Source organism: Neisseria sp. 20925_1_37 (genome assembly GCF_041433255.1).
Lineage (GTDB): Bacteria > Pseudomonadota > Gammaproteobacteria > Burkholderiales > Neisseriaceae > Neisseria > Neisseria flavescens_D.
This window is the reverse complement of the sequence record NZ_JAPWBC010000008.1, coordinates 1-57,671: the sequence shown is the minus strand read 5'-3', so window position 1 is coordinate 57,671 and position 57,671 is coordinate 1. Positions and strand designations below refer to the sequence as shown.

At 48.0% G+C, this 57,671-nt stretch carries 51 protein-coding genes and 2 pseudogenes (1 of these 53 running past the window's edge); 37 read left to right on the top strand and 16 right to left on the bottom strand.

What is annotated here, in order from left to right; all coding sequences use genetic code 11:
- From O3661_RS07705 to clpP, 9 genes and pseudogenes are all read left to right on the top strand, one after another.
- On the top strand, positions 1–379 hold the 3' portion of the coding sequence (locus O3661_RS07705) for an amino acid ABC transporter permease (protein ID WP_049323221.1). 338 nt of this gene lie to the left of the window's left edge; the window shows 379 of its 717 coding nt (coding positions 339–717); its start codon lies beyond the left edge, outside the window; it ends in the stop codon at positions 377–379.
- 9 nt (positions 380–388) lie between these two features.
- Positions 389–1,156 (top strand): amino acid ABC transporter ATP-binding protein, encoded by a 768-nt coding sequence (locus tag O3661_RS07700; protein WP_070826255.1) that lies wholly within the window; start codon positions 389–391, stop codon positions 1,154–1,156.
- A gap of 171 nt (positions 1,157–1,327) precedes the next feature.
- Complete coding sequence (locus O3661_RS07695) at positions 1,328–3,247, top strand: ATP-binding cassette domain-containing protein (protein WP_371492922.1); 1,920 nt, start codon at positions 1,328–1,330, stop codon at positions 3,245–3,247.
- 47 nt (positions 3,248–3,294) lie between these two features.
- Positions 3,295–3,648 (top strand): nucleolar protein, encoded by a 354-nt coding sequence (locus O3661_RS07690; RefSeq protein ID WP_070826253.1) that lies wholly within the window; start codon positions 3,295–3,297, stop codon positions 3,646–3,648.
- 36 nt (positions 3,649–3,684) lie between these two features.
- On the top strand, positions 3,685–4,236 hold the full coding sequence (locus O3661_RS07685) for a hypothetical protein (protein ID WP_371492921.1): 552 nt from the start codon (positions 3,685–3,687) through the stop codon (positions 4,234–4,236).
- A 188-nt stretch (positions 4,237–4,424) separates the two neighbouring features.
- Positions 4,425–5,127, top strand: a pseudogene (locus tag O3661_RS07680) (DNA translocase FtsK 4TM domain-containing protein); the annotation flags it as partial.
- 101 nt (positions 5,128–5,228) lie between these two features.
- Positions 5,229–6,869: pseudogene (locus O3661_RS07675) on the top strand (DNA translocase FtsK); the annotation flags it as partial.
- Positions 6,870–7,060: 191 nt separating this feature from the next.
- The gene (gene tig, locus O3661_RS07670; protein WP_371492919.1) at positions 7,061–8,371 is read left to right on the top strand and encodes a trigger factor; all 1,311 of its coding nucleotides are present in this window, start codon (positions 7,061–7,063) and stop codon (positions 8,369–8,371) included.
- A gap of 89 nt (positions 8,372–8,460) precedes the next feature.
- Complete coding sequence (clpP, locus tag O3661_RS07665) at positions 8,461–9,081, top strand: ATP-dependent Clp endopeptidase proteolytic subunit ClpP (protein WP_003683589.1); 621 nt, start codon at positions 8,461–8,463, stop codon at positions 9,079–9,081.
- 65 nt (positions 9,082–9,146) lie between these two features.
- On the opposite strand, the gene O3661_RS07660 is transcribed toward clpP, so the two are convergent.
- Both O3661_RS07660 and clpB read right to left on the bottom strand, forming a co-directional pair.
- Entirely contained in the window at positions 9,147–11,132 is a 1,986-nt protein-coding gene (locus O3661_RS07660; protein WP_371492918.1) for a site-specific recombinase, read from the bottom strand.
- 229 nt (positions 11,133–11,361) lie between these two features.
- Entirely contained in the window at positions 11,362–13,935 is a 2,574-nt protein-coding gene (gene clpB / locus O3661_RS07655; protein WP_371492916.1) for an ATP-dependent chaperone ClpB, read from the bottom strand.
- A gap of 258 nt (positions 13,936–14,193) precedes the next feature.
- Between clpB and trpS the strand changes: the two genes are divergently transcribed.
- From trpS to tpx, 3 genes are all read left to right on the top strand, one after another.
- Positions 14,194–15,204 (top strand): tryptophan--tRNA ligase, encoded by a 1,011-nt coding sequence (gene trpS / locus O3661_RS07650; protein WP_371492915.1) that lies wholly within the window; start codon positions 14,194–14,196, stop codon positions 15,202–15,204.
- A gap of 80 nt (positions 15,205–15,284) precedes the next feature.
- The gene (locus O3661_RS07645; protein ID WP_070608317.1) at positions 15,285–15,824 is read left to right on the top strand and encodes a hypothetical protein; all 540 of its coding nucleotides are present in this window, start codon (positions 15,285–15,287) and stop codon (positions 15,822–15,824) included.
- 42 nt (positions 15,825–15,866) lie between these two features.
- On the top strand, positions 15,867–16,361 hold the full coding sequence (gene tpx, locus O3661_RS07640; RefSeq protein WP_371492914.1) for a thiol peroxidase: 495 nt from the start codon (positions 15,867–15,869) through the stop codon (positions 16,359–16,361).
- Positions 16,362–16,463: 102 nt separating this feature from the next.
- Here the strand turns inward: tpx and ftsH are convergent, their stop codons facing one another.
- A complete protein-coding gene (ftsH, locus tag O3661_RS07635; protein ID WP_371492913.1) occupies positions 16,464–18,425 on the bottom strand; it encodes an ATP-dependent zinc metalloprotease FtsH in 1,962 nt (653 codons plus the stop codon).
- Positions 18,426–18,495: 70 nt separating this feature from the next.
- On the bottom strand, positions 18,496–19,116 hold the full coding sequence (rlmE, locus tag O3661_RS07630) for a 23S rRNA (uridine(2552)-2'-O)-methyltransferase RlmE (RefSeq protein WP_371492911.1): 621 nt from the start codon (positions 19,114–19,116) through the stop codon (positions 18,496–18,498).
- Between the two features lie 111 nt (positions 19,117–19,227).
- Between rlmE and yhbY the strand changes: the two genes are divergently transcribed.
- The 8 genes from yhbY to O3661_RS07590 all read left to right on the top strand — a co-directional run bounded on the left by yhbY (position 19,228) and on the right by O3661_RS07590 (position 31,141).
- Positions 19,228–19,515, top strand: coding sequence for a ribosome assembly RNA-binding protein YhbY (gene yhbY / locus O3661_RS07625; RefSeq protein WP_314458921.1), 288 nt, complete (start codon positions 19,228–19,230; stop codon positions 19,513–19,515).
- Between the two features lie 225 nt (positions 19,516–19,740).
- Positions 19,741–21,168 (top strand): tetratricopeptide repeat protein, encoded by a 1,428-nt coding sequence (locus O3661_RS07620; RefSeq protein ID WP_371492910.1) that lies wholly within the window; start codon positions 19,741–19,743, stop codon positions 21,166–21,168.
- A gap of 620 nt (positions 21,169–21,788) precedes the next feature.
- Positions 21,789–24,452: a pyruvate dehydrogenase (acetyl-transferring), homodimeric type gene (gene aceE, locus O3661_RS07615; protein ID WP_371492908.1), complete on the top strand. Its 2,664-nt coding sequence runs from the start codon at positions 21,789–21,791 to the stop codon at positions 24,450–24,452.
- A gap of 148 nt (positions 24,453–24,600) precedes the next feature.
- Positions 24,601–26,208, top strand: a complete 1,608-nt coding sequence (gene aceF, locus O3661_RS07610; protein WP_371492906.1) for a dihydrolipoyllysine-residue acetyltransferase — start codon at positions 24,601–24,603, stop codon at positions 26,206–26,208.
- A 77-nt stretch (positions 26,209–26,285) separates the two neighbouring features.
- Positions 26,286–28,070: a dihydrolipoyl dehydrogenase gene (gene lpdA, locus O3661_RS07605; RefSeq protein ID WP_371492905.1), complete on the top strand. Its 1,785-nt coding sequence runs from the start codon at positions 26,286–26,288 to the stop codon at positions 28,068–28,070.
- 89 nt (positions 28,071–28,159) lie between these two features.
- Entirely contained in the window at positions 28,160–28,498 is a 339-nt protein-coding gene (locus tag O3661_RS07600; RefSeq protein WP_063069030.1) for a P-II family nitrogen regulator, read from the top strand.
- A gap of 389 nt (positions 28,499–28,887) precedes the next feature.
- Complete coding sequence (gene mpl, locus O3661_RS07595) at positions 28,888–30,264, top strand: UDP-N-acetylmuramate:L-alanyl-gamma-D-glutamyl-meso-diaminopimelate ligase (protein ID WP_371492903.1); 1,377 nt, start codon at positions 28,888–28,890, stop codon at positions 30,262–30,264.
- 223 nt (positions 30,265–30,487) lie between these two features.
- Positions 30,488–31,141, top strand: coding sequence for a DUF1287 domain-containing protein (locus O3661_RS07590; RefSeq protein WP_371492902.1), 654 nt, complete (start codon positions 30,488–30,490; stop codon positions 31,139–31,141).
- A gap of 178 nt (positions 31,142–31,319) precedes the next feature.
- On the opposite strand, the gene O3661_RS07585 is transcribed toward O3661_RS07590, so the two are convergent.
- The 6 genes from O3661_RS07585 to lon all read right to left on the bottom strand — a co-directional run bounded on the left by O3661_RS07585 (position 31,320) and on the right by lon (position 39,925).
- A complete protein-coding gene (locus tag O3661_RS07585) occupies positions 31,320–34,250 on the bottom strand; it encodes a class I SAM-dependent DNA methyltransferase (RefSeq protein WP_371492901.1) in 2,931 nt (976 codons plus the stop codon).
- A gap of 118 nt (positions 34,251–34,368) precedes the next feature.
- Positions 34,369–34,497, bottom strand: a complete 129-nt coding sequence (locus tag O3661_RS07580; RefSeq protein WP_003683546.1) for a FeoB-associated Cys-rich membrane protein — start codon at positions 34,495–34,497, stop codon at positions 34,369–34,371.
- A complete protein-coding gene (locus tag O3661_RS07575) occupies positions 34,494–36,362 on the bottom strand; it encodes a ferrous iron transporter B (protein WP_049349820.1) in 1,869 nt (622 codons plus the stop codon). Before O3661_RS07575 ends, O3661_RS07580 begins: the two co-directional genes overlap by 4 nt.
- A 27-nt stretch (positions 36,363–36,389) precedes the next feature.
- Positions 36,390–36,659: a FeoA family protein gene (locus O3661_RS07570; RefSeq protein WP_107792029.1), complete on the bottom strand. Its 270-nt coding sequence runs from the start codon at positions 36,657–36,659 to the stop codon at positions 36,390–36,392.
- Positions 36,660–37,010: 351 nt separating this feature from the next.
- The gene (locus O3661_RS07565) at positions 37,011–37,280 is read right to left on the bottom strand and encodes an HU family DNA-binding protein (protein WP_003683413.1); all 270 of its coding nucleotides are present in this window, start codon (positions 37,278–37,280) and stop codon (positions 37,011–37,013) included.
- A 185-nt stretch (positions 37,281–37,465) separates the two neighbouring features.
- Positions 37,466–39,925 (bottom strand): endopeptidase La, encoded by a 2,460-nt coding sequence (gene lon / locus O3661_RS07560; RefSeq protein ID WP_371492899.1) that lies wholly within the window; start codon positions 39,923–39,925, stop codon positions 37,466–37,468.
- A gap of 213 nt (positions 39,926–40,138) precedes the next feature.
- Here lon and O3661_RS07555 point away from each other — a divergent pair, with 213 nt between their 5' ends.
- The 3 genes from O3661_RS07555 (at position 40,139) to lipA (ending at position 42,129) form a co-directional block, all read left to right on the top strand.
- Entirely contained in the window at positions 40,139–40,414 is a 276-nt protein-coding gene (locus O3661_RS07555; RefSeq protein WP_004519710.1) for a YbeD family protein, read from the top strand.
- Positions 40,414–41,016, top strand: coding sequence for a lipoyl(octanoyl) transferase LipB (gene lipB / locus O3661_RS07550; RefSeq protein WP_049352317.1), 603 nt, complete (start codon positions 40,414–40,416; stop codon positions 41,014–41,016). Before O3661_RS07555 ends, lipB begins: the two co-directional genes overlap by 1 nt.
- Positions 41,017–41,145: 129 nt before the next feature.
- Entirely contained in the window at positions 41,146–42,129 is a 984-nt protein-coding gene (gene lipA, locus O3661_RS07545; RefSeq protein WP_003683323.1) for a lipoyl synthase, read from the top strand.
- A 192-nt stretch (positions 42,130–42,321) separates the two neighbouring features.
- Here the strand turns inward: lipA and hemB are convergent, their stop codons facing one another.
- The 5 genes from hemB to ybaK form a co-directional block, all read right to left on the bottom strand.
- Positions 42,322–43,323: a porphobilinogen synthase gene (gene hemB, locus O3661_RS07540; protein WP_371492897.1), complete on the bottom strand. Its 1,002-nt coding sequence runs from the start codon at positions 43,321–43,323 to the stop codon at positions 42,322–42,324.
- A gap of 32 nt (positions 43,324–43,355) precedes the next feature.
- Complete coding sequence (locus tag O3661_RS07535) at positions 43,356–44,066, bottom strand: hypothetical protein (RefSeq protein WP_070608363.1); 711 nt, start codon at positions 44,064–44,066, stop codon at positions 43,356–43,358.
- A 161-nt stretch (positions 44,067–44,227) separates the two neighbouring features.
- On the bottom strand, positions 44,228–45,100 hold the full coding sequence (locus tag O3661_RS07530) for an EamA/RhaT family transporter (protein ID WP_371492896.1): 873 nt from the start codon (positions 45,098–45,100) through the stop codon (positions 44,228–44,230).
- 3 nt (positions 45,101–45,103) lie between these two features.
- Positions 45,104–45,736, bottom strand: coding sequence for a DnaJ domain-containing protein (locus O3661_RS07525; protein ID WP_371492894.1), 633 nt, complete (start codon positions 45,734–45,736; stop codon positions 45,104–45,106).
- 15 nt (positions 45,737–45,751) lie between these two features.
- Positions 45,752–46,237, bottom strand: a complete 486-nt coding sequence (gene ybaK, locus O3661_RS07520; RefSeq protein ID WP_004519716.1) for a Cys-tRNA(Pro) deacylase — start codon at positions 46,235–46,237, stop codon at positions 45,752–45,754.
- Positions 46,238–46,337: 100 nt separating this feature from the next.
- Here ybaK and O3661_RS07515 point away from each other — a divergent pair, with 100 nt between their 5' ends.
- Entirely contained in the window at positions 46,338–46,691 is a 354-nt protein-coding gene (locus O3661_RS07515) for a RidA family protein (RefSeq protein WP_049349838.1), read from the top strand.
- 128 nt (positions 46,692–46,819) lie between these two features.
- Entirely contained in the window at positions 46,820–47,779 is a 960-nt protein-coding gene (gene ttcA, locus O3661_RS07510; protein WP_371492893.1) for a tRNA 2-thiocytidine(32) synthetase TtcA, read from the top strand.
- Positions 47,780–47,870: 91 nt separating this feature from the next.
- Here the strand turns inward: ttcA and O3661_RS07505 are convergent, their stop codons facing one another.
- Complete coding sequence (locus O3661_RS07505) at positions 47,871–48,491, bottom strand: TetR/AcrR family transcriptional regulator (RefSeq protein WP_371492891.1); 621 nt, start codon at positions 48,489–48,491, stop codon at positions 47,871–47,873.
- A gap of 397 nt (positions 48,492–48,888) precedes the next feature.
- Between O3661_RS07505 and O3661_RS07500 the strand changes: the two genes are divergently transcribed.
- The 12 genes from O3661_RS07500 to O3661_RS07445 form a co-directional block, all read left to right on the top strand.
- Positions 48,889–50,934, top strand: a complete 2,046-nt coding sequence (locus tag O3661_RS07500; protein WP_371492890.1) for a TonB-dependent receptor — start codon at positions 48,889–48,891, stop codon at positions 50,932–50,934.
- 96 nt (positions 50,935–51,030) lie between these two features.
- Complete coding sequence (locus O3661_RS07495) at positions 51,031–51,429, top strand: extensin (RefSeq protein ID WP_371492888.1); 399 nt, start codon at positions 51,031–51,033, stop codon at positions 51,427–51,429.
- A 100-nt stretch (positions 51,430–51,529) separates the two neighbouring features.
- Positions 51,530–52,765 (top strand): MFS transporter, encoded by a 1,236-nt coding sequence (locus tag O3661_RS07490; RefSeq protein ID WP_371492887.1) that lies wholly within the window; start codon positions 51,530–51,532, stop codon positions 52,763–52,765.
- 143 nt (positions 52,766–52,908) lie between these two features.
- The gene (locus O3661_RS07485) at positions 52,909–53,397 is read left to right on the top strand and encodes a DUF456 domain-containing protein (RefSeq protein ID WP_003746916.1); all 489 of its coding nucleotides are present in this window, start codon (positions 52,909–52,911) and stop codon (positions 53,395–53,397) included.
- Between the two features lie 126 nt (positions 53,398–53,523).
- On the top strand, positions 53,524–53,754 hold the full coding sequence (locus O3661_RS07480; protein ID WP_371492886.1) for a hypothetical protein: 231 nt from the start codon (positions 53,524–53,526) through the stop codon (positions 53,752–53,754).
- A 22-nt stretch (positions 53,755–53,776) separates the two neighbouring features.
- Positions 53,777–55,078: a replication initiation factor domain-containing protein gene (locus O3661_RS07475; RefSeq protein ID WP_371492979.1), complete on the top strand. Its 1,302-nt coding sequence runs from the start codon at positions 53,777–53,779 to the stop codon at positions 55,076–55,078.
- 12 nt (positions 55,079–55,090) lie between these two features.
- Complete coding sequence (locus tag O3661_RS07470) at positions 55,091–55,402, top strand: hypothetical protein (protein ID WP_371492885.1); 312 nt, start codon at positions 55,091–55,093, stop codon at positions 55,400–55,402.
- A 13-nt stretch (positions 55,403–55,415) separates the two neighbouring features.
- Positions 55,416–55,619, top strand: a complete 204-nt coding sequence (locus O3661_RS07465; protein ID WP_063075624.1) for a hypothetical protein — start codon at positions 55,416–55,418, stop codon at positions 55,617–55,619.
- Positions 55,620–55,849: 230 nt separating this feature from the next.
- The gene (locus tag O3661_RS07460) at positions 55,850–56,092 is read left to right on the top strand and encodes a hypothetical protein (protein ID WP_371492883.1); all 243 of its coding nucleotides are present in this window, start codon (positions 55,850–55,852) and stop codon (positions 56,090–56,092) included.
- Positions 56,093–56,107: 15 nt separating this feature from the next.
- Complete coding sequence (locus O3661_RS07455; protein ID WP_371492882.1) at positions 56,108–56,419, top strand: hypothetical protein; 312 nt, start codon at positions 56,108–56,110, stop codon at positions 56,417–56,419.
- Between the two features lie 97 nt (positions 56,420–56,516).
- Positions 56,517–56,825: a hypothetical protein gene (locus tag O3661_RS07450; protein ID WP_371492880.1), complete on the top strand. Its 309-nt coding sequence runs from the start codon at positions 56,517–56,519 to the stop codon at positions 56,823–56,825.
- A partial coding sequence (locus O3661_RS07445; RefSeq protein WP_371492879.1) for an IgG-binding virulence factor TspB family protein occupies positions 56,779–57,671 on the top strand: 893 nt, incomplete at its 3' end. The genes O3661_RS07450 and O3661_RS07445, both read left to right, overlap by 47 nt.

Sequence of the window (57,671 nt, the reverse complement as noted above, 5' to 3'; positions counted from 1 at the left end):
TTCGCTCAATGTCGGCGCATACGCTTCCGAAACCATACGCGCAGCAATTTTATCCGTACCTAAAGGCCAATGGGAAGCCGGTTTTTCCATCGGCATGACCTATATGCAGACGTTCCGCCGCATTATTGCGCCACAGGCATTCCGCGTTGCCGTACCGCCTCTGAGCAACGAGTTTATCGGCCTGTTCAAAAACACCTCACTTGCCGCCGTGGTAACGGTAACCGAGCTTTTCCGTGTTGCCCAAGAGACTGCAAACCGTACTTATGACTTTTTGCCCGTTTATATCGAAGCCGCATTGGTTTATTGGTGCTTCTGCAAAGTGCTGTTTTTGATTCAGGCACGTTTGGAAAAACGTTTCGACCGTTATGTCGCCAAATAAGGAGTTGTCATGATTAAAATCCGTAATATCCATAAGACCTTTGGCGAAAATACCATTTTGCGCGGCATCGATTTGGATGTCGGCAAAGGACAAGTGGTGGTTATCTTAGGCCCGTCCGGCTCAGGCAAAACCACGTTTTTACGCTGTTTAAACGCTTTGGAAATGCCAGAACAAGGTCAGATCGAGTTTGACAATGCGCAGCCGTTAAGCATCGATTTTTCCAAAAAACCAAGCAAACACGATATTTTGGCACTGCGCCGCAAATCCGGCATGGTATTCCAACAATACAACCTCTTTCCGCACAAAACTGCGTTGGAAAACGTTATGGAAGGGCCGGTTGCCGTACAAGGCAAGCCTGTCGCCAAAGCGCGTGAAGAGGCTGTCAAATTGCTTAAAAAAGTCGGTTTGGGCGATAAGATCGACCTCTACCCCTACCAGCTTTCCGGCGGTCAACAGCAGCGTGTTGGTATTGCCCGAGCATTGGCGATTCAGCCTGAATTGATGCTGTTTGACGAACCGACTTCCGCGCTTGACCCTGAATTGGTGCAAGATGTTTTGGATACCATGAAGGAATTGGCACAAGAAGGCTGGACCATGGTTGTCGTTACTCATGAAATCAAATTTGCCTTGGAAGTGGCAACCACCGTCGTCGTGATGGACGGCGGCGTTATTGTCGAACAAGGCAGCCCGCAAGATTTGTTCAATCATCCCAAACATGAGCGGACACAAAAATTCCTGCGCCAAATCCGTGCGGACAATGGCGATCTTCAAATTTAATTGAAACGACAGACAATTTGAAAGCATTTCCGACTGTCATTTCATAAAGGCCGTCTGAATAAGTGAAATAGAAATCGTTGATTTCGTTTTCATACTTGTTCAGACGGCCTTTTATATATCTTTTCAGGTAAAATAACGCCTTTCGTTTTACTCATCCCCTTGCCTGCCATCATGATAGAAATCAAAAAACTCACCCTGCAACGCGGTTTGAAAGTCCTGCTCGATAAAGCCGATGCCGTAATCACCCCCGGCCAACGCGTTGGTTTAATCGGTAAAAACGGTACAGGAAAATCCAGCCTGTTTGCGCTGATAAAAGGTGAAATCACTCAAGATGGCGGCGAAATCCTGATTCCCAAAACATGGCGCCTGGCTTCCGTCTCTCAAGAAACGCCTGATTTAGATATTTCCGCTTTAGACTACGTTTTGCAAGGCGATGCCGAATTGCAGGCTTTTCAGACGGCCTTAGCCCAAGCAGAAGCGCAAAACGACGGCATGAAGCAAGCCGAATATCACGCTAAACTTGAAGAAATCGATGCCTATACTGCTCCGGCACGTGCCGCCAAACTGCTTAACGGCTTAGGTTTTGCACAAGAAGAACATACCCGTCCCGTCAAATCCTTCTCCGGCGGCTGGCGTATGCGCCTCAACCTTGCCCAAGCGCTGATTTGTCGTGCCGATTTACTGCTTTTGGACGAACCGACCAACCATTTGGATTTAGAAACCGTGTTGTGGCTGGAAAACCATCTCGCTTCCCTGCCCTGTACGCAAATCATCATCTCCCATGACCGCGACTTCTTGAATGCCACCACAACGCACACCATCGAGCTGTCGCAACAAAAACTGACCCAATACGGCGGCAATTACGATTTCTATCAAGCCGAACGCGCCCAACGTCTGGCGCAACAACAAGCCGCCTACGTCAAACAGCAGGCGCAAATCAAACATCTGCAATCCTTTATCGACCGTTTCAAAGCCAAAGCCACAAAGGCCGTACAAGCTCAAAGCCGCATGAAGGCATTAGCCAAGCTCGAGCGCATCGCCCCAGCGCATTTGGATAGCGAATTTTCCTTTGAGTTTGCCAATCCGACCCACCTGCCCAATCCATTATTGAAACTCGACCATGCCAACTTGGGTTATGGCGACAATACCGTTTTGCACGATATTACCTTGTCTTTGGAAAGCGGCGCACGTTACGGCCTATTGGGCGTTAACGGCAGCGGTAAATCCACATTTATCAAAGCATTGGCAGGAAAAATCGATTTACTTTCCGGCAGCATCGTCCGCTCTGAAAAACTCAATATCGGCTATTTTGCCCAACACCAACTGGACACATTGCGCGCAGACCAAAGTCCGGTTTGGCATATCCAACAACTTTCGCCCGAAGTCCGCGAACAGGAAATCCGCAACTTTTTAGGCGGTTTCAACTTTATTGGCGATATGGCGGTTCAAAAGACCGAGCCCTTTTCCGGCGGGGAAAAAGCACGGCTCGCCCTTGCCATGATTATCTGGCAAAAACCTAATCTGCTGCTGCTTGACGAACCGACCAACCACCTAGACTTGGATATGCGCCACGCCCTGACACTTGCCCTGCAAAGTTTCCAAGGCGCATTGATTGTCGTATCGCACGACCGCAGCCTGCTTGAAGCGACTACCGACAGCTTCCTCCTTATCGACAAAGGCCGTCTGAACAACTTCGACGGCGATTTGAACGACTACCGTCAATGGCGATTGGCACAAGAAAACACCGCAGCAGCCCCCGCCGCATCTGCCCAAAGCCAAAGCCGCAAGGACACCAAGCGTATCGAGGCACAAATCCGTCAGGAAAAAGCCAAACGCAGCAAACCGATTCAGCAGAAGATCGACAAAGCCGAAAAAGAAATCGCACGATTGACTGATATTCAGACGGCCTGTGAAGCATTTTTGGCACAAGAATCTGCTTATTCAGAAGAAAATAAATCCAAATTGCAAGAGACACTCGCACAATTAACAGAAACTAAAGTAAAATTAACGCAACTGGAAGAAAACTGGCTGCAATGGCAGGAAGAGCTTGAACAAATCCAAGTTGATGTCGAAGCCGAGTTTTCCCAATAAAAATAGAGCCATCAGGCCGTCTGAAATAAAACACAATACGGAAAAACATGACTTCAACCATCAAACAAGCCGGATATTTCCTCGTATCCTCTTTCGTCTTGGGCATTTCTCTTCACGCAGCCGCCGCAGTTTATTCCTGCGGCAACGGCAGCTATACTTCCGAACCCAAATCCTCCTGCGCACAGGCCGAATTGCCTAAAATCAGCGGCCATCAAGGCAGCGGTTACCACCTCAACATCCGCAGCCTCAATGCCTCTGATGAACGCGCAAGTGCAAAGCCTAAGAAAAAGGCACGCGCGGAAAAATCCGATAAACAAGAGAAAAAAGCCGACAAACCGAGCAAAAACAAGAACGGTAAAAAAGCTAAAAAACAGCAGCCCATGCCGTCTGAACAAGAATAAAATGCTCAACTGCAACGAATCAGCCCTACCTGAATCATGAAAAAATATCTTCTTACCCTATCCCTGCTGCCGCTTGCTGTTTTCAACAGCCAAGCCGACGCCGCAAAAATCTACACCTGTGAAGTCAACGGCTCGATTGTCTATACCTCGCGCCCAAGCGGCAACTGCCAAGCTGTCAACGATTTGCCAATTGTCGGCAAATACAGCAGCAGCCGATACGACGCCCCGGTTAACGATGCGCCTACACTCAACGCGCCGACATCACAAACGGCTCTGACAAAAAGCAAAAATACGGCTGCAAAATCCAACCACAAAGCAACGCCCAAACCTGCCCCTGTCCACACCGCTTCTGAAACAGCTCCTCCTCCGGTTCCAAAATCCTCCGGTGTCAACAGTCGTCGCTCTATTCTGGAAACCGAGTTATCCAATGAACGCGCGGCTTTGGCCGATGCCAAAAAGCAACTGAGCCAAGCGCGGACAGCCAAAGGTGGCAGCGTCAATCAACATGCCATCAGTACGCTGCAAGGTGCGGTTTTGGATAGAGAGAAAAACATTCAAGCCCTACAACGCGAACTGGGCAGAATGTAAGTCCAAATCAATCAAAACATCAGGCCGTCTGAATAGGTGGAAACGAAATCTAAAATTTTCGTCACGCCAAACAGACGGCCTGAATTCTATAATGATTACGCCCGTTTCAATTTCTTGTGCCTAGTAAATACGGTATAATTTGCCCTTTACGCACATTACCTCCGGTCTTTTCAGACGGCCTTTATCTCATGACTGCAAAATCTTCTAAAACCCAAACAAAAAAACGCGTCTCTACCAAACCGGCAGCCAAACCGACCACACGCAAATCCACCAAAGCACAAACTCAAGCCGACAATAAAGTCTCCCAACGTCTCAAGGCCGCCAAAGAGCTGCAAAGAAATGAAGAAAAAAAAGCGCGCCCCGAGCATGTCGTTAACTTGATTAATGATGCTTTATGGCTGTTTGGCTTGGTTATCACCATTTATCTGGCCATTTCTCTGGCCAGCTTCAGCATGGACGACCCTGCATGGTCGCGCAGCGTTCCCAAAAGCAACGATGTCGCCAATCTCGGCGGCCTCTTTGGCTCCTATCTTTCCGATGTCGGATATTATCTGTTCGGCCTATCGTTTTGGTGGTGGATAGCTGCCTCTTGCGTTTTCCTCTACAAAAATTTCCGCCCCATGAAAAAGCAGGAAAACCACAAGCCCTACAATCATGGCGTAGCCGCTTTGGCATTGTTCCTCCTGCTGGTGTGCAGTCCGATTATCGAACACTTCCTGTTTGACAACACATTGAGCGAATCCCTTCCCGTCGGTGCAGGGGGCTTGGTCGGCTTGTTAGCGGGTTCAGGCTTGGCTTGGCTGTTGGGCAAGTCGGGCAGCCTGTTGATTATGCTGGTAATGCTGCTTTTGTCTATTTCCCTGCTGGCTCAGGTGTCATGGTTGGAAGTCATGGCCAAATCCGGCAGCCATATGGGCGGCCTGTTTGGCAGCCTGATGAAAAAACTGTCTCAGTTCCAAAATAAAAAAGAAGATGTCCACTCCGAAGCTTTAGAAACCCAAAATACGCGCCGCATGGTTAAAGAAGCCAAAACCATTACCGCTACTCCGGTTGCTCCGTTGGCAGGCAGCAGCAGCAACCGTAAAACCGTTGCCGTATCCGTTGCGCCGCCCCCTAAAATCCAAACTTCCCTATTTGACGATACTGAACCTAAAAACAACGGCGAATACCATAAACCCAATATGAACCTGTTGCGTATGCCGTCTGAAGAACCGGTTGCCGTCAATCCGGATGAATTGCAACAAACCGCAGAATTGATCGAAGCCAAGCTGGCCGAATTTGGCATCGGCGTACAGGTTGTTTCCGCCACTTCCGGCCCCGTGATTACCCGCTACGAAATTGAACCGGCACAAGGTGTCAAAGGCAGCCAAATTGTCGCCTTGTCCAAAGATTTGGCGCGCTCGATGTCTCTGCAAGCGGTACGCATCGTAGAAACCATTGCCGGTAAAAACACCATGGGCATTGAACTACCCAATGAGAAACGCCAAGACGTCATGTTGAGCGAAATCCTCTCTTCTCCCGTGTTTACCGACGCCAAGTCCAAACTGACCGTTGCCTTGGGTAAAGATATTGCAGGTACGCCCGTTGTCGGCGACTTGGCAAAAATGCCGCATCTTTTAGTCGCAGGTATGACCGGATCGGGTAAATCCGTCGGCGTGAACGGCATGATTATGTCCATGCTCTTCAAAGCCACGCCTGACGAAGTCCGCTTCATTATGATTGACCCGAAAATGCTTGAATTGAGCATTTACGACGGCATTCCGCACCTGCTCTGCCCGGTTGTGACCGATATGCGCGAGGCCGGACAAGCATTGAACTGGTGTGTTGCCGAAATGGAAAAACGCTATCGTCTGCTTTCCCATGCCGGCGTGCGCAATCTGGACGGTTTCAACCAAAAAGTCGAACAGGCCAAAGCGGCAGGCAAGCCATTACTCAATCCGTTCAGCTTAAATCCCGATGATCCCGAGCCTCTGGAAAAACTGCCGTTGATTGTGGTCGTTATCGATGAGTTGGCTGACTTGATGATGACCGAACGCAAATCCGTTGAGCAGCAAATCGCACGTCTTGCCCAAAAAGCGCGTGCGGCAGGCATTCACATGATTGTCGCCACCCAGCGCCCGAGTGTCGATGTGGTTACCGGCCTGATTAAAGCCAACATTCCGACACGTATGGCCTTTACCGTACAAAGCAAAATCGACAGCCGCACCATTCTTGACCAAATGGGTGCAGACGAATTGCTCAAATACGGCGACTCATTATTCCTGCAACCGGGCAGCGCAGAACCGACACGCCTGCAAGGTGCGTTTGTTTCCGATGATGAAGTGCATCAGGTCGTCAATTTCGTCAAAGAACAGGCTCCGACCAATTATGTGGAAGGTCTGCTCAGTGGCGAAGCAGCCATCGAAACCACCAATATTGTCAATCCGAACGCAAACAGCGATGAGTTATTCGATCAAGCCGTTGCCTTCGTATTGGAAAGCCGGAAAACTTCCATTTCCGCACTGCAACGCCAATTACGCATCGGCTACAACCGCGCCGCCAATTTAGTAGATGCGCTTGAAAATGCCGGTGTGCTTTCTCCAGCAGACATCAACGGCAGCCGACGGATTCTGGCGCAAAAAGACCAGCTGTAAAAACAACAATATCGAAACGCAAAGGCCGTCTGAAAAGAATTTCCCACTTTTCAGACGGCCTTTTTATGTTATTCGTGAAACATTGTGTTATACTAAGCAGCTAAATTTTGACCTTATGCACGCTTCCGAAATTCTTCGGGATACTGAGCAGAAGGATAACCGTTTAAACACAACAAATTTAAGGGCTTACGATGAGCGTAACTGTTGAAACTTTAGAAAATCTGGAACGCAAAGTAGTATTGTCTCTGCCTTGGTCCAAAATCAACGCAGAAACTGAGAAAAAACTGAAACAAACCCAACGCCGCGCAAAAATTGACGGCTTCCGTCCGGGTAAAGCACCGTTCAAAATGATTGCCCAAATGTACGGTGCAAGCGCACAAAACGACGTTATCAACGAATTGGTACAACGCGAATTCTACGATGTTGCCGTTGCCCAAGAATTGAAAGTTGCCGGTTACCCACGCTTTGAAGGCGTTGAAGAACAAGACGATCAAGAGTCTTTCAAAGTTGCCGCTATTTTTGAAGTCTTCCCTGAAGTAACTATTGGTGACCTGTCTGCCCAAGAAGTAGAAAAAGTTACTGCGACTGTTGGCGATGCCGAAGTTGACCAAACTGTAGAAATCCTGCGTAAACAACGCACCCGCTTCAACCATGTTGACCGCGAAGCCCAAAACGGCGACCGCGTCATCATTGACTTTGAAGGCAAAATCGACGGCGAGCCTTTCGCTGGCGGCGCGTCTAAAAACTACGCTTTCGTATTGGGTGCAGGTCAAATGCTGCCTGAATTCGAAGCCGGTGTTGTCGGTATGAAAGCCGGTGAAAGCAAAGATGTTACCGTAAACTTCCCTGAAGACTACCACGGTAAAGATGTTGCCGGTAAATCTGCCGTATTCACCATCACGTTGAACAACGTTTCTGAAGCTACTTTGCCTGAAGTTGACGCTGACTTTGCTAAAGCTCTAGGTATTGAAGACGGCAACGTTGCCAAAATGCGTGAAGAAGTGAAGAAAAACGTTGGCCGCGAAGTTAAGCGCCGCATCGGTGAACAAACCAAAGAATCTGTAATGAACGCCCTGCTCAAAGCAGCCGATTTGCAAGTTCCTGTTGCTTTGGTCAACGAAGAAGCTGCTCGCTTAGCAAACGAAATGAAACAAAACTTCGTTAACCAAGGTATGGCTGACGCTGCCAACTTGGATCTGCCTTTGGATATGTTCAAAGAACAAGCAGAACGCCGCGTTTCTTTGGGTCTGATTTTGGCTAAACTGGTTGAAGAAAACAAACTTGAGCCAACTGAAGACCAAATCAAAGCCGTTGTTGCTAACTTCGCTGAAAGCTACGAAGATCCTCAAGAAGTTATCGACTGGTACTACGCAGAGCCTTCCCGCCTGCAAGGCCCGACTTCTTTGGCAGTAGAAAGCAACGTTGTTGATTTCGTTCTGAGCAAAGCTAAAGTAACTGAAAAAGCGCTGTCTTTTGACGAAGTAATGGGCGCACAAGCTTAATTGCTCCAAGGCCGTCTGAAACAGACAATCAAAAGCACCGAAGCGCTTTAAATGCTTTGGTGCTTTTCCATCATTAACAGGAGACAAAAATGTCCTTCGATTTCAATAATTACCTTGTCCCTACCGTTATCGAACAAAGCGGTCGCGGCGAGCGCGCATTCGACATCTACTCACGCCTTTTGAAAGAGCGCATCGTTTTCTTGATCGGCCCGGTGACAGACGAATCTGCCAATCTGGTTGTTGCGCAATTACTGTTCTTGGAAAGCGAAAACCCAGATAAAGATATCTTCTTCTATATCAACTCTCCAGGCGGTTCAGTTACTGCCGGTATGTCGATTTACGATACCATGAACTTCATCAAGCCTCATGTTTCTACTTTATGCTTGGGCCAAGCGGCAAGTATGGGCGCATTCCTGTTGTCCGCAGGCGAAAAAGGCAAACGCTTTGCCCTGCCAAACAGCCGCATCATGATTCACCAACCGCTCATCAGCGGCGGCTTGGCCGGTCAGGCTTCCGATATTGAAATTCACGCTAAAGAGCTGCTGAAAATCAAAGAGAAACTGAACCGCTTGCTCGCTAAACATTGTGATCGCGATTTGGCCGACTTGGAACGCGATACCGACCGCGACAATTATATGTCTGCCGATGAAGCTAAAGAATATGGTTTGATTGACCAAGTTTTGGAAAACCGCGCCTCTCTGCAAGCCTAATCTTTATAGTTTTTAAATCAAAAGGCCGTCTGAAAAGTATATATTCAGACGGCCTTTCTTCAATCTTACTTCGTGTTTTCTTTGTTATTCACTTGAACTGGATACAGCAAAATCAAAGGATTGGCTTTCACTTGACTCCAAAAGCTCTTCAGTAGATTACGCATGCTGCCCAAACGCGTGCCACGAGAACGGAGAGCAACAGCCAAAGCCAAAGAAAAGCTGACCACCAGATTCACCATGCCGATTGCCAATACACTTGCCAAGCCAAGCATAAAAGTGAATATATCTGCATGACTGCTAATCGCGGCATAACCCAAATTTGCCGAAGAGAACGCTACATGACGAATATCCAGCGGCAAGCCGAAAAGATGGCCGAAATAGCCGGTCATCCCCAAAAGCATACCGAAAATAAAATTCCCCATAAGCGAGCCGTAATGCTTATGAATATAAGCAGCCAACCGGCGGCGTGGCTCCGGACGCATGATTTTTCGTAACAACGGATTAAACGGCAGGCGCTGACGCAGGTTCAGATAATCGGAACGATTGTCAAAAAAGCCGGCAATAATACCCGAGCAAAACAACCATACGCCGGCAATAGCGGCATACCATAAGGTCGGTTGGGTAAAAATCTCAATGGATTTGAACTGATAGGCCGTAACTGCCTCATTTAGCAAGGGCTGACCATGCGTATGGGCATAGCCAAAAGCAATCCCTGCCGCCAACAATACCGCAATCGATACATTGCCAAACACGGCAACACTTTGCGAACGGCATACGTCAATCAGCAGTTTAGCCAATTTATTGTCCACCGCTTTGCTGCCTTCATTTGAGTCCACCTGTTCGGCAAAGCTCGCCGCCGTCATAGCAGGCTGTTTGGTTGCAACAGTGCAATGCAGCATATGAATCAGCATAAAGCCCAAACCATAATTGAGCCCGGCCAAGAATGAAGTAGTAAATTCGCCGAATCCCAAAGACGCAATATGGATTTTATTCAATGCCATCAAAGCAATAATTACGCCGCCGCCAGCTGCGGAATAAAACATTTTAAAATATTCGCTACGGTTGCGCGTAATGTAATGCTCACCATGATGGCTTTTGTTTTCCGTAATACTGCGCGCCAGCATTCGGATACTGCTTTTACGCAAGTGGCTGGTGCTGTATTGCTCCACCGCCGCATAAATCATCGCATTCATCAGATTGACGGTTAAGCGGGTGCGGCTGGTCTCGATTTGAATATTAGTCAACAATTTCAGGCGGTCTATGGTTTGTTGCAAGCGTTCGAGCAAGTGGGCAACTTTTACTGACGAACCAGACCCGGCTCCAGTACCACGACGGCACAAATAGTCAATTTGCTTTTCACACTGGTCAAACATAACCTCCAAATGCGCCGTGTCATAAGTTTCTTCGCTATGGCGATAGTGTTCCACCATCTTCGCAATTTCGCGCTGTAAAGCGACAAATGCAGAATCCGCTTCCAACAAACGGGGGGCAATCCGTATTAAATCTGGCTCAATCGCTTCGGAAGCAATCCAAATAGACAGCATTTCTACCGCTCGCAAACGGGCATCCGCCAACTGTCGGCTGGTCGTCTGAAGCAAAGCAGGATCCGCCTTACCCTGCAACAATTCATACATGCTCAACCATTGTCGCAAACTCAGTGTTTGCAACCATTTATCATCGTTTTCAGAATGAAAAAGATATAAAAACACTTCGCGCAAGTTGGAAAAATCTTTATAAGACGGACTGAACCGCTCATAAATCCGTATGCCCATTTCCCGGGTAAAACTATGGCGCGAGAAAATACCCAGTTTAATCAGCGCAGGATAAATGTGAACTTTAGACAGCCAAGTATAAAAGCGCAGGCTGAATTGACGGCATAAAGCATCGTCTTGTTTTAAAGTAGATAAAATCAAATCGAAACGTTCGGAAGCCTGTTTTTTACCTCCTCGGCGCAAAAATTTGATTAATGCATTGAGAATAAGAACAAAGTCGGTATCATTTAAGCGTTCCGACAAAATAATGTGAAGATTTTGATTAGTCAGTTTCTGCATTGTAGTATTATTACATAAAATGAGATATTTAGCAAGAACCTCGGCAAACAGGTCGAATTATATCGTATTCTTTATCAACCCATGTCACAAGATTTTCAATTAATATTCTCTAAAATTCAATGAAAAATCAAATTACATAATAAATATATGATGTGAATCAATAACTAAGAAAGGCCGTCTGAATTCTTTCAGACGGCCTTTTACAACAACATACTACATTGTTTAAATCCTATGCAAACAAGAGCTTACCACCCTCTTCTTTAACATGGATTGTGCTATCAGGTGCATATTTTCCTTCAAGCAATGCTTTTGCCAGCGCATTTTCGATTTCTGACTGGATGGCGCGTTTGAGCGGACGGGCACCATACACAGGATCAAAACCGGCTTCGGCAATCAGATCCAAGGCAGCATCATCGACTTTCAGATGCAGATGTTGCACTTCCAAACGTTTTTCCAAACCTTTAAGCTGGATTTTCGCAATGCTGCGGATATTGGCCTGATCCAAACCATGGAACACGACTACTTCGTCAATACGGTTGATCATTTCAGGACGGAAATGTTCTTTCACATCCTCCATCACAACTTCTTTCACCGCTTCATAATCTTGAGTACCCATTTGTTGGATATGTTGGCTACCAATGTTAGAAGTCATCACGATAACGGTATTTTTGAAGTCCACAGTGCGGCCTTGTCCGTCGGTCAAACGGCCGTCATCCAAAACTTGCAACAGGATGTTGAACACGTCGGGATGGGCTTTTTCCACTTCGTCCAAAAGAATCACGCTGTACGGTTTGCGGCGGACTTGTTCGGTCAGGTAACCGCCCTCTTCGTAGCCAACATAGCCGGGAGGAGCACCGATTAAGCGGGCAACAGCATGTTTTTCCATGTATTCGGACATATCGATACGAATCAGATGATCTTCGCTGTCAAACAGGAAGCCTGCCAATGCCTTACACAATTCGGTCTTACCCACACCGGTCGGGCCTAAGAACAAGAAGCTGCCATAAGGTTTATTCGGATCGGCCAAACCAGAACGGCTACGGCGGATAGCGTCGGACACAGCACGCACGGCTTCGTCTTGACCAACCACGCGGCGGTGTAATACTTCTTCCATCTTCAGCAGCTTATCGCGTTCACCTTCCATCATTTTTGACACAGGAATGCCGGTCATACGGGAAACGATTTCGGCCACTTCGTCCGCACCAACTTCGGTACGGAAGAGTTTGTTTTGTTTTTTGCCGTCGGGGTTACTTTCCGCAGCTTGCAACTGTGCGCCCAATTTCGGCAACTCACCGTATTCGAGTTCGGACGCACGGGCAAAATCGCCTTGGCGTTTGGCCTGTTCAATTTTGACTTTGATGTCGTCCATCTGTTTCTTGATATCGGCGGTGCTGGAAGAGGCGGCTTTTTCTGCTTTCCAGATTTCGTCCAAATCGGCGTATTCTTTTTGCAGGCCGTCGATTTCTTCGTCTATCAGTTCCAGACGTTTTTTGCTGGCGTCATCGCTTTCTTTGGCAACGTGCATTTTTTCCATTTTGAGCTGGATGATGCGGCGGTCGAGTTTGTCCATCTGCTCGGGTTTGCTGTCCAGCTCCATTTTGATGCGGCTGGCAGCTTCGTCAATCAAATCAATCGCTTTATCAGGCAGGAAGCGGTCGGTAATGTAACGGTCGCTCAACTCCGCTGCGGCAACGATAGCGGGGTCTGTAATATCGATACCGTGGTGGATTTCATAACGCTCTTGCAAACCGCGCAAAATAGCGATGGTGTCTTCCACGCTGGGCTCGCCGACCAATACTTTTTGAAAGCGGCGTTCGAGTGCCGCATCTTTCTCGATGTACTGACGGTATTCGTCCAAAGTAGTCGCGCCGATGCAGTGCAGTTCGCCACGCGCTAAAGCCGGTTTCAGCATATTGCCTGCATCCATTGCACCATCAGTTTTACCTGCGCCAACCAAAGTATGGATTTCGTCGATGAAAATCAGTGTATTGCCATCGTCTTTAGCCAAGTCGTTCAACACGCCTTTCAAGCGTTCTTCAAATTCGCCGCGATATTTCGCGCCGGCAATCAAAGCCGCCAAGTCCAAAACCAAAAGGCGTTTGTTACGCAGGGATTCAGGCACTTCGCCGTTAACAATGCGTTGCGCCAAGCCTTCAACAATAGCGGTTTTACCCACACCCGGCTCACCAATCAGCACAGGGTTGTTTTTGGTACGGCGTTGCAATACCTGAATTGCACGACGGATTTCATCATCGCGACCGATAACAGGGTCGAGCTTGCCGTCTCGGGCGCGTTGAGTCAGGTCGAGTGTGTATTTTTTCAAAGCATCGCGTTGGTCTTCAGCATTCGCATCGTTCACGTTTTGTCCTCCTCGTACCGCATCGATCGCGGCATTGATATTTTGTTCGGTCGCACCGGCTTCTTTCAGGATTTTGCCGGTCGCATCATTTTGCTGAACCAAAGCCAGCAGGAAAAGTTCGCTGGCGATATAGGTATCGCCACGTTTGGTCGCAGCCTTGTCCATCAAGTTCAATACAGCTTGCAGCTCACGGCTAGGCATAATATCGCCACCTTGACCGGATACTTTTGGCAAGCTGCTCAAATGTTGCTGCAAACGTTGTTTTACTTGAGGCACATTCACACCTGCATGAGCCAGTAACGCAGCAGCACCACTGTTTTGATCGTCAAGCAACGCTTTTAAGATAAAGCCGGCCTCAAGGTAGCTGCTGTCCGCAGCCAAAGCCAGACTTTGACCTTCTTGCAAAGCTTGCTGAAATTTGGCAGTCAATTTATCAAATCTCATTTTAAGTTCCTCTTCAAATATATTCTGTTAGAGCCTATATAAGCACAAATGTGGATAACTCAAGAGCCATTTACCCCATTAATCAACAATTTTTACTATCTTATTGTTTTATAACGTTTTATTTTTATAATTTTATGTGCATAACTTTTATTATCCATCTACTCTTTACTCAAAAGGCCGTCTGAAAAATCAAGAATAATCAGGTATAATCAACACCATATTTATTTTCAGACGGCCTTTATGCCGAAGGATACTTTCATGAGCAAAAAACGAGTTTTAACAGGCGTTACCACAACAGGTATTCCACACTTAGGCAACTATGTCGGCGCCATCCGCCCGGCCATCCGCGCGGCGCAAGATTCCAATACCGAATCATTCCTCTTTTTGGCCGACTATCACGGCATCATCAAATGTCATGAGCCGGAAATGATTCATCAATCTACTCAAGCTGTTGCCGCCACATGGCTCGCCTGCGGACTCAACCCTGAACAGACCACTTTCTACCGTCAAAGCGATATTCCCGAAGTGATGGAATTGAACTGGATTCTGACCTGTATTACCGCAAAAGGCCTGATGAACCGTGCCCACGCTTATAAAGCTGCAGTACAGGCAAATACCGAAAACGGTCAGGAAGATCCGGATCACGGCGTGGAAATGGGCCTGTACAGCTACCCTATCCTCATGACTGCCGACATCCTTATGTTCAATGCCCATGAAGTACCAGTCGGTCGCGACCAAATCCAACACGTTGAAATGGCACGCGATATTGCCGGCCGCTTCAATCACCGCTTCCAAGAGCTCTTCACCCTGCCTGAAGTGAAAATCGACGAAAATGTCGAACTCTTGGCCGGCTTGGACGGACGCAAAATGTCTAAATCCTACGGCAACACCATTCCGCTTTGGGAAAACGACAAGAAGACCCAAAAATCGGTCAACAAAATTATCACCAATATGAAAGAACCCGGCGAGCCGAAACAGCCTGATGAAAGTCCTCTGTTTGAAATCTACAAAGCTTTCTCCACGCCGTCTGAAACTGCCGAGTTCACGCAAATGCTGGCCGAAGGCCTTGCTTGGGGTGAGGCTAAGAAACTCTTGGGTGCAAAGATCAATGCCGAGCTCGCAGAACCGCGCGAGCGTTACAATGAATTGACAGCCAAACCATCTCAAATTGAAGACATTTTGCAGGCCGGCGCACAAAAAGCGCGTAAAGAAGCACGCGAATTGTTGGATAAAGTACGCGATGCAGTAGGTATTCGTCCGTTGAAATAATAGCAAGGCCGTCTGAATATTTCAGACGGCCTTAATATCGTTTATCATTTGAAATATAATCGTTTTCTAGGGTTTCTCATATGAAAAAAACCTTTCCCCTTATCTTGCTCAGCCTTTCATTGGCTGCCTGCGGCGGTAAATCTGAAGATACTGCAGCCAATGATGCTGCTTCAGGCAAAGCGCCTAAACCTACATTCAAAGTTAAATATATCGATGAACAAGCCATAGCCGGTTTGGATTTAGGTACAGCTCAAGACGGCGAAACGAAAGAAGGTAAGAAACAACGCACCTATCCGATTAACGGCATAGAGGGCGGTGTTATCAATCTGATTGGTAAGCACCCTACCGACTTAGAAGTCATCAGCGGCCAATGCATGGAAAAAAATGAAAAAGGCGTTTCAGCCGGCTGGTCAGCCAACGGAGTCTGCCACACAGCCTTTGCAAAAATGGTGGACAATATTGCCCAAGATGGCGGCAAATTGACCGACTATCTGATTTCACACGCTGCTTTGCAACCTTATACCGAAGGCAAAAGCGGTTATGCCGCCGTACAAAACGGCCGCTATATTTTAGAAATTGACAGCGAAGGCATGTTCTATTTCCGTCGCCGTCATTACTAAACTCCTAACCATCCTATTTTCCCCTGACACAAGGACTAAATCATGGCCCAAGTTACTTTCCAAGGCTCTCCTATTTCTACAAACGGCAATTTGCCCGCTACCGGCCAAGTTGCACCTGATTTCACATTGGTAGCAGCAGACCTATCTGAAAAATCGTTGGCTGACTTTGCAGGCAAACGCAAAGTGCTGAATATTTTCCCCAGCATTGACACCGGCGTATGCGCCCAGTCCGTCCGCACTTTCAACAAACGTGCCTCGTCTTTGGACAATACCGTAGTCTTGTGCATTTCTGCCGATTTACCGTTTGCACAAGCCCGTTTCTGCGGTGCAGAAGGTTTGGAAAATGTAGTGACACTTTCTACATTCCGCAGCAGCTTTTCTAACGATTATGGTGTTACACTGACAGAAAGCCCATTACGCGGCCTTACTGCCCGCGCAGTGGTGGTTTTGAACGAGCAAAACCAAGTTCTCCACGCTGAGTTGGTTTCTGAAATTGCGAACGAGCCTGACTACGAAGCGGCTTTGGCTGTTTTGTAATTAACCAAATAAAATCAGGCCGTCTGAAGCTTTTCAGACGGCCTTTAGCTTATCTTCAAAATAAAAACGGTAGCTTAAAGCTACCGTTTTCTGTTTCAGACCTTATACAGATTTATCTGTTTTGTCTGCTTCTACTGACTCAGTATTCTGAACCTCATTTTGCTCAACAGGTTCAGCAGCTTCAGCAACAGGCGCCTCAGGCTCTTCTACTTTGTCATCACGGACATTGTGGCTGTAATCTTTAGGCGGACTAGGCTGTTTACCGGCCATAATTTCCAAAACTTGATCTCGATCGATGGTTTCCCAATCCATCAGTGCTTTGCACATGGTTTCCATCTTATCGCGATTTTCATCCAAGATTTTGTAAGCCACTTGGTATTGCTCATCCAAAATACGGCGGATTTCCGCATCGATATCTTGTTGAGTTTTCTCGGAAATATTTTGAGAACGGGTTACGCTGCGACCCAAGAATACTTCACCTTCGTTCTCAGCATAAACCATCACACCCATTTTGTCGCTCATACCATAACGCGTTACCATCTCGCGTGCCATTTGAGTTGCACGCTCGAAGTCGTTAGATGCGCCGGTAGAAATACGGCCAATAAAAATATCTTCAGCAATACGGCCACCAAACAAGATTGAGAGCTGGCTCAGCATTTGGTCTTTGTACATACTGATGCGGTCACGCTCAGGCAGTTGCCAAGTCAAACCCAATGCACGGCCACGAGGCATAATCGTTACTTTGTGAACCGGATCGGTAAACGGCAGGCTTTCCGCTACGATTGCATGGCCTGCCTCATGATAGGCTGTCGCACGTTTTTCATCTTCGTGCATTACCATACTGCGACGCTCCGGACCCATGTAGATTTTGTCTTTAGCATCTTCAAAGTCGCTTTGATCGACTTTAACTTTATTACGACGACCGGCAAACAAAGCAGCTTCATTGACCAAGTTTGCCAAATCCGCACCTGAAAAACCAGGTGTACCGCGTGCTAAAGAAGTCAAATCTACGGATGCATCCAAAGGTACTTTTTTAGCGTGTACTTTCAAGATTTGCTCACGGCCACGGATATCAGGCAATGGAACAACGACTTGACGGTCAAAACGGCCCGGACGCTGCAACGCAGGGTCAAGTACATCAGGACGGTTGGTTGCTGCGATCACAATAACGGTTTGGTTACTTTCAAAACCATCCATTTCAACCAACAATTGGTTCAATGTTTGCTCACGCTCATCATTGCCACCACCCAAACCGGCACCACGCTGACGGCCGACCGCATCAATTTCATCAATAAAGATGATACATGGAGCGTTTTTCTTAGCCTGCTCGAACATATCGCGGACACGGCTCGCACCGACACCGACAAACATTTCTACAAAATCAGAGCCTGAAATACTGAAGAATGGCACACCGGCCTCACCAGCAATCGCTTTAGCCAGCAAGGTTTTACCCGTACCAGGGCTACCGGCCAACAAAATACCGCGCGGTACACGACCACCCAGGCTTTGGTAGCGGTTAGGCGATTTCAGGTAATCCACGATTTCTTGTACTTCTTCTTTTGCCTCATCACAACCGGCAACATCGGCAAAAGTAACTTTATTGGAATCTTTGTCCAACAAACGTGCACGGCTCTTACCAAAAGAGAATGCGCCGCCTTTACCGCCACCGCCGCTTTGCATGCGCATGAAGTAGAACCATGCGCCAATCAATAACAAAACAGGCAGCAGGCTGTAAAACAGGCTAGCCAGCATGCTTGGTTTTTCTTCCGGAGTCACTTTGACGCGTACTTTGTTGTCCAACAGTGTTTTAACCAAGTTGTCATCCAAAGGCGCATTGGTATAGAAGGCAGTTTTATCGGTGCGCTCACCTTTAATCAGATAGCCGCTGACAACAGATCCTTCAATATTGACATTGGATACTTCGCCACTATTAACTTGCTGAATAAATTGAGAATATTCGATTTGCTGTTTATCTTCCTGCTTATCGCTGAGCGCATTGAATGCTGCTAAAAGCATAGCACCACCCACTACCCAGACTAATATGTTTTTAATGGTATTCCCCACTGAACAGGCTCCATGGTTACAAAATAAATAAAATCAAGGGAAAGAATTTTAAAGCACCCACCCTACATTGTCAGCGTTTATTTTTGCCTAATAGGTAAATCTCACTGGAACGATTGCGGGAAGCATCCGGCTTTCTAGTTTGTACACTGGCAAAAATTTCACGCATTGCCGCCGTATATTCCTGATAGCCCGTGCCTTGAAACACCTTCACCAAAAAACTGCCTCCGGGTTTCAAATGCTGCGAGGCAAAATCCAAAGCCAGTTCACACAAATAAAAACTGCGTGCCTGGTCTGTTACGGCATTGCCTGACATATTGGGTGCCATATCACAGATTACAAGGTCTAACGGACGATTATCCAATAAAGCTTCAAACTGCTCCAAAACGGCATCTTCCCTAAAGTCGCCCTGAATAAATGACACGCCTTCAATAGCATCCATCGGCAAAATATCCAAAGCAAACACTGCCCCTGTTTTACCGACCAGCTTGGCCGCAACCTGTGACCAACTTCCCGGCGCGCTGCCCAAATCCGCCAAAACCGTACCTGGTTTGATTAATTTATCTTTTTGATTGATTTCCAATAATTTATAAGCCGCTCTGGCACGATATCCGTCCTTTTGTGCCATATGGACATAATGATCGTTGACGTGCTCATGCAGCCATGCTTTTGAAGATTTTGAGCGTACAGCCATCTTGATTTGAAATGCTTAAGTTAAAAGCAGCATTGTACGTTATTTCCCCCGTAAATGTTCTAAATCGCGTACAATATAGCCATTATTCTTTTTAATTGGATACTTATCAAAATGAGCGACAACAAACTAAGCACCAAAGAAATTTTGGCCTTGAAAGCCCAAGCACACCACCTTCATCCCGTTGTTATTGTTGGCCAACAAGGTTTGACCGACTCCGTCATTAAAGAAACCGACGCCGCATTGACAGCACACGAATTGATTAAAGTCCGTGTTTTTGGCGATGATCGTGCTGAACGTATTGAAATTTGTGATGCCCTGTGTGAAACACTGGGCGCTCAACTAGTGCAACATATTGGCAAATTACTTGTTTTGTGGCGTAAAAAACCGGACAACGAATAATTTAAACTGAATAAACAGCAGAAGTATTTTCTCAACCCACTTTATCATAATCCTTCTGTTGTATTTATGCAGCATAAAACAAATTATTCCATTATTCTAAGTATAAAAATACAAATACGGTTGCCTGTTTTTGTAAATAACCTCAAAATTACAAAATCATAACGGCCGCACCCTGTCAGCCGATTATTTTATTCTTAATCCTTCACAAAATATAAAAGCAAACCGATGAATGCTCAACAATATGAAGAATCTTTTCTGCTGGCAGAAAAATTAATCACTCAAGATCCACCTGACTTTGCACGAGCCATCCCATTGCTCTGCGAAGCAGCAGAAGCCGGGCATGTTGAGGCTGCATTTCAGCTGGCAGGATGCCTAATCGAACATCACGAAAATGCGCAAGATTTAGCAATTGCTGTCTCATATCTCAAACAGGCTGCTCAAGCCGGTCACCCATATGCTCGTTACAACCTTCTGCAAATAGAAGAAAGCAGAGGGATTGCAATAGAAGACTTAGTTGACGCCTATCAAGAGCTTGCCGAAGAAGGCTTGGCTCCTGCCCAGCTGCGCCTGATGCGTTTATATGCAGATAACGGCAATGACCAAGAAGCCGTCAAATGGGCATTGAAAGCTGCCGAACAACAAAATCCTCAGGCACAATACTTCTTAGCCCAATATTACCAATATTCCAGCTCTCCTGATTTGGAATATTCCCATAAACTTTATCAGCAATCCGCTGCACAGGGATTTATTGCGGCACACTGGCAACTCGGCCTTCAATACAAATTGGGGCAAGGTGTTGCACAAAACCCTGAAAAAGCAATCGAACATTTGCGTATTGCCGCCGATTACGACATTGTTCCAGCGCAAACTTCTCTTGCAGAACTCTTAGCCGTATCAAATCCTGCTGAAGCATTGGAATGGTTTAAAATAGCTGCCGAACAAGGTGACAGCAATGCGCATGTAGCACTTGCCGAAATCTATCTTCTGGGCAAAAACACCGAGCGAGACCCTCAAAAGGCCTATCAGCACGCTAAATTTGCTGCGGATCAAAATGATCCGGAAGGTTTGCGCCTTTTAGGTGATATCCATCGCTACGGATTAGGACGAGCAGTTGATGCAGACACCGCCCGTCAATATTATCAACGATCGGCTGATTTAGGTAATCTTGTCGCTTACCAAAAACTTCTGTCTGACAGCGCATTGAATAACCAGCAAAACTATGAGCTGACGAAAGAAATCGCCCTCCAACGTCAGGAAGCTGAACGTCTGTACAAGCTGGCATTTGCAGCGCACTATGGCTTAAAACGCCAACAAAATTATGCTGAAGCACTGGATCTATACCATCAATCTGCAGAACGTGGGCACAGCAAATCCCAAACCAATCTTGGCATGATGTATTACAGTGGACAAGGTGTACCTGTAGACTACGCTCAAGCTGCAAAATGGTTTGAAGCAGCGGCCAAACAAAGAGACACAATGGCTCAATATAATCTTGCCTGTCTGTATTATCACGGTATGGGCGTAGAAAAAGACATCAACAATGCTTGTTTCTGGCTACAAGAAGCCATCCAACATGGACATGAACAGCAAGATGTTCTTAAAGAGCTTTTGGCTCAATGGAAGCAATTCGCTCAAAAGGCCTCTGCCGCTTAAAGGCCGTATGAAATTCTAACTTCCTACATAAATGACATGTTCAGAGCTAAACTAAAAGCCTGTACATGTCATTTTTTCATTTACTCTTCCTAAATAATTATCATCTTCAAATCCCATTTCCTCTTAATCTCTTTAAAGTCTTCAGACGGCCTATTCTCTTTGTAAAGAATCAGATAATCTAAATTTTCTCTTTCAAACCCTAAATCCAATATAAACTTTCAATTTACAACAAAATTTGAAAAATATTTTTCGTATTCGAATCCATTTACTCAAATATCTGATGCTTTTTTACTGTATCCACTCAATATCCCGATTTAAAAACAAGCTCCATAACTCTTTTAAAAAATCTTATTTTAACCTTTACATCCTATCAATATCTACAGCATGATTTGCCAGTTTGCCCAATTACTGATAGCATTTGCAGGTTAGCCGGTTCGCAAAAAGTTCTATTCTTTCTGATTTTTCACCAACGGTTATAACGTATTGAAAACATTTCAGTAATTAAGACTTTTTCGAATTTGACTCTAGGAATTTTCGTTTTTAACTCATATATGTTCGCAAACGAAAATATCGGAGTAATACTCCGTCATTGAAAAACACTCAACACAAGGATAGATATTATGTCCACCCAATTACACGATGTTGACCCAATTGAAACCAAAGAATGGTTAGACGCGTTAAGCTCTGTTTTAGAATATGAAGGCAGCGAACGCGCCCAGTATCTGCTGGAAAGTTTGGTCAAATACAGCCGTGACAAAGGCATCCGTATGCCTCACGGTACCACTACTCCATACTTGAACACCGTTTCCGTTGAAGACGAAAAAGGCATCCCCGGCGACCAAAACATCGAACACCGTATCCGTGCATTCGTTCGTTGGAACGCTGCCGCTATCGTTTTGCGCGCAGGTAAAAAAGATTTGGAATTGGGTGGACACATTGCATCTTTCCAATCAGCCGCCACTATGTACGAAGTCGGCTTCAACCACTTCTGGAAAGCTAAAGGTGAAGGTGAAGAAGGCGATTTGGTATTCTTCCAAGGCCACGTTGCCCCTGGTATCTACGCACGCGCTTTCGTTGAAGGCCGTCTGACTGAAGACCAATTGAACAACTTCCGTCAAGAAGTTGCCGGTCATGGTCTGCCTTCCTATCCTCACCCTCACCTGTTGCCTGACTTCTGGCAATTCCCAACCGTATCTATGGGTCTTGGCCCATTGATGGCGATTTACCAAGCCCGTTTCCTGAAATACTTGGAATCTCGCGGCCTGGCTAAAACCAAAGGCCGTAAAGTATGGGTATTCTGTGGCGACGGCGAAATGGACGAACCTGAAAGCCAAGGTGCTATTGCTCTGGCTTCACGCGAAGGCTTGGACAACTTGGTATTCGTCATCAACTGTAACCTGCAACGTTTGGACGGCCCAGTACGCGGTAACGGCAAAATCATTCAAGAGCTGGAAGGCAACTTTGCCGGCGCCGGCTGGAATGTTGTGAAAGTCATCTGGGGTCGTCGTTGGGACCGCCTCTTGGCAAAAGACAAAGATGGCATCCTGCGCAAACGTATGGAAGAGTGCTTGGATGGTGACTACCAAACTTACAAATCCAAAGACGGTGCATACGTTCGCGAACACTTCTTCAATACGCCTGAACTGAAAGCATTGGTCGCCGATATGACCGATGAGCAAATTTGGGCATTGAACCGCGGTGGTCATGACCCTCAAAAAGTGTACAACGCTTACGACCGCGCAGTGAACCACGCTGACGGCAAACCTACTGTCATTTTGGCTAAAACCATTAAAGGTTACGGCATGGGCGCATCCGGCGAAGGCCAAAACGTTGCCCACCAAGCCAAAAAAATGGACAAAGCTTCTCTGAAACAATTCCGTGACCGCTTTGACATTCCTGTAACTGACGAACAAATCGACAGCGGCAACCTGCCTTACCTGACTTTTGCTCCTGACAGCGAAGAATACAAATATCTGCATGCACGCCGTGAAGCTTTAGGTGGCTACCTGCCTCAACGCAAACCTACCCAAGAAGTTCTGGAAGTGCCTGAGTTGTCAGCATTTGAGACTCAACTGAAATCCAGCGGTGACCGTGAATTCTCAACCACCATGGCTTTCGTCCGCATCCTGTCTACTTTGCTGAAAGACAAAAAAATCGGCAAACGCGTGGTGCCTATCGTTCCAGATGAAAGCCGTACGTTCGGTATGGAAGGTATGTTCCGTCAATACGGTATTTGGAACCCTAAAGGCCAACAATACACCCCTCAAGATAAAGACCAACTGATGTTCTATAAAGAATCTGTTGACGGTCAAATCTTGCAAGAAGGTATTAACGAACCAGGTGCTATGGCTGACTGGATTGCTGCTGCGACCAGCTACGCAAACAACGACTTTGCCATGATTCCTTTCTACATCTACTACTCTATGTTCGGTTTCCAACGCGTTGGCGACTTAGCATGGGCAGCAGGCGATATGCATGCACGCGGTTTCCTGCTGGGTGGTACAGCTGGCCGTACAACACTAAATGGCGAAGGTTTGCAACATGAAGACGGCCACAGCCACGTTCAAGCAGACTTGATTCCAAACTGTGTAACTTACGATCCGACATTCCAATATGAAGTAGCCGTTATCGTACACGATGGCTTGCGCCGCATGTATGTTAACCACGAAGACGTGTTCTACTACATCACCCTGATGAATGAAAACTACACCCATCCGGACATGCCCGAAGGCGTAGAACAAGACATCCTGAAAGGTATGTACTTGCTGAAAGCCGGCGGCAAAGGCGACAAAAAAGTCCAATTGATGGGTTCCGGCACCATCCTGCAAGAAGTGATTGCCGGTGCCGAATTGTTGAAAGCCGACTTCGGTGTAGAAGCAGACATCTGGTCTTGCCCATCATTCAACCAGCTGCACCGCGATGCCATCGAAGTGGAACGCTTCAATCGTCTGAACCCATTAGAAACTGCAAAAGTACCGTTTGTTACTTCTCAGCTGCAAGGTCATGACGGTCCGGTTATTGCCGCTACCGACTACATCCGCAGCTATGCCGACCGTATCCGTGCCTACATCCCTAACGACTACCACGTCTTGGGTACCGATGGCTTCGGTCGTTCCGACAGCCGTGCCAACCTGCGCAGCTTCTTCGAAGTTGACCGCTACAACGTTGCCGTTGCTGCATTGAGCGCATTGGCCGAACAAGGCAAAGTCAGCAAAGAAACCGTTCAACAAGCTATTGAAAAATATGGCATCAAAGCCGATGCAGCTCCTAGCTGGAAACGCTAATTGATGTTTCAGACGGCCTGTTTGCTTCATGCCAACATTAGGCCGTCTGAAAACCGAATGCTTGAAAGGTTTGAACAGACAAACTGTACCGATGCCGTGTAAAACAGTTTTCAGACGGCATCAAACTGAAAATATTAAAGGAACTCAAATGAGTATCGTAGAAATCAAAGTCCCTGATATCGGCGGTCATGAAAACGTCGACATCATCGCTGTAGAAGTTAAAGCAGGCGACACCATTGCCGTTGACGACACCCTGATTACTTTAGAAACCGACAAAGCCACTATGGACGTACCTGCTGATGCAGCCGGCGTCGTGAAAGAAGTTAAAGTTAAAGTTGGCGATAAAATCTCTGAAGGCGGCGTTATTCTGACCGTTGAAACCGGTGCTGCCGCTGCTGATGCCGCTCCGGCTCCTGCAGCAGAAGCTCCTGCTGCTCCAGTTGCTGCGCCTGCAGCTGCTCCTGCCGGTGGCGCTACCGTACAAGTTGTTGTACCTGATATCGGCGGTCACTCTGACGTAGACGTTATTGCCGTTGAAGTTAAAGTCGGCGACACTGTTGCCGTTGACGACACCCTGATTACTTTGGAAACCGACAAAGCCACCATGGACGTACCATGTACCGAAGCCGGTGTGGTTAAAGCCGTATTCCTGAAAGTTGGCGACAAAGTATCCGAAGGATCCGCCATCATCGAAGTAGAAACTGCCGGCTCTGCCGCAGCAGCCCCTGCTCCTGCCACTCAAGCTGCCTCACCTGCACCGGCTGCCGCTCCGGCTCCTGCTGCACCAGCCGCTGCACCTGCTCCGGTTGCTCCTGCTGCTGCCAAAATCGACGAAGCTGCATTTGCAAAAGCGCATGCAGGTCCTTCCGCACGCAAACTGGCGCGCGAATTGGGCGTAGATTTGGGTCAAGTCAAAGGTACCGGTCTGAAAGGCCGAATCATGGGCGAAGACGTTAAAGCCTTCGTTAAATCCGTTATGCAAAGCGGTGCAGGCAAACCTGCAGCTGCCTCTTTGGGTGGTGGTCTGGACTTGTTGCCATGGCCTAAAGTTGACTTCTCTAAATTCGGCAGCGTCGAAGTTAAAGAACTGTCACGCATTAAGAAAATCTCCGGTCAAAACCTGTCTCGCAACTGGGTTGTGATTCCTCACGTTACCGTACACGAAGAAGCGGACATGACCGAATTGGAAGAATTCCGCAAACAGCTGAACAAAGAATGGGAACGCGAAGGCGTAAAACTGTCCCCATTGGCGTTCATCATTAAAGCCTCTGTTGCTGCGCTGAAAGCCTTCCCTGAATTCAACGCCTCTCTGGATGGCGACAACTTGGTGCTGAAAAACTACTTCAACATCGGTTTCGCAGCAGACACGCCGAACGGCTTGGTTGTTCCAGTAATCAAAGACGTGGATCAAAAAGGCTTGAAACAAATCAGCCAAGAACTGACCGAATTGTCTAAAAAAGCCCGCGAAGGCAAGCTCAAGCCACAAGAAATGCAAGGCGCATGCTTTACCATTTCCAGCTTGGGCGGTATCGGCGGCACAGGCTTCACACCAATCGTGAATGCTCCTGAAGTTGCTATCTTGGGCGTGTGCAAATCCCAAATCAAACCGGTTTGGAACGGCAAAGAATTTACTCCTCGCCTGATGTGCCCATTGAGCCTGTCCTTTGACCACCGTGTCATCGACGGTGCCGCCGGTATGCGCTTCACCGTATTCCTGGCTAACCTGTTGAAAGACTTCCGCCGCATTACTCTGTAATCCGAGCATTTTCAGACGGCCTGAATAAAAAGGCCGTCTGAAAAAAGAAGTCCGAACATCATTCAGAAAGATTAGACATGAGCTTAGTTGAATTAAAAGTGCCCGACATTGGCGGTCACGAAAATGTAGATATTATTGCGGTTGAAGTAAATGTAGGCGACACCATTGCCGTGGACGATACCCTGATTACTTTGGAAACCGATAAAGCCACTATGGACGTACCTGCCGAAGTTGCAGGTGTCGTTAAAGAAGTTAAAGTTAAAGTCGGCGATAAAATCTCCGAAGGCGGCTTGATTGCAGTCGTTGAAGCCGAAGGTGTGGCTGCCGCTCCTAAAGCCGAAGCACCAGCCGCTCCTGCACAAGAAGCCCCTAAAGCTGCTGCTCCAGCTCCTCAAGCTGCACAATTTGGCGGTTCTGCCGATGCTGAATACGATGTAGTCGTATTGGGTGGCGGCCCCGGCGGTTATTCCGCTGCATTTGCCGCTGCTGACGAAGGCTTGAAAGTTGCCATCGTTGAACGTTACAAAACTTTGGGCGGCGTTTGCTTGAACGTCGGCTGTATCCCTTCCAAAGCCTTGTTGCACAACGCTGCCGTTATCGATGAAGTACGTCACTTGGCTGCCAACGGTATCAAATACCCAGAGCCTGAACTCGACATCGACATGCTGCGCGGCTACAAAGACGGCGTTGTTTCCCGTCTGACTACCGGTTTGGCTGGTATGGCTAAAGGCCGTAAAGTAGACGTTATCCAAGGCGACGGCCAATTCTTAGATCCGCACCACTTGGAAGTGTCACTGACTACCGGCGACGTGTACGAGCAAGCGACTCTTACCGGCGAGAAAAAAATCGTTGCCTTCAAAAACTGTATCATTGCAGCAGGCAGCCGCGTAACCAAACTGCCTTTCATCCCTGAAGATCCACGCATCATCGATTCCAGCGGCGCTTTGGCTCTGAAAGAAGTACCGGGCAAACTGCTGATTATCGGCGGCGGTATTATCGGTCTCGAAATGGGTACGGTTTACAGCACTCTGGGTTCTCGCCTGGATGTTGTTGAAATGATGGACGGCCTGATGCAAGGCGCAGACCGAGACTTGGTTAAAGTATGGCAAAAACAAAACGAATACCGTTTTGACAACATCATGATCAACACCAAAACTGTTGCTGTCGAACCTAAAGAAGACGGTGTTTACGTTACCTTCGAAGGTGCAAATGCACCTAAAGAGCCGCAACGTTATGATGCCGTATTGGTGGCTGCCGGTCGTGCGCCTAACGGTAAACTGATCAGCGCTGAGAAAGCCGGTGTTGCTGTAACTGACCGTGGCTTCATCGAAGTCGATAAACAAATGCGTACCAATGTGCCGCACATCTACGCTATCGGCGATATCGTCGGTCAACCGATGTTGGCACACAAAGCCGTTCACGAAGGCCACGTTGCCGCTGAAAACTGTGCCGGCCACAAAGCCTACTTCGACGCACGCGTTATCCCAGGCGTTGCCTACACTTCTCCTGAGGTGGCATGGGTTGGCGAAACCGAGTTGTCTGCCAAAGCCTCCGGCCGCAAAATCACCAAAGCCAACTTCCCATGGGCTGCTTCCGGCCGTGCAATTGCCAACGGTTGCGACAATGGTTTCACCAAGCTGATTTTTGATGCTGAAACCGGCCGTATCATCGGTGGCGGTATCGTTGGTCCTAACGGCGGCGATATGATCGGCGAAGTCTGCTTGGCGATTGAAATGGGCTGTGATGCAGCCGATATCGGTAAAACCATCCACCCACACCCAACCCTGGGCGAATCCATCGGTATGGCTGCGGAAGTGGCATTGGGCGTATGTACCGACCTGCCTGCTCAGAAAAAGAAATAAGTTCACTCAAATAAAATTTGAACGAACTTGATGGAACAAAGGCCGTCTGAATGTTTCAGACGGCCTTTTCTCAAATAAGGAGAATTAATATGAAAAAAATCGAAGCCATTATCAAACCTTTCAAACTCGACGATGTGCGCGAAGTCTTGACCGAAATCGGCATTACCGGCATGACCGTCAGCGAAGTTAAAGGTTTCGGCCGCCAAAAAGGCCATACGGAAATTTATCGCGGCGCGGAATACGCAGTCGATTTTCTGCCTAAAGTGAAAATCGAATTGGTATTGGCTGATGATAAAGTCGATCAAGCTGTTGATGCCATCTTGGAAACCGCACATTCCGGCAAAATCGGTGACGGTAAAATCTTTATTTATCCGGTTGAAGAAGCTATCCGCATCCGAACCGGCGAACGCTCAGAAGCCGCGCTTTAATAGAAATCACAAGATACAGAATACAAATGCCGTCTGAAAAAAGTCATGACTTGTTTTAATCAGGACTTATTTTTCAGACGGCATTAATTGAATACCCCCCATTTTCTAAAGTCTATCCAAATAAATCTGTTACTGAAAACCTCACGCTATCAAGCATGGAAAAATTCGAGGCAATGCTTCTCCTGACCTTCATGAACGACTTTACCGTATCAAATAACTCTTTTCAAAGTAATACTTACCCAATCAAAACCTCAACGCCCTACTTCTAAAATCAAATCCCTCGTATTTTTTCCTATTCTTATTGTTGTCTAACTTTTCAGACGACCCCTTTATCCAAACTCCGTTATAATGACGGCTTTAAAATTAATTTATCCAAAGACAGTCTTATCATGAAACACATCCACATTATCGGTATCGGCGGCACATTTATGGGCGGCGTAGCGGCTATTGCCAAAGAAGCAGGTTTTAAAGTCAGCGGTTGCGACGCCAAGATGTATCCGCCGATGAGTACCCAGCTCGAAGCCTTGGGCATTGACGTACACGAAGGCTTTGATGCCGCTCAATTAGACGAATTTAAAGCCGATATTTACGTTATCGGTAATGTTGCCAAACGCGGCATGGATGTGATTGAAGCCATTTTGAACAAAGGCCTGCCTTATACTTCCGGCCCACAATGGCTGGCTGAAAACGTATTACACCAGCACTGGGTACTCGGCGTGGCAGGGACACACGGCAAAACGACCACAGCCTCCATGCTCGCATGGGTCTTGGAATATGCCGGACTCGCGCCGGGCTTCCTCATCGGCGGCGTACCTGAAAACTTCAGCGTTTCCGCCCGTCTGCCGCAAACTCCGCGCCAAGATCCTAATTCAAAATCCCCATTCTTCGTTATCGAAGCCGACGAATACGATACCGCCTTTTTTGACAAACGCTCCAAATTCGTACACTACCGTCCGCGTACCGCCGTGTTGAACAATCTGGAATTCGACCACGCCGACATTTTTGCCGATTTGGGCGCCATTCAAACACAATTCCATCATTTGGTACGCACCGTGCCGTCTGAAGGCCTCATCGTCTGCAACGGCCAGCAGCAAAGCCTGCAAGATACTTTAGACAAAGGCTGCTGGACGCCCGTAGAAAAATTCGGTACCGAACAAGGCTGGCAAGTTGGTAGCGTCCATGCTGACGGCTCGTTTGACGTACGCCATCACGGCGAAACAGTCGGACACGTCGCTTGGGAACTGATGGGCGAACACAACCGCATGAACGCACTCGCCGTCATCTCTGCCGCGCGTCATGCCGGCGTCGATATTCAGACGGCCTGCGAAGCTTTAAGTGCATTTAAAAACGTCAAACGCCGTATGGAAATCAAAGGCACGGTAAACGGCATCACTGTTTACGACGACTTCGCCCACCACCCGACCGCCATCGAAACCACCATCGAAGGCCTGCGCCAACGCGTCGGTAACGCACGTATCCTCGCCGTCCTCGAGCCGCGTTCCAACACCATGAAACTCGGCACCATGAAAGCCGCCCTGCCCGAAAGCCTCAAAGATGCCGACCAAGTGTTCTGCTACGCCGGAGGTGTGGACTGGGACGTCGCCGAAGCACTCGCGCCTTTAGGCGGCAAGCTGCATGTCGGCAAAGACTTCGATGCCTTTGTTGCCGAAATCGTGAAAAATGCCGAAGCAGGCGACCATATTTTGGTCATGAGCAACGGCGGTTTCGGCGGAATACACGGAAAGCTGCTAGAAGCATTGAAATAAGCCTTCTCCAATAACCAAGGCCGTCTGAAACAGTTTCAGACGGCCTTTTATCATGTGCCAATTTAAAATCTATATTTACGAAAAATGTTTTAGTAATACCCAAATAACACTCATCTATTATTTGCCCGTACATACTTGCTCAAGACCATTTTTCCATTATGCATTGCCAACCCACCCAAAAATCTGATAATAATGCAGGCAACATCCAAGCCGTGCATATATCATGAAACACAAAACAGCCTTTAAGCCCATAGTTATCAGTATTGCGCTTTCTATCCTTCTGATTACAACAGCTGTATTTTTTGCCCATAATCACAACTCTATCCCAAGTATTAATACCGATTTCCTACAACAAGAGATTACCGAACCCGAAGGACCATCTCCGCAAATTGTCCAATCTGCACGAAATCAAATTGGTAAAACCCTTCGTTACGACCCGGCTTACACTAAGCTCACTTATCCGATGGGCGATGTACCTATATCAAAAGGCGTTTGCACAGACGTTATTATCCGAGCCTTACGTGACCAAAATATAGATTTGCAAGAGCTTGTTCATCAAGACATGAGCAGTAACTTTTCTGTCTATCCTAAACGCTGGGGTTTGAAACAGCCGGACACTAATATCGACCACCGCCGTGTCCCTAACCTAATGACTTATTTCACGCGTCAAGGCTGGGCTGTTCAAGATACAAACTATCAAGCCGGAGATATCGTAACTTGGGAACTAAAAGGCAACCGTCCCCATATCGGCATTGTCTCCGATCGAAAAATCGGCGACAGGCCACTGATTATCCATAATATCGGTTCGGGAACCCGTGAAGACGATGTCCTCTATCGCTACACCACCACCGGACATTTCAGACTTCCCGTTCAATAAATCTTAGTGCTAAGTCCTAGATACCTAGTTTTGAATCTGAAAAGCCATAGAGCAATAAAAAAGGCCGTCTGAAAAGTTTTCAGACGGCCTTTTTGTTATGAAATAATGGGATGGGGAAAACCGATATTTCCGGCGGAGCGGGTTTGGCTGTAAACCAAGCGGGGTTTGCCGTTTGCCTTTATTTGGATTTTTTGGGCGGCTTGGTATTTTGGCTTTCTATTGCCTTTCGGTATAGGTCAAACAGGAAGGCGACGCGTTCTGCCTCGTCGTCGGTGTTTTTGCCTTTTTTGTAGCCGTAGGCTTTATCTACTGCTTTGTCGAGGGCGGCATGTGCTTTGACGAGGTCGGGATAGCCTGCGTCGGGCGCATAGAGTTCGGCGAGCGTAGGGGGAGGCAGATCGTTGACAAGCGCATCGGCGCGGTATTTCTCGCGAATGTCAAGGATGGCTTGGGCGGCAGCTTCGATGGCAGAACGGAGGGGATTGTTTTCAGACGGCCTTGGCGTTTCGCCTTTTTTGCCCGAAGCTTCCTGACAGGCAGTTTCGTCATCATCAGGTTTACAGCAGCTTTCTGGGAAGGGAAAGTTGTTGTACACGACTGTATTAGAGTAGCGGTAACGACTTTCCAGGCGGCCTGCAACGGTACGCATAAAGGCATTGTGCATGGTTGAGCAGAGGATGCCGAAGTGGTAGAGGGTGGCGTTTGGAAGCATAAACGATGAATCGCTGATGATGATTTGATGCGACAGATAACCGATGGGGACGAAACGGCGGCTTTCAGAAGATACGCGTGGAATAATCAGAAAATTGCCGTCTGAAGGCTGGCGGATTTCGTCGAAGAGCCACGAGGTAGCCGCTTTTTTCTGCGTGGCGGCTTTTCTGCTGGCTTCGCGCATGGCTTTGACCGCCAGAATACGGGCTTGGACTTTGGGCATCTGTTTCAGGTCGTGATTGCGTTTGACGTCGGATACGCCGTGAAACCACAGGCACCAACGGGTTTTGCCGTTGATAAATTCCTCGGCGCCGATAAAGGGGCGGATGTATTGTTCCGCTAATGGTTCGGCGGCAATCAAAGCTTCTTTTTCATCAGTGGAAAGGATAAGGTTGCCACCGTCGGTCGGTTGATTGCCTTTGCACATTTCATTTTCCCTGCTGATTTGGGTTTTGCGCTTGGCAATAATCAAATCGGGCGCATCAATCAGATAAGGATTGATGTTGGTTACGGCGTGTTTTTGGGGTTCGCCTTTGATGTCGGGATAGTCGTAGAGGTATTTGGGCAGGGCGGGATTTTCTGAAGCGTTTGCGCCGCAGTTTTCAGACGGCATTTGCGGCTTTTGGTGGAAGCCGACGATGATGCAGTGGACGGCGGCTTTGCCTGCGGCTTGGCTCGTCCATTGGAAGGTACGGTGGGCAAAGTTGATTTCGATGCCTTGGTTCAAAAGGCTGCCCCAAAGGATTTCGACCTGCTGGCCTTGGCAGATGGAATTGGTGGAGACAAATGCCGTCTGAACTTGGGGATTCTGCGCCATGATGCCGGCGGCTTTGACATACCAGTTGCAGACGTAATCCAACAGCCCGTAGCCTTTGATATTGCCGCAGATGCTTTCGAGGTCGTTTTTCTGCTCTTTGGTTTGGTAGGTCGAGCCGATAAAGGGCGGATTGCCGAAGATGTAGTCCGCCGCCTGCCAAGGTGTGCGGAGGCTGTTGGCGTGGATGATTTCGGCGGCATCTTCGAGCGGCAGCGTATGGCAGGCGACTTCGCCGTCGAAGCGGATTTGCGTGCGGATGTTGCATTGGTGGTTTTTGAGCCACATGGCGGTACGGGCGATAAGGACGGCGAATTCGTCTATTTCGATGCCGTGGAATTGTTTCAGACGGCATTGGACGGACGGGCTGTCGAATAAGCCGCCTGCTTTGTCTTTGAGCGCTTCGGCGATGATGTCGTCTTCAAGGGCGCGGATGCGGTCGTAGGCGACGATAAGGAAGTTGCCGCAGCCGCAGGCCGGGTCGAGGAATTGCAGGTTTTGGATTTTTTGGTAGAAGGCGGCGAGTTTTTTGGATTTGTCGCGTTTGAGGGCTTTGACGGCTTCAAATTCGGCGCGCAGGTTTTCTAAAAAGAGGCCGTTGATGACTTTGTCGATGTTTGCGGCTTCGGTGTAGTGTGCGCCCGCTTCGCGCCGCTCTTGCGCGTCCATGACGGATTGGAAGAGCGTGCCGAAGATTTCGGGACTGATGTTGCGCCAGTCGAAATTGCCGCAGTCGATTAAGGCGCGGTGCTGCTTGGCGGTGAAGTCGAAGGTGCGCAGGCGTTCTTTGAAAAGACCGCCGTTGACGTATTCGAAACCTTTAAATTTTTCGCTTTGGGTCTTGCTGCGCTTTTGGTCGGGTGTGTTGAGAAATTCAAAGAGTTGATTGAGCTTGTCGCCGAGCGTATCGGCCTCTTTGCAGCTTTCTAAAAAGTCTTGAAAGAGGTAGTTGCGCTGGAAAACAGCGCTGTCGTCGGCAAAAAAGAGGAAAAGCAGGCGCGTGATGAAGAGCCTGAGTTCGTGTTCTTCATAAATGCCTTCTTCCTGCAAGGCATCGTGTAGTCTGCCAATCGCCGTCGCCGCTTGAATGTTGGCTTCTTCTTGAATTTGGCGGACTTTGGCTTCGATGCCGAACATAAAGTCAAAAACGCCGCGCGTAATGTATTCGGACAATTCTTCCAACGGGAATTGCCATTGGTTTTCCGCGCCTTCTTGAGGCTCGCGACGATAAAGGTGGAAATGGGCAAAATCGCTGACGGCGTAATATTCAGGTAAGGCAGACGGCTTGGTGCGCTCGATTTCCTGCAAATAACGCTCCGCCTGTTCTTTGGCTTTGGCTAGGTTTTTGTTGGCGGATTTGTGTTCTGCCAGGAAGATGCCTTCCCAAAAGACATCGACAAATTGGGTGTTGTTGCTCGGGTCTTTAACGGCATATTCGAAGTGGACGACGTTTTTGCGGTCAATGCCGAAAATCGCAAAAAATTCATTCCAAAAGGTGTCTTTTTCACGGCGTTCGTCGGTTTGGTTTTTATAGTGGTCGGCGAAATTTTGTGCGGCGCTTTGGAGTTGGAGCAGGGTTTTCATGACTTTATGGAATGAATGTATTGTGTAAATGGATGGGGCGTTATTATAACGGTTTGCGTTAAAAAGGTCGTCTGAAACCTCTTTTCAGACGACCTTTCTTCTTTCTGGTTATCAATATTTAACCGCAACCGCCGCATTTGCCGCAGCCGCTGCTGCAGTCGCGTTTTTTCGGTTTGAACACGAATTTTCGCAAAAGGAAGAATACGCAGGCGAGCATAATCAAGCCGACGATAATATATTGAGTCATGACGATAGTATCCTTGAAGAAAGTTGGTAAACCACGAATGCGGCAAAATAAGCCATCAGGAACAAATAGCCTGTAATCATAAGCATATTTTTCGTGGATTTGGTTTCGCGTCTAATCACGGTCAAAGTCGCGGCACACATCGGAGCATACACATACCAAGCCAAGAAGGCAAAGGCGGTCGGCAAGCCCCAGTTGTTGTGTATGATGGGAATTAATGCGTTTTGTACGGCATCTTCAGACGACGCGCTGACGGCATAAACGGTACCCAATGCGGCAACGACCACTTCGCGCGCGGCAATACCCGGAATCATGGCAATACACATTTCCCACGTAAAGCCCAAAGGTGCAAACAACGGCTGAATCGCGTGACCAAGTGTACCTGCCAAGCTGTAATCGATGGCGGCACCGGTTGCGCCTTCAGGCGGTTGCGGCCAGCTTACCAAGCCCCACAGAACCACGGCCAATGCAAAAATGATGGTACCCGCGCGTTTCAGGAAGGCTTTTACCCTATCCCACAGGCTGGTCATGATGTGTTTGAAGTTGGGCGTGCGGAAAGTCGGCAGTTCCATCAGAAGCGGGAATTGCTGCACATTGCCTTTCATCCGCGCCAAGCGTTTCATGATATACGCTGCCAATGCGGCCGACAGAATGCCTACGATATAAAGAATAAACAATGTCAGGCCTTGCAGGTTGAAAATCCCACCCACTGTACGGTCAGGAATAACAGCGGCGATAATCAGCGCATACACCGGCAAACGTGCGGAACAAGTCAGCAACGGCGCAACCGCGATGGTAACAAGGCGTTCGCGCGGGTCGTTAATGGTTCGCGCCGACATCACGGCAGGAACGGCACAGGCAAAGCTGGACAAAAGGGGAATAAACGAACGGCCGGACAAACCGCTTTTTGCCATGATGTTATCCAACAGGAAGGCTGCACGCGGCAGATAGCCCGAGTCTTCCAAAAGCAGGATAAAGGCAAACAAAATCGTAATCTGCGGCAGGAACACCAACACGCTACCCAAACCGGCAATGACGCCGTTGACGAGCAAGTCGCTGAGGATGCCCGGCTCCATGTTGGCGCCTATCCATTCGCCCAGCGCGGTAAAGCCGCCTTCGATGGCGTCCATAATCGGCGCCGCCCATGTGTAAACCGCTTGGAACACCATAAACAGGATGACCAGCAGCATAATCATGCCCCAGACGGGGTGTAGCACGATGTCGTCGAGTTTTTTGTGCCATGCGGGCAGCGTCATCTGGGTGCGTACCACTTGTGCTAAAATCGATTCGACTTCTTGATAAAGTTTGTCGCTATCCAGCGCATCGAGCGTGCGTTCGGCAGAGGCGGGGTTTGCGGGGAAAGAGCGTTTGCGCGGCAGCTTCGCCACGGCTTCGCGTACAGCCTGTACGCCCGACGCGCTCACTGCAACTGTTTCCAAAACAGGTGCATCCAACAACTCGCTCAGTTTGGCCGCGTCGATATTCAAGCCCCTTTTGCGGGCCACGTCGCTCAAATTCAGCGACACCACCATAGGCAGTCCCAGCGTTTTCAGTTCCAAAATCATGCGCAGGGTCATACGCAGGTTGGTCGCGTCGGCAACGGCAATAATGGCATCGGGCGGAATGCCCATCTTGCCTACCATTACATCTTTCGCCACCGCTTCGTCGGGGCTGGTCGTGCGTAGGCTGTATGTGCCCGGCAGGTCGATAATGCGGACGGCCTCGTCGTCGAGGAAGGCGCCCTCGCGCTTATCGACAGTTACGCCCGGATAATTGGCAACCTTGGCATGTGAGCCGGTCAAACCGTTGAACAAAACGGTTTTACCGCAGTTTGGCGCGCCAATCAAGGCAAAATAGCTTAGTTCCATCATTTTTCCTTATTCTTTCAGACGGCCTTAAACGGCCTCAACGATACGACACATAATCTTCCCGGCCTCTTCCAAACGCAGGGAAAATTGAGATTGGTTACCCAAACGTACCGCAAACGGGCCTCTCCCAAAACCACCCACGGCAATCACTTGCAACGGCATTCCGCTGGAAAAACCCAAATCCGAAAGACGACGGGTTACCAAGGCATCCAAATCACCAAAAACAGGGTTGGGAGCAATGGAATCAATATGTACGACTGCGCCTTTTTTCAGGCGCGACAAAGGAATGGTAGACATAAGCCTCTCTTTTCATTTGTTTTAAAAAATCAGATTATTAGAAATGTGAGAAGTGCTGACGAATGTGCGGCACATTTGAAAGGTTGGTTATGAGTGGCTATTCGCTACTTCTTTCAATAAGTGCGGTTTGTTTTGAGTATTGTTATTTTCTTTGCTAATGATAAATCTTATTAATGTAAAAATCAAATGTAACAAGATAAACTAAAAAGGCTGAAATCCTTTTATCATTAGGATTTCAGCCTTTTTATACACTCAACAAACCAAAGGCCGTCTGAAAACTTTCAGACGGCCTTCAAAATAAAAAACCGAATCAAATCGGTTTTTTATTCCCATTCAGGGAAAGACTCTAAATTACAGAGCGTCTTTCAATGCTTTACCGGCACGGAATTTAGGAGTTTTAGCAGCAGCAATAGTCAAAGGCTCGCCAGTTTTAGGGTTGCGGCCTTGACGTTCGGCGCGTTCGCCGACGTAGAAAGTACCGAAACCGACCAGAGTAACAGTGTCGCCGTTTTTCAACGCGTTGGTTACGGCATTAGTAGTAGCATCCAAAGCTTTTTGCGCAGCAGATTTGGAAATGCCGGCTTCTTGAGCAATTGCTTCGATCAATTCAGACTTGTTCACAATTAGTCCCTTCCTATCGTAAAAAATGATGAAATGCCCGAATACTCGGGGCTTAAGCACTTTTAAAGCACATACGCACTTTATAGCAATTCTGAAATTATCATGTCAAGTAAAAGATGTGGAATTGCCCTATTTTTGTGGCATTCAGGGCAAAACCACATTTTTTGCAACATCAGACGGCCAACTTAATGCTTGGTTGCTTTTGTTCTTGACTTCGTCTTAGAAGTTTGCGGAGTTTCGTCAACCGCCAATTCAGCCGCCCATTGCTCAGGCTGAGTTTCCAAACCCAAAGCCAACACTTCATCAATCCATTTGACCGGATGAATGGTCAGACCGGTTTTGACATTTTCAGGGATTTCTTCCAAATCTTTGACGTTGTCTTTTGGAATCAATACATGCTTGATCCCGCCACGCAAAGCAGCCAGCAGTTTTTCTTTCAAACCACCAATCGGCAAGACTTCGCCACGCAAAGTGATTTCGCCGGTCATCGCCACGTCTGCACGCACCGGAATTTTGGTGAAGGCAGAAACCATCGCCAAAGTCATGGCGATACCTGCGCTCGGACCGTCTTTTGGCGTCGCACCTTCAGGCACATGGACGTGAATATCTTTCTTCTCGTAAAAATCAGGAGCCAGACCCACTGATTCAGCACGAGAACGGACAACCGACCATGCAGCCGATACCGATTCTTTCATGACATCGCCCAGTTGGCCGGTACATTGAATCGTACCTTTGCCCGGCAAAGCTACTGCCTCAACAGTCAACAACTCACCACCGACTTCGGTCCAAGCCAGACCGGTTACCTGACCGATGCGGTTTTCGCTTTCGGCCACACCATAGTCGAAACGGCGCACGCCCAGATAGTCATGCAGATTTTTCTCAGTAACTTTAATCGCTTTAGGCTTGGCCTTGCTTACTGTTTTGGATTTGGACGCTTTTTTCTTGTCCTCACTCAAGGTAACCTGCATTACCACTTTGCGGCAAATTTTGGCAATTTCACGATCCAACGAGCGAACACCGGCCTCGCGGGTGTAGTAACGGATAATATCGCGCACCGCACTTTCATCAACCACCAACTCGCCCTCTTTCACACCATTGCGCTTCATTTGTTTCGGCACAAGGTATTGCATGGCGATATTGATTTTTTCGTCTTCTGTATAACCGGACAGACGGATGATTTCCATACGGTCAAGCAGCGGAGTCGGGATATTCAAGCTGTTTGAAGTGGCAATAAACATCACATCGCTCAAATCATAATCGACTTCGGCATAATGGTCGGCGAACTTGTTGTTTTGCTCAGGATCCAGCACCTCAAGCAAAGCACTAGCCGGATCACCGCGGAAATCGCTGCCCATCTTGTCGATTTCATCCAGCAGGAACAATGGATTTTTCACACCCGCTTTCGCCATGTTTTGCAGGATTTTGCCCGGCATAGAGCCGATATAGGTACGGCGGTGGCCTCGGATTTCGCTTTCATCACGCACGCCGCCCAACGCCATACGCACATATTGTCGGCCTGTGGCTTTGGCAATCGACTCACCCAAGGAAGTTTTACCCACCCCCGGAGGACCAACCAGACACAAAATCGGGCCTTTGAGCTTGTCCATACGTTTTTGAACGGCCAAATATTCCAAAATGCGCTCTTTGACTTTTTCCAAACCATAGTGGTCGGCATTCAAAATCAAATCAGCCTTGGCAATATCTTTGCTGACACGGGATTTTTTCTTCCACGGCAACTCAAGCAAAGTATCAATATAGTTGCGCACAACGGTAGATTCCGCAGACATTGGCGGCATCATTTTCAGTTTTTTCAATTCAGACAGACATTTTTCTTCAGCCTCTTTGCTCATGCCTGCTTCTTTGATTTTTGCTTCCAATGCGTCCAGCTCGCCGCGTTCGTCTTCTTCGCCCAACTCTTTCTGAATCGCTTTTACTTGCTCATTCAAGTAATACTCACGTTGGGATTTTTCCATTTGACGTTTCACACGGCCACGGATGCGTTTCTCGACCTGCATGATGTCGAGTTCGGCTTCCAACTGAGCCAGCAGAAATTCCAAACGCTCAACAATGCCGGCAGTCTCCAGCACATATTGACGTTGCTCCAATTTCAGCTGTAAATGCGCGGCAATAGTATCGGCAAGACGGCTGTTGTCATCGATACTGCTGATGGTGCTGATAACTTCGGCAGGGATTTTTTTGTTCAACTTCGCATATTGCTCAAATTGAGTCAGCAGAGTACGGCGCAAGGCCTCAATTTCAGGATTGTCCTTGTCGCTATTCTCATCAATCGCCTCAACATGAGACAAAAACAATCCTCCTGTTTCATCAACCGTCAACGCGCGCGCACGACGGATACCTTCTACCAATACTTTAACGGTACCGTCAGGCAGCTTCAAAACCTGCAAAACTTGGGCAACAGTACCAGTTTGGTGCAAATCTTCGGCTTTAGGGTCTTCTGTATTAGGGTCAAGCTGGGCCAACAGGAAAACCGGATCATCATTAGCCATTGCCGCCTCAAGGGCTGCAATCGATTTAGGACGACCGACGAACAGTGGCAATACCATATGCGGATACACCACGACATCGCGTAAAGGCAAGGTAGCCAGCGCACTGTATTCCTCGAAATATTTGTCTTTTGTCGGCATAGTTAGAAATCTCAATCATTGTTAAATCAGAATGTAGCTCAAAATTGGGCTGAAGCGCTCCATTTCAAGACTTGAAAACAGCTTATCCGCACCTATTTTCTAAAACATCATTTTTAATAGCCCGATATGGACGTTTACGATAAAATATATCGGATTTTGGGCCGTCTGAAAACTTTTCAGACGGCCCTGGCTAACCAAAAAAGGTAGTAAACCATGACAGACTCAACCGAAAAAAAATCATTAATTGAATTCCCTTGCACCTTTCCTGTAAAAGTCATGGGCGTGGTTCATCCGGAATTTGAATCCGCCATCTTGGAAACCGTGCGCAAACACGCTCCCGATACCGAGCCGCACCACATTACTACGCGCCCAAGCAGCAAAGGCAACTATACCGGCGCGACTGTCCATGTAAATGTTGAAAATCAAGAGCAGCTCGACAATATCTACCGCGACCTGACTTCACACGAATTGGTAAAAGTGGTGCTGTAATGAAAATCGTGCACAAAGGCTTGGTCGATTACCTGCCGACTTTCGAAGCTATGAAGGCATTTAATGCCTCGCGTGACGAAAATACCGAAGACGAATTATGGGTGGTCGAACATCCGCCCGTATTCACTCAAGGCTTGGCCGGTAAGCCCGAACACCTCCTCATCCGCGACGATATTCCCGTTGTCCAAATTGACAGAGGCGGTCAAATTACTTATCACGGCCCAGGTCAATTGGTCGTCTATACGATGATCAATTTCAAACGCCGTAAGACCAGTGTGCGCCATATCGTTTCCGCACTTGAAAACAGCATCATCGCCACCTTGGCAGAATACGGCATCGAAGCAGCAGCCGATCCCAAACGCCCCGGCGTTTATGTCGGCGAGCGTAAAATCGCTTCCCTGGGCCTGCGTATCAAAGACGGCTCCGTTTACCACGGTTTGGCGCTTAATGTGAACATGGATTTAAGTCCGTTTACCCATATCAACCCCTGCGGTTATGCCGGTATGGAAATGACCCAAATTGCCGACTATGTCTCTCCGGCACCCAGTTTGGCAGAAGTTTCAGACAAACTGACCAAGCATTTACAAAAAGAGCTGGCATAAGGCCGTCTGAAAATATTCAGCTCCAACGCCACCTTTTAACTGCTCCTCTGAACCCACAAGCCCTTAGGCCATAAAGGCCGCAATCGGCTTTTCAGACGGCCTTTATAACGACAGAAAGAACACATCACCATGAGTGAAGAAGTAAAAAACGACCCCAAACGCGGCATCAAACTGAAAGGCGCAGACAAAACTGCACGCATTCCGATTAAAGTTGTTCCATTGGAACAAAAATTGAAAAAGCCCGAATGGATCCGCGCCAAATTACCGGGCAAGAAATTCTTTGAAATCAAAAATATTCTTCGCGAACAAAAAATGCATACTGTATGCGAAGAAGCATCTTGTCCGAATATCAGCGAATGCTTTACCAAGGGTACGGCCACATTCATGATCATGGGCGATATTTGTACCCGCCGCTGCCCGTTCTGCGACGTTGGCCATGGCCGCCCCAATATGTTGGATCCTGACGAGCCTAAACACTTGGCTGAATCCGTAAAGTCCATGAACCTGCGCTATGTCGTGATTACTTCCGTCGACCGTGACGACCTGCGTGATGGCGGCGCCCAACACTTCGCCGACTGCATCAAAGCCATCCGCGAAACTAGCCCGAATACCAAAATCGAAATCCTTGTTCCCGATTTCCGCGGCCGTCTGGACATCGCACTGGAAATCTTGGCAGAAACACCGCCCGACGTGATGAACCACAACTTGGAAACCCATCCAAGCCTGTATAAAAAAGCCCGTCCGGGTGCCAATTACCAACACTCCCTCGAGCTTCTGCGCCGCTACAAAGAAATGATGCCCCATATCCCGACCAAGTCCGGCATCATGGTCGGCTTGGGCGAAACAGACGAGGACGTACGCGAAATAATGCGCGATATGCGTGCCAACAATATCGAGATGATTACCATCGGCCAATATCTGCAACCTTCAGACGGCCACTTGCCCGTCTTGCGCTATGTAACGCCCGACCAATTCAAAGTTTTTGAAAAAGAAGCATACGAATTGGGCTTTACCAATGCCGCCATCGGCGCAATGGTTCGTTCCAGCTACCACGCAGACGAACAAGCAGCCGAAGCTTTGCGTGAAACCCACGGCGGGTGTAGCCACCACTAAGGTTTAAATCATATAAGGCCGTCTGAAAAATCAGGTAACTGTTTTTCAGACGGCCTTTATTTATACAAAACTCTTTAGATTTTCAAAAAATATACTTTAGTAGCGGCTCCCATTGAGCTAATTTTAAGTAATACAAAAAAGCGGCTAAACAGGATAAACACTGTTTGCCGCTTTTTAATTTATTTCTTTATTTTACTTCTTCAACAATTTTGCCGCTTCAATCGCATAGTAAGTCAAAATGCCATCGGCGCCGGCACGTTTGAATGCCAACAAGCTTTCCAAAATGGTTTTTTCGCCATCCAGCCAACCGTTTTGAATGGCTGCCTGAAGCATGGCATATTCACCGGAAACTTGGTAAGCATAAGTCGGTACGCCGAACTCGTCTTTAACTCGGCGGACGACATCCAGATACGGCAGACCCGGTTTTACCATTACCATGTCTGCGCCCTCTTGAATATCCAATGCTACTTCGTGCAAGGCTTCGTTAGTGTTTGCTGGATCCATTTGGTAGGTTTTCTTGTCTGCCTTACCCAAATTGCCGGAGCTGCCGACGGCATCGCGAAACGGGCCGTAGAACGCTGAAGCATATTTTGCCGAATACGCCATGATGCGCGTATGGATGTGTCCGGCATCTTCTAAGGCTTCACGGATGGCAAGAATACGTCCGTCCATCATGTCGGATGGGGCAATGACTTGTGCGCCTGCATCGGCATGACACAAAGCCTGTTTTACCAAAACTTCAATGGTTTCATCGTTCAAGACATAGCCATTTTCATCGGTTAAACCGTCTTGGCCGTGAATGGTGTAGGGATCCAAGGCAACGTCGGTCATGATACCCAGCTCTGGGAATTTCTCGCGCAGGGTTCGTACTACTGTCGGCACCAAGCCTTCAGGATTATAAGCTTCCTCCGCAAACTCGGTTTTGTTTTGCGTTACCACGGGAAACAAAGCCAGCATAGGAATGCCGAGCTTCAGTGCTTCTTCAGCGGTAAACAACAACTTGTCCAAACTTTGGCGTTTGACGCCGGGCATGGATGGCACTGCCTCTTCCTGATTCAGGCCTTCCAATACAAAAACCGGATAGATCAAATCATCTGCCGTCAAAGTATGCTCGCGCATCAGACGACGTGAAAAATCATCTTTACGCATACGGCGCATACGGGTGTTTGAGACATAACGCGGAGGGAAATTCATAACAATTGCCTTTCAATAATGAAGTCTTAAAATCAGTCTTCGACTTGACGTATGGCTTTGACCGAACGTTTGATTTCGCTGAGCGTACCGGTTTTATAACTATTACGTTCCTGTTCGGTCATACCGTTTTGATCCAATTTGGCGATATTTTTCAATGCCTCGGCATACTGGCCGTCTGAAAGTTTTTCCTGTTTGATGCGCCAACGGTTGTTCACTTCGGAAGCCGTCCATAAGCCTACTTTGTTGTAGTAGAACAAAATGCTTGCCGCCAGCGTCTTCATATCGCTATCGGGTTTGGCACTGCCGATACTGCGGCCGATACGGTTGTTGCGTTGATCGACCGCTTGGTCGGCAAGGTAGCGGCTGAAGTAGTCGTCTTTACCTTCTCGCAACTCCATATCTGTCAAACGCGCATTACCTGCTTTTTCTGCAATAATGCTGTCGAATTTAGAAGCAATCGCTGCCTGCCACAATGCTTGGCGTACGGCATTGACCTGTGTTCCCCTGCTGTCGCCGTTTGCTTTGTCGTCCAAACCTGTACGCTCGGCAAAGCGTGTGGCATTACTGGTCATATTGATTAAGCCTTCGTCTTCCATGCCGATAACTTGGGCGGCTACGGGATGGTTAAGCGCGAATTGAGCCATTTTACTGCGACGGCTTTGATCTTCCTGATACGATTGACAGCCGGACAATACCAACATGCCAAGAACGGCGCATTGAATGTGTTTTTTAATATGTTTCATGATGTAACTATCGATATTATTGTGTGAGTTCAACTTCTTTGTTTAACATAGAAATGCCCGTAAGCGCAAAATAATTTCCATACGGCCAAATCAGCGCATGAATGGCTATTTTATAATAAAAATAAGGCCGTCTGAAAACTTTCAGACGGCCTGAGTATTTTTTAACCTACCAAGCTGCGAATCTGCGGCCAATAAAACAGGCAGGCTATCGAGCAAATAGCAATGCTAATACCGGCTGCATTAATGCTGCTGATTTTTTCTTTAAATATTGCCGCACCAATCAGCGTACCCAAAACAATCACGCCGATGTTCATACCGGCAAACACCAAGGTCGGATTATCCTTCATGATTTGGTGTGCCGAGATGTAGGTAACAATATTCAAAAAGTTCAGGCAGCCTAAAATCATACCGCCCACTATACCCTCTTTAGTCCATTTGCTTCCTTTGGCAAACAGATAGCCAAACATCAAGATACCGGCCAAACAAAATGCCACCAGCAAATTGCCGGCAAACGCGGTACCGCTTTTTGCCACTTGCTTAAACAAAATATCAATGACGCCATAGCCGCACCAAACGCCCAAAAGCAGCATCACTTGCGTGCTGAGACCGCCGGATTTCTTACCGCCATCGCTTTTCCAAAGCAAGAAAAACAATGCTGTAAATGCCAATACCAAACCAATCAGACGGCCTTCGGTCAGTTGTTCATGAAAAAGTGTGAATGAAGCGATAATGGGCAAAAACAGCGATAAGCGTTGTGCCGCGTCCGACTTGACGATACCTGCCGCATCGACGGATTTACCCATAATGACAAACACGCTTGGCAACAAGATACCCAAAGCTGCAAAGAGCCACCAAGTCGGTAAAAACACCTGCGGATTACTCAAATCGGGTTTTAACACCAGCATGGTCAAAGTAACGGCAACGATATAGTTCACCGCCACCGCCTGCTCAATATTGATTTTTTGCTTGCGCGCCACTTTCAGCAATACGGAAACCAACACGCTGCAAACGATACTTGCCAATAAATATGCCATGCTTTAGAACCATCCTTGAGTAGGAACAGGCTTATCTTCATTCAGTTTAATCAGTCCGACGACTACGCGATAAATGAGCCAAATACCGGTTGCCACCAAAATCAGCCAACCGATTAAGATAAGTATGGTCAACATCCCGAAAAGCATACCCACCAACGAAACCCAAAATGTCTTAATCAGATAATCAATATGGCTGGCATAAATACTGCCTTGCGCCTCATCGCGTTTGACATATGCCAAAATCACACCGACAACGGGTGCAAACCAGATAAACAGGCCCAACGCATAGGTAATATAGGCGATAAAAACATAGTTTTTCACTTCAGAATTAGACGTATTGACCATATTGGCCTCCGTATTATTGTTCCCTGTATTATGGTTTTCCGTATGATTGACCACCGTATTATTGAAGCCGTTGTCTTGGACTTCCTGAGGCTCGTACTGCATCGCTGCATCATAAGCCAGACGTTTTTCCGGATGAGACAATACTTCAAACGCCTGTCCAATGGCTTTGAAACGCTCCGCATCTTTCTGAATATCCGGATTGGCAACCAATTTGCCGTAAGCCTCGCGGATAACGTTGATATCAGCATCCTGAGACACACCCAAGATTTCGTATAAATTTAATTGTTCCATCTTTATTCCTATCCTTTATGCATCCACTGCAACATGAACATCTTGCGGGTTGAGCGTACGCAGGTTTTCAGGTTTCATACCCACGATAAACCCGCGTTTGCCGCCATTGATAAAAATCTCGTCCAAAGCCCAAATGCTTTCTTCCACATAAACCGGCAACGCGGTTTTCATACCGAATGGCGACGTACCGCCGACCAAATAGCCCGTCCATTTCGCCGCCTGATCCGCCGTTGCCGGCTCGATGTGTTTCAAGCCCAGTTCGCGCGCCAGATTGCGGGTGGAAATATGTTTGTCGCCATGCATTAAAACAACCAAGCCTTTTTTATGCTCATCCTGCAAGACGATCGTTTTGATGACTTGATGCTCGGGCTTGCCCGTACATTCGGCAAAACGCGCCGTACCGCCGTGTTCTTCATACGCGTAAACATAAGGGACAAAATCGATTTTTTTACTGCGTAAAAAGCGCACCGCCTGCGTAACCGGATATTCTGCTTTACTCATGGGTTGTTTTCCGCCATCCTTTTTCAGACGACCCCTCTTAAATATGGAACGTAAACAGTCGCAATGTTACCATACCTTCTTTTTGAAATCAGGAGACAACATGGACATCCGCTATCTTGGTACAAGCAAACGCTATTCAGAAGCCGTCGTAGCCAACGGCTTGGTTTTCCTCTCCGGCATGGTTCCCGAAAATCCTGAAGCCGACGCCAAAGCGCAAACTGAAAACGTTTTGGCACAAATCGATTCATGGCTCGCCCAATGCCAATCCGACAAAGCCCATATTTTGGAAGCCACCATCTATCTGCCCGATATGAACGACTACGCCGCCATGAACGAAGCCTGGGACGCATGGACAGCCCCTGAACGCGCTCCGGCCCGCGCCTGCGTGGAAGCGAAACTGGCTTCGCCCGATTGGAAGGTTGAAATCAAAATCACCGCCCTTCAAATCAAATAAAGCACAAATATCAGGCCGTCTGAAAACGCCGCTTCAACCAAGCAGGCGCAGTTTTTCAGACGGCCTTTATTCTTTTGCGGTACAATACCGCCCTTAAATTTTTCTATTATTTCAAAGCACAAACAGCCATGTCCAAAAAAACCAAGCAAGAATTAGAAAACAACAAACTCAGCAAACGCCTGCGCCACGCCGTCGGCGATGCGATTAACGATTTCAACATGATCGAGCCGGGCGACAAAATCATGGTCTGCCTCTCAGGCGGCAAAGACAGCTACGCCCTTTTAGACATCCTGCGCCAGCTTCAAGCCAACGCGCCGATTGATTTTGAACTGGTCGCCGTCAATCTCGACCAAAAACAGCCGGGCTTCCCTGAAGAAGTATTGCCGACCTATCTCGAAAGCATCGGCGTTCCCTACAAAATCGTTGAAGAAGACACTTACTCCACCGTTAAACGCGTATTGGACGAAGGCAAAACGACTTGTTCGCTGTGCAGCCGCCTGCGCCGCGGCATCCTCTACCGCACCGCAAAAGAATTGGGCTGCACCAAAATCGCCTTGGGACACCACCGCGACGACATCCTCGCCACCATGTTCCTGAATATGTTTTACGGCGGCAAACTCAAAGCTATGCCGCCTAAATTGGTGAGCGACAACAGCGAACACATCGTCATCCGTCCTCTGGCGTATGTCAAAGAGAAGGACTTGATCAAATACGCCGAGCTGAAGCAATTCCCAATTATTCCATGCAACCTCTGCGGCTCTCAGCCCAACCTGCAACGTCAAGTCATCGGTGACATGTTGCGCGATTGGGACAAACGCTTCCCCGGCCGTATTGAATCCATGTTCTCCGCCCTGCAAAACGTCGTTCCATCGCATTTGGCCGATACCGAACTTTTCGACTTTGTCGGCTTGGAGCGTGGTCAAAGCCTGAAACACGGCGGCGACTTGGCGTTTGATAGTGAAAAAATGCCGGAACGTTTCTCCGACGGCAGCGAAGAAGACGAAAGCGAAATCAAAATCGAACCACAAAAAGCCGAACGCAAAGTCATCAATATTTTGGCAAACAAACCCAAAACCTGCGGTATGTAACCGCGTTTAGACATTCAGACGGCCTTTCAGTAGCTATTTACTGAAAGGCCGTCTGAATATTCATATTTAAAATTCTTCTATTCTTTTTTATCTATTCTTTCCCTGACAAACCGTGCAGCAGCAATCTCAATACGTCTTGCGGCAACTTTTGCGGCGCGGCGGCATAAAGCGCGGTCAGTTGAGGATGGCGCATCAATATATCCGCCTGACGGATGAACAGGTCGATGAGTTCCACCGGCAAATCGGGCTGAATCAGGCGGCGTTGTTGCAGAGCATGGAAGAATCCGCGCATAAAGGCGTATTTTTCTTCGTTCAATTCGTGGAAAAACCGCTCCAGCTCCAAATCGATGTTCTCTTCAATGTCGCGCAGGAAAGCGGCGGAATAAAGTTCTTCAAACGATTGTTTTTGCAGGGCAAACACAGCCTCGGCGGCTTCGCGCAGGCTGCATTGCCGTGCAAGCAGATTTTCAAATTCGGCACGAACGCGGTTTTTCTGCTCGGTAACAATTTCCTGCAAGAGTGCGTTTTTACCGCTGTAATATTTGTAAAAAGTAACGCGGCTGATGCTGGCCTCGGCGCAGATACTGCCTACGGATACGGTGGAAAAGCCATGTTCGCGGAATAGGCGGCGGGCGGTATCGGCGATGGTTTGTTGTTTGCTGGCGGTCATGACGGTAAGAAGATTTTGATTTTGTTCATAAAGGTTTTTCATTAAAGTTATCCGCAAGTCGGATACTCATCATATTTCCCCACGGCGGCAATGGCAATATAACGGCTTTCAGACGGCCTCTTTCCTTGTCCCTCTGCTCCCCCTACGGATGAGGACTGTCGGATGCTTAGCAGGCCAAATTCATGAAGATTACAGAATCTCCCTCCTCCAACCTTCTCCCCCCAAATAGGAGAGGGATTTTTTTGGACGATTCACAAGATAAGAGGGGAAGTAAAGTGAATGATAAACACTTGCATTCCTGTTTCTTATTTCTTATACTTTACATTAATAGTTTGTTTTATGTAAATGTGTAAACAACAAATATTTGCATACGGACGGAGCGGTTGGATTGTCTGATGTTCAATCCGCTCCGACGTATGTCGTCTGAAAGGATAAGGAAATGCAGAAACCTACCCTCCGCCGCCTGCCGCTGCTGCTTGCCGCCGCCTTTGCCTCCGAATGGATTTATGCCGCCGATGCGGCGCAAGACGCGGAACAGGTGCAGTTGGAAGAAGTCGTCGTCACCGGCGAACGCACCAACCGCAGCGGCTTTGAAACCGCCACGTCCAACCGCGTTTTCACCACGCCGAACATCGACCGCAGCGGCCACAACCTTTCCGCAACCGACCTACTCAAACAGACCGTGAACACAGTGGACTTGGGCAGCGGCAACGATTTGCCGACCGTGCGCGGCGTGGACGGTTCCGGCCCCGCCGTCGGCGCGGTGGCGTTTTTCGCGGGCACGCGGCCGCGCCTGAACCTGTCCATAGACGGCCGCTCCGCCACTTACAACGAATACGCCTTCGGCACGCAGTCGCTGTGGGACATGCAGCAGGTGGAAATCTTGCGCGGGCCGCAAAGCCATGTGCGCGGGCAGAACGCGGTGGCTGGCGCGGTGGTGATGCGTTCCAAAGACCCGACCGACGAATGGGAAGGCGCGCTGCGCTTGGGTTTAGGCAACCAGAAAACGCGTAATGTTGCCGGCGTAGTGTCCGGCCCAATTGTGAAAAACAACCTTGCCTTCCGCCTGAGCGCGGAGCGGCAGCAGCGCGAAAGCTACGAACCGTTCGTGTCCTACGAGCCGACCGGCAACCCGCGCCGCGTGGAAAACACCAACGTACGCTTCAAACTCCTGCTCACACCCGAAAACCACCCCGATTTTTACAGCCGCCTGACGCTGAACCACATCCGTTCGCGCGCGCCGCAAAACGAAATCATGGGCAACACCGCCAGCCGCCGTTTTTTAAAAGAAAAGCCCGTGTTCGTAACCGGCTCGACATCGGGCATCTGGGACGTATCGTGGCAGCTTAACGACTATCTGAAACTGGAAAACAAACTGGTTTACGGCCGCTACCACAACGAGCGGCTGCACCTGCCGATGACCGTCAGCCCGCAAGGCGTTCCCGCCGAACTCAAAGGCCGCGAACTGCAATGGGAGCCGGTATTGCATTTTTCAAACAAAGGCCGTCTGAAAGGCCTTGCCGGACTGCACTACTTCCGCAGCAAACAAGACGAATGGGTAGATATCCGCAGCGTCGGCGGCCGCAACACCTTTGACGACCGCAACAGCGTGCGCGCCCTGTTTGCCGAAACCACATACAGCCCCAGCGAAAAATGGGACATCACGGCCGCCGCCCGCATTGAAAAAGAAACGCACAAACGAAGCGGCGGCAGCGGCGCGCTGCACCTTGATTTAGACAAAGGCCAGACCGTGTTCCTGCCCAAAATCGACATCGCCTTCAAACCCACCGACCAATGGGTCAGCGGCATCAAAGCCGCGCGCGGCTACAACCCCGGCGGCGCGGGCATCACCTTCGGCCGCCCCGTCGTAACCTACACTTATGAACCCGAATATGTGAACAACTACGAGTGGTACACCCGCTGGCGCAGCGCAGACCGCCGCCTGCAACTCACCGGCAACCTGTTCCTGAACCACTACCGCGACATGCAGCTCCCCTTCTATCTCGGCACCAACTCCGTCGTCATCCGCAACGCCAAAAAAGTCCACACCTACGGCGCAGAACTCGCCGCCGACTGGCAGGCAACCGACAGCCTGAAACTCACCACCGGACTGGGGCTGCTCAACACCAAAATCAAAAGCTATCCCGACAGCGGCATCGAAGGCAACAAACTCGGCCGCGCGCCCAAATACACCGCCAACATCGGCGTGAAATACCTGAACGACAAAGGCTGGGAAGCCGGCGGCGACGTGCGCTTCTACGGCGGCTACTACTCCGCCGCCGACAATGCCGAATCAGGCAAAATCGGCGCATACAACCAAGTCAACCTCTACACCGCCTACAACTTCAAACAAGGCCGCGTCTCGCTCTACGCCGACAACGTGTTCAACCGCCGCCGACCCATATTCATCTCCAGCGCCGACCGCCAAGACGCACTCTACCAACGCCCCAGAAGCGTGGGCGTGAGCGCGGAATGGAAGTTTTAAATGAAACTGAAATGATCAAGGCCGTCTGAAAAAACATAGGTCGGACATTTATGCCCGATCTACCGTTTATTCCTCCAAAACACCCAAAGGAACCCCATGCACTACTTCACCCCCGCCAAAAGCCTGCCCGAAGGCACCATCTACCTGACCGACCTGACCCACGTCGCCGACTTCGCCGACTGGCTGGCCGAATTCAAAATCCTGTTAAACCAAAACCGCCGCTTTGCTACCGTCTGCACCCCTATGCGACGGCAGGTAAGCGACGAACAGCGCATTGCCGACCGCAAAACCTACATCGAATGGATAAAGGCACATCGGCCGCAACTCGCCGAACGCTGCGCCGCCATGCTCCTTATCGAACCCGACGCGGCGCAACTGGCGTTTTTCCGCGAACAATCGTCCAAACTCGGCCCTGCATTGGGCGTGAACTACATCGTCGAAGCAGATGAAACAACCGCCCTGCTTCGCGCAGAAGAAGCGTTGAAGGCCGTCTGAAAAAATACTAAACCTATTTAAATACAAATCAAGTATTGTCACCCAATATGTTCAGACGGCCTTGTCCCTTTATTCGCCTCATCTTCAAAAGAATCATGTGATGTCCGACAATCAGACTTCCCCAAACTCACGCGACTGGCTGCTGCTTATCGGCGGCAGCACCTACAAATTCACGCTGACCGGTTTTTATCTGGTCGCGCTGGTGGCTATTTTGAAAAATCACGGTTACAGCCTAAACCAACTGAGCTGGATACATTTAATCGGCGGAATCGAAGCGGCGAAGGTATTGTTTGCCGCGCTGATGGAGCGGCGGCCGGCGTGGCGGTTCGGACGGTTTCGCGGCTGGCTGCTGACGGCGACGCTGGGGCTTTCGGCGGTGTTCGGGTTGATGGCCTGTACCGACATCACGCAGAACTTCCCGTTTCTTCTGGCCTGCTGCGTACTGCTCTCGGCCATGTCGGCAGTGTACGGCTGCGCGATGCTGGGTTTGTCGTGCATCGTCCTGCCACACCGCGAACGCGGCTTCGGCGGCGTAATTCAGACGATGGCGGCGCGCGGCGGCAAGATGATCGGCGGCGCGCTGGTGTTGTGGCTGTATCAGGAATACGGGCAGACGGCGGCGGCCGGCTTTATGCTGTCGTTCAGCCTGCTGATGCTGCTGCAAATCTTATACTACCGCGAGCCGGAAAGCCCGACGGCACAAGGCAGTTGGAAGGCGTTGGCAGCACGGCTGGTTTCTTTTTGGCAGCAACCTGAAACAGACTGGCGGTGGCTGGTTTTGCTGTTTGCCATAGCCGCGCCGTATGCGTTTATGGCTGCGACCTTTGTGCCCAAGCTGGCGGATTTGGGCTTTACCCCGAAACAGACGGGCGGAATTTTGGCGGTAGGTATTCCTGTTGCCTGCCTGATTGTGACGCCGCTGTCGGGCTGGTTTTCGCGCAATTATCCGCGCCGCAAACTCGTGTTCCTGCTCTACGCGCTGCAACTGCCGCTTTTGGCATCCATGACCGCCATCGATACGCTCGCACGTGTCCACCCTTGGCTGCCCCCCGCGCAAATCATCGCCCTGAGCCTGAGCTACACGCTGCTGCTGCCGGTGATACTGGCGTTTGTGATGGACAAATCAGACCGCGCCACCGCCGCACTCGACAGCAGTCTGCAATTTTCCATCGTCCTGCTCGGCAGTTACGCGGCCGGTTTCGCCGCCCTGCGGCTGGCAAAGGCTATTGGTTATACAGATGCGTATTGGGTTGCAGTGTACTTGGCCGTATTGGTAGGCCTGCTTTTATATTTGAATAGAAATTTATTCAATCATTCAGAGCGTGATTCACAATAATTCGCTCAGATATTTATCCATCGATTTTAATTGAGCACGCCTCCGGATAATTTTTCATTTTATTGCACAATCTCTCATGAAAATATAACAAAACGTGCCCATAATACTGCCGTTATTACACTCTTACATTCAAAAGGAACCTCATGACTGCTGTTCTCATCGTTCTCGGCTTGATTGCCATTGTCGTCGGCATCTTAGGCACTATTTATCCCGCCCTGCCCGGATTGGGTTTGATGTTTGGTGGCGCATGGCTGTTGGGTTATGCCGGCGATTATCAAGTGTTTGGCTCGGGTACGCTGACCTTTTTGGCCATTGTTGCCGTCTTCGGTACTGCAATGGACTATGTGGCGGGGGCATTGGGTGCAAAATATACCGGCGCAAGTAAAACCGCGGTTTGGGGCGCGTTTATCGGCGGCATCGTCGGCGCATTCTTCTCCATTCCCGGCCTGTTGCTCGGCCCGTTGGCAGGCGCGGCCATCGGTGAATTTATCGCACGCAAAGACACTTGGCAGGCAGGCAAAGTCGGTATCGGTACGTTTATCGGCTTCATCATCGGCACCGTGGCCAAAATCGGCTGTGCCTTGACCATTGCACTGACCATCCTGTTTGTTTGGTTGGCCTCGTTGTTCTAAGACAAAACATTAAAGGCCGTCTGAGTTTCAAGCATTCAGACGGCCTTATATATTGCGTTCCATCAGGGGCGCATATTTTTAATTCTTGTAAAGCCCCTTAACTCCAGCCAGTGAAGGGGCTTAATCATGTTTATTTTCTATACCGTCAATCCCGAACCCTTATATTTCCCGAAAGCATACATTTTGAAAGTGTTCGGGGATAAAGACAATGAATCCCAATGCATCAAAACAGTTTGTTTCCCTATCCGCAATCCGACTTTGAAACAAAAAACCGAAAACGAAGCGCATGAATGCGGCAGATTGTTTGTAAAACAACTGATGGATAAGGAATACAACCGTGAAAGCTTGGGAAGATAAAGCCGTGGCGGTGGTCGCGGATATGGCGGACGCGTCAGCGGACGGCAAGGCTGCGACAACCGCCGAAGGCTCCCCCCCTAGGCTAATAGGGGGGGACCAAAATAAAACCCCTAATCCGAAGGGTGCGGAAAAATCGGATAACCAAGATTTTGAGTTTGAATATTTCAGCCATTTCGTATCGGATGGGAAAGGCAAATTCATTGAAATACCGTTAAGACGTGGCAGGGATGACGGCGCATTTATTGACCAAATCACTTTTACGATTCACGAAGAAAGTTTGCCGAAAGTAACAGGCAAAGGATTGGTATCCGATACAGAATTTGTTGTGAAGTATAGCGAGCTGTTAGAAGAAATTTTAGGTTTTGGTATTACCCAAAAACTACCTTTCAAAGGCAAGTTTTTCTATAAAAGCTGTTACCAACTAGGCCCGGATAACGTCGAATATGGCAAGGTTCATTATGGAGGTCAGCGTGAAACAATGCTAGTTGAATTGAATGGTACAGGTTGTCAGGCTGCTATACCCGGTTGGGAAAACCGTCTACATGAATTCTTAAGTAAATGCGTCCGCCCGAAAATAACCCGTGTCGATGTAGCCCATGATTTCTTTAACGGCGAATACACACCCGATCAGGCATTATTTGATCATGATAACGGTCATTTTGACGTTCATAACATGAGGCCTAAAAGCGAATGCCGGGGTACTGAATGGCGCAATGATGATGGTAGCGGCAAAACTTTTTATGTAGGCAAACGCGGAAATTCTAAATTCACTCGCGTTTATGAAAAAGGAAAACAATTTGGCGATGTCAACAGTCCTTGGGTTAGGTTTGAAACTGAATTTCGGGCAGGAGATATAGAAATTCCCTTAGATGTTTTGCTTTATCCCGGTTCGTATCTTGGCGGTGCTTATCCGATATGTTCGGCTATATTTAAAACAGAAGCCAAGCGGATGGATGCTAAGACAGAAACAGTTAATCTATCTTTCGATCACAAACTGTTTCATGCGCGTAATCAGGTTGGAAAGATGGTTAATTTCCTCCGCGATATAGGGTGGAACGATACAAGAATTGTCGATGAGCTTCTTAAAGGCGTTGAAGGTTATCCCAAAGGTTTACAGCCTGAACAATACGATTGTAGAGATCAGACACAAAAGATCCAGTATATACACGAAGAGCAAAAAGCAATTGATGATTTGAAGATCCAAACATTAATGGATGATTTGCTTGATGAAAAAGAAACCGCATTTCCACAAGACAGGGAAAAACAACACATTCGAGACATTGAACTCGAAGAGAAAATTATTTCAAATTTTTTAAACAAGTAAAGGAAATTCAAAATGTTTGAGCAAAGCCAAGTAACCACATATTCAGCAACCCTGTTGGGAGCAAAACAATTTAAAGGCGAAATCGACGGTAACAAAATCGATTCTTGCACAGTTTTGGTAGCCAGCCCAATGCCGTCAAACGGAAATGCTGTTGGCTTTACCGCGGCAAGCATGAAATTTGGCGATAGCCATAATTTCGACAAGCTGAAAAATCTTAAATTCCCTTGCGCGGTTGATGTAACCGTAGCAATGGAATCAACAGGTAAAGGTCTTGTTCCTAAATTGCTTGATTTCCAAGTTAAAGGCGTACCACCTAAAGCCTAAGAAAGGCTGAATCATGAGTAAGTATCAGCAAAAATTTATTGTTCAAGAACTTGAAAATCATGAATTCATCTATCCCGATCCATTCGGCGATATTGGCTTTACGCCTAACATTAAATCTGCCGGCCAATATGAAAGCTATGAAGATGCTTTCAATTCGGCGATTGAAGAAATCGGTGGCGAATTTTTAATTTTCAGTTTTTATACAAAAGAAGATTAAGTTTAAGAGGCTCGGCGGGCGGTCTCTAAAACCTTCACAAAGCCCGCAATTAAAGGATTAAAAATGAATAAGAAATTACCCCTATCATTCAAATTAAGTTTGGTCGGTTTAGTTTTTTTCCTCTTGGTTTTATCTGTATCGGTTTGGTACCTGTACGGTTAAAAGACTTGCGGTAAGTCTCAAAACACCCGCATCACTTTTTTATCAACCCTTATTGAAAGGAAAAAGCTATGAAATTCTTAAACGTAGCAAAAAAATATGGCAATAAAGTTATTGCTGCAACAGCCCTGACAACCGTTTCCGCCCTGGCTGCTGCCGAAGGCGTCGATTTGTCAGGTATTGGTACGACCGCTGCCGCAGAAATTGCAAAATTTGCCGTGATGGTGTCTGCAATTGGTGCTGCTGTTTTATCAGTTATTGTGTTGATGCAAGGCTTCCGCATGGCCTTTAGCATGGTTAAAACGGCTAAATAACTGAAAGGGTTGGACATGGGGTATCGCGTCGGATTGCAATGCTTTTTATCGAACGAAGAAGCGCATGATTATGTATTGTCTCAAGTCCTACCCACCGTAACGGCGGATGGCAGATTTGTACGCCCTTACAAAAACGGCAAAGACTGGTATTTGAACGAGCAGAAAATCAATTTGAGTTTTCCGCAATGCGACATAGCCGAACAAATACAATTCGGCGTATTGGTCGGCGCGCCGTTCATAGTCTTATTGGTGCTTGTATTCGGTTTCAGAATGATAAAACGGTTGATTGAATCGGTTACAGAGAATCAAGGGGGTGGAGATGATTGACTTTTGGTTTTTATACGGATTCGGTGCGGTCTGTTTGGCATCGCTGATATTTTTTTGATATTCAAAAAGGGTATAATTCCGACTTTCTGCAACTGTTATGAAAGTTTGGATTATGTTAGAAAAGAATGAAAAGGATTTTTTCTATATAACTGAATTTGAATTAGATGAATTATCTAAATTCTATTTAGAAAAACCTTTATCTTTTGTATTTTATTCATATTTAGAAGAAACTGGATATTTGAAAAAATTCTCTTTAGATAAATGTCAGAATTTTTTTAATAGAATAAATTTCAATAAGGCATGTTTTGAAGTTTTATTTAAAGATAATTCAGTTTTCACTATTGGAAATGGTGAAATAAATGTTACGGGTTTTGACGATAATTTTTCTATTAGGTTTGAGCTTTGAATCTTTTGCTAGTGATTTGCAAGTTAGAAACGGTAAATTAGCCTATCCTTTGACTGAAAAATTTAATGAAAATGGTTTCAGACCTTGGAAAATTATTGGTGGTGGAATTGATCAAGAGTATCAGTCTAGATTCGACAAATCGCTCCATGTCCGTGAAGCCTCCACCGGTCTCCGCTCTGCCTCAACTGTCCCCGTAACGTTAGAAGCCCGAGTATCCCGAAAAGCCGTACTATCAGGCGCATTTGGCCTTGTAAAAGCAGGCGCAAAACTTGGTTTAAAAGCTTTACCATATGTTGGAGCTGCTTCATATGCTTATGATGCCTATCAATTAGTAAACCCCACTTTAGAATCAGCCGGATATCATTATTCTGAAAATGCCGATACATATCTTAAAGTTTATGATGATGCTTTATGTATGGGTAAGTTAGGGAATCAACCTGGCTATCATTCATGCATTGGAGTAGATTCTTCCGTAATGCTTGCTCTTTCAAAGGGAGGAAAATCAGCACAAGATGCTAAATCCCTCCTAATAATGCAAGTTCAATCTGACTATGAAAAAATACATAAAGATTTAATGAAGCAACATTATCCAGAATATGAAAATGTTTCCCCTAAATGTCGCTGGAATGGCTGGGGCGTTAGTTGTGATATAAAATCATTAGCTATATCCTACAAATTTATAAAAAATCATAGCGAAGAACTAACCACCAATAAGTTTTTAGAAATTGCAACATCTAAAATTGATAGTAATCCTACCCCTTTTATAGAAGGATCAGGCAGACCAGGCTACAACGAAAAAGTATCAGTCCCTGCCGGTACAGTCGTAACCATTGGCCCTCTCACTCC

Excerpts from the sequence above, each read along its gene's own strand:
- O3661_RS07700 (WP_070826255.1), top strand. The coding sequence starts at position 389 with ATGATTAAAATCCGTAATATCCATAAGACCTTTGGCGAAAATACCATT.
- O3661_RS07695 (WP_371492922.1), top strand. The coding sequence starts at position 1,328 with ATGATAGAAATCAAAAAACTCACCCTGCAACGCGGTTTGAAAGTCCTG.
- O3661_RS07690 (WP_070826253.1), top strand. The coding sequence starts at position 3,295 with ATGACTTCAACCATCAAACAAGCCGGATATTTCCTCGTATCCTCTTTC.
- O3661_RS07685 (WP_371492921.1), top strand. The coding sequence starts at position 3,685 with ATGAAAAAATATCTTCTTACCCTATCCCTGCTGCCGCTTGCTGTTTTC.
- tig (WP_371492919.1), top strand. The coding sequence starts at position 7,061 with ATGAGCGTAACTGTTGAAACTTTAGAAAATCTGGAACGCAAAGTAGTA.
- clpP (WP_003683589.1), top strand. The coding sequence starts at position 8,461 with ATGTCCTTCGATTTCAATAATTACCTTGTCCCTACCGTTATCGAACAA.
- O3661_RS07660 (WP_371492918.1), bottom strand. The coding sequence starts at position 11,132 with ATGCAGAAACTGACTAATCAAAATCTTCACATTATTTTGTCGGAACGC.
- clpB (WP_371492916.1), bottom strand. The coding sequence starts at position 13,935 with ATGAGATTTGATAAATTGACTGCCAAATTTCAGCAAGCTTTGCAAGAA.
- trpS (WP_371492915.1), top strand. The coding sequence starts at position 14,194 with ATGAGCAAAAAACGAGTTTTAACAGGCGTTACCACAACAGGTATTCCA.
- O3661_RS07645 (WP_070608317.1), top strand. The coding sequence starts at position 15,285 with ATGAAAAAAACCTTTCCCCTTATCTTGCTCAGCCTTTCATTGGCTGCC.
- tpx (WP_371492914.1), top strand. The coding sequence starts at position 15,867 with ATGGCCCAAGTTACTTTCCAAGGCTCTCCTATTTCTACAAACGGCAAT.
- rlmE (WP_371492911.1), bottom strand. The coding sequence starts at position 19,116 with ATGGCTGTACGCTCAAAATCTTCAAAAGCATGGCTGCATGAGCACGTC.
- yhbY (WP_314458921.1), top strand. The coding sequence starts at position 19,228 with ATGAGCGACAACAAACTAAGCACCAAAGAAATTTTGGCCTTGAAAGCC.
- O3661_RS07620 (WP_371492910.1), top strand. The coding sequence starts at position 19,741 with ATGAATGCTCAACAATATGAAGAATCTTTTCTGCTGGCAGAAAAATTA.
- aceE (WP_371492908.1), top strand. The coding sequence starts at position 21,789 with ATGTCCACCCAATTACACGATGTTGACCCAATTGAAACCAAAGAATGG.
- aceF (WP_371492906.1), top strand. The coding sequence starts at position 24,601 with ATGAGTATCGTAGAAATCAAAGTCCCTGATATCGGCGGTCATGAAAAC.
- lpdA (WP_371492905.1), top strand. The coding sequence starts at position 26,286 with ATGAGCTTAGTTGAATTAAAAGTGCCCGACATTGGCGGTCACGAAAAT.
- O3661_RS07600 (WP_063069030.1), top strand. The coding sequence starts at position 28,160 with ATGAAAAAAATCGAAGCCATTATCAAACCTTTCAAACTCGACGATGTG.
- mpl (WP_371492903.1), top strand. The coding sequence starts at position 28,888 with ATGAAACACATCCACATTATCGGTATCGGCGGCACATTTATGGGCGGC.
- O3661_RS07590 (WP_371492902.1), top strand. The coding sequence starts at position 30,488 with ATGAAACACAAAACAGCCTTTAAGCCCATAGTTATCAGTATTGCGCTT.
- O3661_RS07585 (WP_371492901.1), bottom strand. The coding sequence starts at position 34,250 with ATGAAAACCCTGCTCCAACTCCAAAGCGCCGCACAAAATTTCGCCGAC.
- O3661_RS07580 (WP_003683546.1), bottom strand. The coding sequence starts at position 34,497 with ATGACTCAATATATTATCGTCGGCTTGATTATGCTCGCCTGCGTATTC.
- O3661_RS07575 (WP_049349820.1), bottom strand. The coding sequence starts at position 36,362 with ATGGAACTAAGCTATTTTGCCTTGATTGGCGCGCCAAACTGCGGTAAA.
- O3661_RS07570 (WP_107792029.1), bottom strand. The coding sequence starts at position 36,659 with ATGTCTACCATTCCTTTGTCGCGCCTGAAAAAAGGCGCAGTCGTACAT.
- lon (WP_371492899.1), bottom strand. The coding sequence starts at position 39,925 with ATGCCGACAAAAGACAAATATTTCGAGGAATACAGTGCGCTGGCTACC.
- O3661_RS07555 (WP_004519710.1), top strand. The coding sequence starts at position 40,139 with ATGACAGACTCAACCGAAAAAAAATCATTAATTGAATTCCCTTGCACC.
- lipB (WP_049352317.1), top strand. The coding sequence starts at position 40,414 with ATGAAAATCGTGCACAAAGGCTTGGTCGATTACCTGCCGACTTTCGAA.
- lipA (WP_003683323.1), top strand. The coding sequence starts at position 41,146 with ATGAGTGAAGAAGTAAAAAACGACCCCAAACGCGGCATCAAACTGAAA.
- hemB (WP_371492897.1), bottom strand. The coding sequence starts at position 43,323 with ATGAATTTCCCTCCGCGTTATGTCTCAAACACCCGTATGCGCCGTATG.
- O3661_RS07535 (WP_070608363.1), bottom strand. The coding sequence starts at position 44,066 with ATGAAACATATTAAAAAACACATTCAATGCGCCGTTCTTGGCATGTTG.
- O3661_RS07530 (WP_371492896.1), bottom strand. The coding sequence starts at position 45,100 with ATGGCATATTTATTGGCAAGTATCGTTTGCAGCGTGTTGGTTTCCGTA.
- O3661_RS07525 (WP_371492894.1), bottom strand. The coding sequence starts at position 45,736 with ATGGAACAATTAAATTTATACGAAATCTTGGGTGTGTCTCAGGATGCT.
- ybaK (WP_004519716.1), bottom strand. The coding sequence starts at position 46,237 with ATGAGTAAAGCAGAATATCCGGTTACGCAGGCGGTGCGCTTTTTACGC.
- O3661_RS07515 (WP_049349838.1), top strand. The coding sequence starts at position 46,338 with ATGGACATCCGCTATCTTGGTACAAGCAAACGCTATTCAGAAGCCGTC.
- ttcA (WP_371492893.1), top strand. The coding sequence starts at position 46,820 with ATGTCCAAAAAAACCAAGCAAGAATTAGAAAACAACAAACTCAGCAAA.
- O3661_RS07505 (WP_371492891.1), bottom strand. The coding sequence starts at position 48,491 with ATGAAAAACCTTTATGAACAAAATCAAAATCTTCTTACCGTCATGACC.
- O3661_RS07500 (WP_371492890.1), top strand. The coding sequence starts at position 48,889 with ATGCAGAAACCTACCCTCCGCCGCCTGCCGCTGCTGCTTGCCGCCGCC.
- O3661_RS07495 (WP_371492888.1), top strand. The coding sequence starts at position 51,031 with ATGCACTACTTCACCCCCGCCAAAAGCCTGCCCGAAGGCACCATCTAC.
- O3661_RS07490 (WP_371492887.1), top strand. The coding sequence starts at position 51,530 with ATGTCCGACAATCAGACTTCCCCAAACTCACGCGACTGGCTGCTGCTT.
- O3661_RS07485 (WP_003746916.1), top strand. The coding sequence starts at position 52,909 with ATGACTGCTGTTCTCATCGTTCTCGGCTTGATTGCCATTGTCGTCGGC.
- O3661_RS07480 (WP_371492886.1), top strand. The coding sequence starts at position 53,524 with ATGTTTATTTTCTATACCGTCAATCCCGAACCCTTATATTTCCCGAAA.
- O3661_RS07475 (WP_371492979.1), top strand. The coding sequence starts at position 53,777 with ATGGCGGACGCGTCAGCGGACGGCAAGGCTGCGACAACCGCCGAAGGC.
- O3661_RS07470 (WP_371492885.1), top strand. The coding sequence starts at position 55,091 with ATGTTTGAGCAAAGCCAAGTAACCACATATTCAGCAACCCTGTTGGGA.
- O3661_RS07465 (WP_063075624.1), top strand. The coding sequence starts at position 55,416 with ATGAGTAAGTATCAGCAAAAATTTATTGTTCAAGAACTTGAAAATCAT.
- O3661_RS07460 (WP_371492883.1), top strand. The coding sequence starts at position 55,850 with ATGAAATTCTTAAACGTAGCAAAAAAATATGGCAATAAAGTTATTGCT.
- O3661_RS07455 (WP_371492882.1), top strand. The coding sequence starts at position 56,108 with ATGGGGTATCGCGTCGGATTGCAATGCTTTTTATCGAACGAAGAAGCG.
- O3661_RS07450 (WP_371492880.1), top strand. The coding sequence starts at position 56,517 with ATGAAAGTTTGGATTATGTTAGAAAAGAATGAAAAGGATTTTTTCTAT.